This window comes from Xanthomonas sp. NCPPB 1062, from assembly GCF_041481705.2.
Classification (GTDB): Bacteria; Pseudomonadota; Gammaproteobacteria; order Xanthomonadales; family Xanthomonadaceae; genus Xanthomonas; species Xanthomonas euvesicatoria.
The window spans coordinates 3482108-3539778 of record NZ_CM192987.1; the positions used below are offsets into that span (position 1 = coordinate 3482108).

Here is a 57671-nt window from a genome sequence, read left to right on the forward strand (position 1 = left end):
TAGCCGCGGCTGGCGATGGTGAAGCGGCTGCCGTCCTGCTGGTAGGTGCCGGCCAGCTTCGCCTGACCGTCGTCGCGGTACGACGCCGCGTCCAGCTCGGTCTTCAGGGTGGCCGCATCCAGTGCGTTGCCCGGCACGAGCACCAGCGGTCGGCCGTATACGCGGGTCGGGATCTGCCAACGCAGTTCGCCAAAGCGCTGGGTGACCTGCTTGTTCAGATACATCGTATAGGGAATCAGGAAACCGAGCGCCAGCGCGAACGCGGCAAATCCCCAGACGATGAGTCTGCGTTGCCAGCGGGAGCCTTGCGCGTTGGTGTCGTCCTCGAAATCGTCGGGAGCGTCGTTGTCGTGGCGTCGGGGCACAGGAATGCGAGAATGTAGAGTCCGGCGAGTCTAGCAGCGCTGTCATGGCTGTGACCTGCCGGCCCCGTCGGCCGTTAAGAGCGGCTAACAAAACGCCCGACGCCGCTTCGCCAAGCGCGACGTGTTCTCGGCAGCAGCAGGCATGGTTCGTACACTGCGCGGGCAGATGCAACGATTGCCTCGACCCGCGCGCTGCTCGCACCGTTCACTGCCATACCACGCTGGAGTTCCAACGCAATGTCGATGTCTTTGGCCGATGCGCGCTATCTGTTCAATCGCGTCCTCGGCCTGATCCACCGCAGCGTGGCCAGCATGCGCACGCGCGGCTGGCGCGCCACCTGGCAGCGCATTCGCGTACACACACAGGCGCCTCCGGTCGCCCTGGGCACGCCGCTGTGGCTGCCGCAGGCCGCCCCATTTGCGGCGTTCGCACTGCCGCACAGCGCGACCCCGCGGGTGACGGTGGTGATTCCGGTCTACAACCACATTGCGCACACCCTGGCCTGCCTGCGCGCGCTGGCGGCGCATCCGCCGCTGCTGAGTGTGGACATCATCGTCGTGGACGACGGCAGCAGCGACGCCACCGCTGAACAGTTGCCGCAGATCGCCGGCCTGCACTACCACGTGCGTGCGAGCAACGGCGGTTTCATCGCGGCCTGCAACGACGGCATCGCGCTGGCGCGCGGCGAGTTCGTGGTGCTGCTCAACAACGACACCATTCCGCAACCTGGCTGGCTGGACCAGTTGATCGACACCTTTGCCCGGTATCCGGCCGCCGGTCTGGTCGGCGCGCAACTGGTGTATCCGGACGGGCGCCTGCAGGAATCCGGCGGCGTGGTCTTCGCCGATGGCAGCGCCTGGAGCTACGGCCGCTTCGAATCGTCCGAGGACCCGCGCTATGCATATGTCCGCGCGATGGACTACTGCTCGGGCGCGGCCATCGCGCTGCCGCGCGCGCTGTTGCAGACACTGGGCGGGCTGGACCGGCGCTACATGCCGGCGTATTACGAAGACACCGATCTGGCGTTTGCCGTCCGCGCGGCCGGATATCAGGTGCTGGTGCAGCCGGCCAGCGTGGTGGTGCATGACGAGGGCACCAGCAACGGCACCGATACGCGTACCGGGGTGAAGGCCTACCAGGTGCGCAATCAGGGCGTCTTCGCCGAAAAATGGCAGCAGCCGCTGAAAACGCAGTTGCCGGTCGGCACCGTGCCCGGGCCTGCGCTGCTGCACCGCCACCAGCGACAGGTCTTGATCCTGGACGAGTGCGTGCCGCAGCCGGACCGCGACTCAGGCTCGCTGCGGCAGTTCAACCTGATCCGCCTGCTGCGCGAGGAAGGCGCGCATGTCGTCTTCGTGCCGACACGCCGCGAACACGCCGGGCGCCACACCCAGGCATTGCAGCAACTCGGTGTCGAAGTCTGGTACGCGCCGTTTCTCGAAGGCATCGGCAGCTGGCTGCGCAGCCATGGTGCGCGGTTTGCGGTGGTGCTGCTGGTACGCCACCACGTGGCGCATGCCTGCCTGCCATTGCTCAGGCAATACGCGCCTCAGGCGCGCACCTTGTTCGACACCGTCGACCTGCATTACCTGCGCGAACGCCGCGGTGCCGAGCTGGCCCGCGATGCCAATCTGCTGCGCAGCGCAGAACGCACCCGCCTGCGCGAGCTGGAGATCATGGCGGCCACCGATGTCACCGTGCTGGTGTCGGCCGCAGAACAGGCGCAACTGCGCGCAGATGCGCCGCACATCCGCACCGCGCTGCTGTCCAACCTGCATGAAGTCGCCGGCAGCGGCCATCGCTTTGCGCAACGCCGCGACCTGGTCTTCGTCGGCGGCTTTCGTCATCCGCCGAATGTGGATGCGGTGCAATGGTTCATCAGCGCCATCTTTCCGCAGGTCCGTGCGCAGCTGCCCGAGGTGCTCTTCCACTGCATCGGTGCCGACCTGCCTGACGCCCTGAAATTGCTGGCCGATGAGTGCCCCGGCGTGCAGTTGCATGGTCATGTCCCGGATCTGGTTCCGTTCATGGACAGTGCGCGTATCGCAGTGGCACCGCTGCGTTTTGGCGCGGGCGTGAAAGGCAAGATCAATCTGAGCATGGCGCACGGCCAGCCGGTGGTCGGCACCACCTGCGCGGTGGAAGGCATGCACTTGCGCGACGGCGAGGATGTGTGCGTCGCCGACGATGCGGACGCCTTCGCCGCTGCAATCGTGCGGCTGTATCAGGACGCAGCACTGTGGCAACGCCTGGCCGACAACGGCTTGCGCAACGTGGCCGAACATTTTTCGCTGGACGCAGCACGGGCGACGGTGCGCGAGTTGTTCATTGCGGGGTGAGCAGGTGGCTAGGCATTGGCGTCTGAATCGTTTGCATCACCAAACGCCGCAGTACACGCAATGATGGGCGATTGATCCGCTCGCGCCGCATCACGCTGCTGCGCTCGCACCCTCATCTGCCCCTCGCGGCATCTTCTCCCGGTGGAGAAGGGAGTGTGCATCGCAGCTTGATCGCGTACCGGTTGAAAGGCTGCACAGCTTGGTTCACCTGCGTCTGCAGCACGCATTGCATCTGATGCAAATAGGGGGGCTTGGAGCGTGGGACTGTGCCTGTACCTGATGCAACACGGGCCTGAGACCTTGGGACGACACACGCTCGGCGGGCTTCCACGTTACCCACATCACCAGCAACTGCTCACCGCTGTTCGGCCACCGCCTTGACCCGTCGCGTGAATTCGGCAAGTTCCGGCAAACCCGGATCCAGCTGATGCGCCTCGTCCTGCGCACGGCGGGCGAAGGCTGCGTCCTCCTGGCCCAGCCGTTCGCTCCCGACCGCCACCCAGCGCTGTGCAAGGCGGCGTCGCGCACCGGCCAATGCATCGGCATTGGGCGTCAGCGCCTGCCAGGCATCCAGGCACCCGCGCGCGGCGCGCAGGCGGTTGTTGCGCAGTTCGTCCTCGAAACAACGTTGGCTGGCCGGTACCACGCGCGCCGCGGCCTGCAGCACACGCGGATCGCGTGGCGCCAGCGCCTGCGCGGCACGCACGGCGTCATAGGCGCTGGCGCCAGGCGGTGTCATCCAGCGTTGCTGCGCTTCGGCATCGGCAACGCGCTGCAGCAATGCCCGCAGGCGGCGCTCGCGCGTGCCCCGCGACAGGCTCGCGTCCGGGCCGCGCTGGGCGTCGCGCGCGCGCGCAATCGCTTGCTCGGCCTGCACGATCGATGCGGCGCCAGGCACCAGGAGCTGTGCCTGACGCAGGGATTGCAGCGCATCGTCGAAGTGGAAATCCGCCGCCTGCCGGCTGGCCTGTGCGGCGTACTCGTCCGCGACCTGATCGCGGCCGCGCTGGGCGATTGCATCGTCCGGTTCGGCGGCCAGCACCGCGTTGAAATCGCGCGCAGCCGGGGCCAGGCGGCCACGTCGCAGCAAGGCCTGCGCGCGCTGACGTCGCTGTTCCAGCAGGCGGTGGTACTGGCCTTCGGTCAGCGGCATGTCGACATGCCCGGGGTCGTAACGCTTGGCCGCGGCCAGCAACGCCGACGCCTCGCCGAGCGCATCGCGCGCCAGTGCCTGGCGTGCCTGCGCCAACAGATCGGTCAGGGCGTCCTCGCGGCCTTCCAGTGCGTCGGTGCGGTCGGGCGCCAGGGTCAGGATGCGTTGATAGAGCGGCAACGCACTCTCCGGCGTGCCGTCCAGGCGACCCTGCTGCTGCGCGAGCGCGGCCTGCGCCAGCAAGGCATCCAGCCCCACCCGACGCGCCTGCAGCGCGCGCAGCCGCGCCGCAACCGGGGCGATCTGCGCCTGCGGCGTCTCCAGGGCGGTGGCCAGCGCCAGCGCGCGCTGCGCTGCTGCGGCATCGCCTGCCGCAACCGCTGCACGCGCCTGCGCTACCGCAGCAGCGCCGGTCCGCGCCAGCCCGGTACGGGCTTCCCCACGGTCGCTGTCCAGTGCAAGCGCGGCGGCGAACAGTTCGCGCGCACCGTTGCCGTTGGCGGCGCTGAGCTGGCCGCGTGCCAGGGCCGCATCGCCCCGCTGCAACAATTGCTGGATGCGCGTGTCCGGCCACAGCCAATCGGCCAGCGGCTTGCGCAGCACGATCACGGTGAGCAGCAAGCAGGCGCACAGCGCCAACACCATGCGCCAGAGCGCACGGCTGCGCAGTGGCGCCCAGAGGCGGGGCGATCTGGCCCAGCGCGGGAGCGGAGACATACGGTGGCGTCCATCCTTGGCGCGACCTGACGGGGACGCGTTCACCGCATTATGGTAGCGGTGGAGGCTGCGAAGGCGGTGTGGGCTCTTCGGGAATCGGGAATCGGGAATCGGGAATCGGGAATCGGGAATCGGGAATCGTCAGGCAAGCACAGCTCACCTCTTTCATGTGCTGTCTGTTTTCAACCGCGTGCTCTTGCCAGGTGCGCGGCGTCCTCAGCCCAGCCGCCGCACCTCGCTCACGCCGGGCAGCGCATCCAGCTTGCCGAGCAGGCCGGACAGCTGGTCGTAATCGCTGACCTTCAAGCGCAGCCGTAGCTGCGCCCTGCCGGTATCGCGCACGTTGTCGCTGTTGATTTCCAGCACGTGCGCGTCTTCCTGGGCGATCAGGTTGGTGATGTCCTTGAGCAGCCAGCGGCGGTCCACCGCGCGCACCTGCACATCCACTTCGTAGCCGCTGCCGGCCTTGCCCCACTCCACCGGCAACACGCGCTGCGGGTGGGCGGCGGCCAGGCGCGCCAGTGCCGCACAGTCGGTGCGGTGCACGGTGATGCCGCGACCGCGGGTGAGATAGCCGGCAATCGGTTCGCCGGCCACCGGCTGGCAGCAACGCGCCAACTGCACCAGCAAATTGCCCACTCCCTCGACGGTGAATTTGGATTTCCCCAATCCATCGCGCCGCGCGGTCGGCCGCGGGGGCGCCGGTACCGCCGGCTGGGACGCGGCACGTTCGGCTTCCAGCAACGCACGGCTGACCTGGTTCGGGCCGGTATCGCCCAGGGCGACCTGGATATACAGCTCGTCGACGTTTTCGGCGTGGAATTTGCGCGCGGCCACGCTCAGATCCGCATGCTGCAGGCCCAGGCGCTTGAGCTCGCGATCGAGCAAGTCCTTGCCCGCCTGCACATTGCGCGCGCGGTCCAGCTTGTGGAACCAGGCGCGTACCTTGTCGCGCGAGCGCCCGCTGGCCAGAAAGCCGTTGGAGGCCAGCAGCCAATCGCGGCGCGGGTCCGCTTCCTTGGCGGTCATGATTTCCACGCGGTCGCCGCTGCGCAGCCGGTAGGTCAGCGGCACGATGCGGTCGTTGACGCGTGCGCCACGGCAGCGATGCCCGACCATGGTGTGCACGTGATACGCAAAATCCAGCGGCGTGGCACCTTGCGGCAGATCGATCACCTCGCCCTTGGGGGTGAGCGCATACACGCGGTCTTCGATCAGCTCGGCATCCAGCGCGCCGGCCAGTTCGCCATGCTCGCCCTCCTGCACCTGCTCCAGCAGCTGGCGCATCCACAAAATCTTGCGATCGAACGCTTTTTCGCCGCCCTTGCCGCCTTCCTTGTATTTCCAGTGCGCAGCCACGCCGAGTTCGGCCTGGGCGTGCATTTCGAAGGTACGGATCTGGATTTCGATCGTGCGCCCTTCCGGGCCGACCACCGCGGTATGCAACGAGCGGTAGTCGTTGGCCTTGGGCCGGGCGATGTAATCGTCGAACTCGCTCGGCACCGGCGCCCACAACGAATGCACCGCCCCCAGCGCGGCATAGCACGCCGCCACGTCCTCGACCATGACCCGCACCGCGCGGATGTCGTACAGCTGATCGAACGACAGCCGCTTCTTCTGCATCTTTCGCCAGATGCTGTAGATGTGCTTCGGCCGTCCGCTCACCTCTGCGCGCAGGCCCTGCTGGGCAAGCGCTGCCGACAGGGTGCGCTTGACCGCTTCCAGGTAGCGCTCGCGCGCCACGCGGGTTTCGTCCACTTCGCGGGCGATGCGGCGATAGGTCTCCGGCTCCAGATGCCGGAATGCCAGGTCCTCCAACTCCCACTTCACCTGCCAGATACCCAGCCGGTTGGCCAGCGGCGCGTGGATGTCGCGCGTGAGCTGGGCCAGCGCGCGGCGCTCATCTTCGCTCAGACGATCGGCCACGCGCATGCGCGCCAGCTGCCGTGCCAGCAGGATCGGCACCACGCGCAGGTCGTGGATGATGGAAAGCAGCAGACGCCGCAACCCTTCGCTGTTGCGCCCGGCCTCGCGTCCGGCATGCAGCGCCCAGACCTGATCGGCTGCATCCAGGCCGTCCAACAGGCCTTCCACCGCCACCCGCCGCTCCGCCGGTTGCCACGGCAGGCCCGCGATCGCGCCGCGCAAGGCAGGCAAGTCGAACAGCAACGCCGCAATCAGGGTGGCTTCGTCGGCGGCCAGCAGCGCCAATGCATCCAGGGTGTCGCCGAGCAATGCCCACGGCACGCGATCGGTCTGCGTAGGCGGCAGGTCCTGCCAGGCCTGCGCCAGCGCGTCGCGCACTGCCGGCGCGATCGAGGCCACGGCAGGCCGCTGCAGCAGCGCCTGCAGACGATCAAATGAGGAACTGGTCACAGCGGTGGACACGGCGGCGGGCAACAACGGGAGGCTGACGACTACGGTAACGTGCGCGTCACCTTCTCCACAACGCGTTTTACCGCGGCGCTCGCCGTGCGGGAGGACGCGCGTGCTCAGGCCAGGTTCACCCCGCAACGTCTTGATTCGTAACCGCCGGGCGCGAAAAGCGGCACGGCGCTGCGCACGGAAATCGGAACCTACGCCCCTTTTTACGTGCCCTTTACAACTGCGCCAGACCGCCTGCCTATGCTCGGGGCACGTCGTGCGTTGCATCCTGCAGCCAGCGGCGTTTTTCCCAACTGCGAGGTAGCCGTATGAAGACCTGGAAGAAGCCTGTCGTTCGTGAAGTCAATTGTGGCGCCGAAATCAACTGCTACGTCTCCGGCGAGTTTTGATCCTGCACGTTTCACGCTTACCTTGCCGCCTTTCCTCTTGATGCATGACCGGCAGTTGCCGGCAGATTAGGTCCAGTTCTCCATGCGTATCATCGTCTTGGGATCGGCGGCCGGCGGTGGGCACCCGCAGTGGAATTGCCACACCCCCGCGAGCCTGCGGGCGTGGCAGCAAACAGACGGTGCCCAGCGTCGTACCCAGGCCAGCATCGCAGTCAGTGCCGATGGCGAGCGCTGGGTGCTGATCAATGCCTCACCAGATTTCCGCCAACAAATTCTTGCGACACCGGCCTTGTGGCCGCAGCACGGGCTGCGACATTCGCCGATCGAGGCGGTGCTGCTGACCAGCGGCGAGATCGACCACATCGCCGGGCTGCTCTCGATGCGCGAAAGCCAGCGGTTCTCGTTGCATGCCAGCAACCGCGTGTTGGGCCTGCTCGCGCAGAACCCCATTTTCGACGCCGTCAATCCGCAGTACGTGAGCCGGCAGCCGTTCGCGCTGGACACTCCGCTGGTGCTGTGCGGATTACAGCTCACGCCCTTCTCGGTGCCCGGCAAGGTGCCCTTGTTCATGGAATCGCGCAGCGGCGGCGACCTGGCGGGGTCCGATGAAGAAACCCTCGGGCTCACCATCGACGATGGCCGCCACCGCATGCATTACATTCCCGGCTGCGCTGCGATGACCGACGCCTTGCGTGCGCGCCTGCAAAGCGCCGAATTGGTGTTCTTCGACGGCACGATGTGGCGCGATGACGAGTTGGTGCAGCTGGGCGTCAGCCAGAAGACCGGCCAACGCATGGGCCACATGAGCATCGATGGCCCAGATGGCACCATCGCCGCGTTCGCGACGTTGAACGTGGCGCGCAAGATCTTCATCCATCTCAACACCACCAATCCCGTGCTCAACACCCTCTCGCCCGAGTTCGCCAGCGCGCGCGCCAGCGGTTGGGAAGTTGCCCATGACGGCCTGGAGATCGCCCTGTGACTGCGCTGCTCAGCCCCGACCAACTGGAAGCAGACCTGCGTGCCATCGGCGCGCGCCTGTATCACGACCAGCATCCGTTTCATGCGCTGTTGCACCACGGCAAGCTCGACCGAGGCCAGGTACAGGCCTGGGCGTTGAATCGCTTCGAGTACCAGCGCTGCATTCCGCTGAAGGACGCGGCGATTCTGGCGCGCATGGAAGACCCCGCGCTGCGGCGGATCTGGAGGCAACGCATCCTCGACCACGACGGCAATAGCGCCAGCGACGGCGGCATCGCACGCTGGCTGCATCTCACCGACGCGCTGGGCCTGGACCGCACGCTGGTGGAGTCCGGGCGCGCGCTGCTGCCCGGCACGCGCTTTGCGGTGCAGGCGTACCTGCACTTCGTGCGCGAAAAAAGCCTGCTCGAAGCGATCGCCTCGTCGCTGACCGAATTGTTCGCGCCCAACATCATCGGCCAGCGCGTGGCCGGCATGCTCAAGCATTACGACTTCGTGTCGTCCGAAGCGTTGGCCTATTTCGAGCATCGCCTGACCGAGGCGCCACGCGATTCGGATTTCGCGCTGGATTACGTCAAGCAGCATGCCGATACGGTCGAAAAACAGGCGCTGGTCAAGGCCGCATTGCATTTCAAGTGCTCGGTGCTGTGGGCGCAGCTGGATGCATTGCATGTGGCCTACGTGACGCCAGGCATCGTCTGGCCGGATGCCTTCGTGCCGGACCGCGACGCCGGCCGGGTCGCGGCATGAGCGGCATTACCCGCCATAGCCAGCCGGCCCTGCGTGCAGGCGTGCGCCTGCAACATGACCGTGCGCGCGACCAGTGGGTATTGCTGGCGCCCGAACGCGTGGTCGAGCTGGACGACATCGCCTTGGTGGTCGCGCAGCGCTACGACGGCACGCGCTCGCTGGCGCAGATCGCGCAGGAGCTGGCTGCAGAATTCGATGCGGACGCAGCCCAAATCGAAGCGGACGTGATCGAACTCACCGATACCCTGCATCAGAAGCGTTTGCTGCGGCTATGAGCATCGCGCCGCCACCGCTGTCGGTGTTGTTGGAATTGACCCACCGCTGCCCGTTGGCGTGCCCGTATTGCTCCAACCCGATCGCGCTGGCAGCGCTGCGCGAGGAAATGGACACCGCAGGCTGGCGCTCGCTGCTGCAGCAGGCCGCCGACATGGGCGTGCTGCAGGCGCATTTTTCCGGGGGCGAACCCATGTTGCGCAAAGACCTGCCCGAACTGGTCGCACATGCGCGCGCACTCGGGCTGTACAGCAACCTGATCACCTCCGGCGTCGCCGGCGGCGAGCCGATGCTGGACCAACTGCAGGCGGCCGGGCTGGAACATGTGCAGTTGAGCGTGCAGGACGTGGATGCGGCCGGCGCCGACCGCATCGCCGGCTACCGCAACAGCTTGTCCAAAAAGCGCGAATTCGCCGCCGCGGTCCGCGCCCGGGGCCTGCCGCTGACGATCAACGCGGTACTGCACCGCCATAACGCCGAACGCGTGCCCGGGATGATCGCGCTGGCGCTGGAATGGCAGGCCGAGCGCATCGAGGTGGCGCACACCCAGTACTACGGCTGGGGCCTGCGCAACCGCGCTGCGCTGATGCCCAGCCGCGAGCAACTGCTGGCCACCATCGACGCGGTGGAAACCGCGCGACGCCAGCTCGGCGACCGCCTGGCGATCGATTTCGTCACGCCCGATTACTACGCGCGCCAGCCCAAACCCTGCATGGGCGGCTGGGGCCAACGCTTCGTCAATATCTCCCCGCGCGGCGACGTGCTGCCCTGCCACGCGGCCGAAACCATCGACGGCCTGCGCTTTGACAATCTGCGCGAGCGTTCGCTGGCCGATATCTGGAACAACGGCGAGTCATTCGTGCGCTTTCGCGGCACCGCATGGATGCCGGAGGTGTGCCAGGGCTGCCCCAAGCGCGAGATCGATTGGGGTGGCTGCCGCTGCCAGGCGCTGGCGCTCAGCGGCGATGCCGCCACGCTGGACCCGGTCTGCGAACGTTCGCCCATCCATGCGCAGGTGCGCGCAACCGCCGAGCAGGAGTCGGCATCGCCGGCACCGGCCTTCATCTATCGCCGCCCAGAACGCCCCGCAGCAGCCACCGCAGACCCGCTGGAATAGGCAGCGCCGGCATGCGCCAACAGCGTCTACACTAGCCTCTCCTCTTCTTCGGATGGCTTCCATGTCGCTCGCGCGCCGCATTCCCTTGCTGGTTTGCCTGACCTTGGCGCTGCATGCCGCCCCTGCCCTGGCGCAACGCGCGGTGCAAGGCGACCTGCAGTCGCAGATGAGTGCCGAACAGTTCAAGGCCGCCGGCCTGGACAAACTCAATGCGAGCGAACTGGCTGCGCTCAACGATTGGCTGCAGGGCAAGGTCGCCAAGGAGGCCGCAGTGGTGGTCGAACAGGCCAAGGAAGCCGGCCGCCAGGAAGTGATCGTCAAGAACCGCGGCTTCTTCGACTTCGGCAGCAAGGAGCCGATCGAGAGCACGATGGTTGGCGAATTCAAGGGCTTCGCCAAGGGCCGCGTTTACACGCTGGCCAACGGTCAGGAGTGGGAACAGACCGATGCCGCCAGCCTGTCTGGCGTGCGCAAGGACGCACCCAAGGTCAAGATCAAGCCGGGTCTGGTCGGCGTGTGGTATCTGCAGATCGAGGGTTACAACACCCCGGCCAAGGTGCGGCGGATCAAGTAAGCGCCTCCGCCGAGCTTGCGCGGCTGCCGAAAGCGGTTGCCACCCACGGCATCGGCATGCGCCGCGCGTATCCCGCCGCTGCGCGTTGCGCATGCGACATTGCAACCAGCCGCTGCAATGCGCTCGCCGTAGAGCAGCGCATGCGCAAGGCGGCGCCGGTGCGGCAGACAGAGCGCAAGCGTCAGTGCGCACCCGCCATGCCCAGGCGCAGCCAACGTGGCGCGCCGAATCATCGTGCTCAGCATCGCGCACACGCAGCCATTGGCGGTAGCGATAGGTGCCGTCCTACTGACCGATTCCGACTACGCGTACACTCCTGCACACACCGCGCCACCCACCCGTCGCTGACGCCACTGCTAACCGCGTTTTTCCCACGCAATTGGTCGCAGCAATCGCTGGCCACACGCACGGCCTCTAGAGAACCTGCATGCGCTCGAAGACCTATTGCAGCCTTGCACTGCTAACGTCCCTGACACTCTTTGCAGGCGTCGCGCCCGCTGATCCCATCGCGTCCGCTGCGTCGCCGGCGGAGCGCTGCGCCAATGCACCGGACGTTGGCTTCGGGCAAGCCCTGGTGTGTTACCACGATGCCATCGAACAACAACCGCTGACCTATACGCGCGTTGGCACCAGCAGCGTGGCCGGTGTCGAGCGGCGCGATTACCTGCTGACCTCGCAGGACTGGTCGCCCGAGGGACTGGTCACGCCGGCGCGCTGGCAGCATGACGTGGCGATCTACGTGCCGACAGAGGCCTTGCCCACGCGCGCGGTGTTGATCTCAACCAATGGCACGCGTCACCCGGCGGATGGCAGTGCGGCGCAGCCGGCCAGCGAGTTGGCGCCCGAAGCGCTGGCCGCCTTGGCGCAACGCACCCGCACGGTGGTGATCGCGCTCAGCGACATCCCCAACCAGGCGCTGATCTACCAGGGCGATGCCACCCCGCGCCGCGAAGACGACAGCGTGGCCTATAGCTGGTCGCTGTTTCTCAAGGCGCCGCAGCAGCGCAAGACACTGCCGCTGCATGTGCCGATGGCGGCCGCGATTGCGCGCACCATGAGCCTGGCCGAGCGCGAACTGGCCCCACTGCGAATCCATCGCTTCGTCCTTGCCGGCGCCTCCAAACGCGGATGGGCCAGCTGGCACGCCACCATCGCAGACCGGCGCGTGGAGGCGGTGGCGCCATTGGTGATCGACATCCTCAACATGCCGGCCGTGCTGGAGCATATGTCCCGCACCTATGGCGGCAACTGGCCGATCGCCTTCAATGCCTATGCAAAGCAGGGCATCACCTCACAACTGCAGACCCCCGCCTTCGCGCAGTTGGTGCAGCTGCAAGATCCGCTAAGCTATTTGCACACGCCGTACCGCACGCGGCTGGCGGTGCCCAAGTACATCGTCAACGCCAGCGGCGACGACTTCTTTTTGCCGGACAACACCCAGTTCTTCTATGACGCACTACCCGGCAGCAAGGCGCTGCGCGTCCTGCCCAACAGTGCGCACAATATCCGCGCATCCGTCGTCGATACCCTGGCGCCGTTTATCACGCGCCTGCAGCAGCAGCGCCCGTTACCGCAGGTAAGCGATGTGTTGCGTATGGGCCAAGCGCCGCAGATCCGCTTCCGCTCCTCCGAGCGGCCAACGCAGGTGCAGCTATGGAGTGCACATAATCCGCACGCGCGCGATTTCCGCTACGCCTGCGGCATACGCTACAGCGCCACACCCATTGCGCTTGCCGGCGGCGGCCCGGTCCCGGTACCGGTGCAGATTCCGGAGAACGGCTGGAGCGCGTATTTCGTCGAAGCCACTTACGCGGACGGATTCGTTGCCACCAGCCAGACCTATGTACTCGGCAAGCAGCGTTACCCCACCCAGGCACCGCCCACCGATAACGCGGCCTGCAGCACATTGCCCGGCGTGCCCACCGCTGCCGCCGTGCGCTGACGCAGTTCTTGAACGATGGCGATCGCCGGCTGAAGCACCTCGCGGGCAATTGAGCGCCATGCGCCAGTTGCCGGGTCGGCTTTTCGGCAACCACCGCGCCACGTTGGACGCATTTGTCCACGTTGCGCAATGAAGTCCGCACAGACAATGCCAAATGGCACGGTTTTGCACTTGAGCACGCCACCAAGATCGATCCAACCCGACTGATCCATTGACATCGTTGTCACTAACTCCTACACAGGCCCCTACTCGCTGACGGCATCGGCCGGTCAGACGGACCAAAGGACTGAATGTGGCTGCGATTTCGCGTTCCGCTTACGCCTCTGCCTCGCCCGATGTCCCCGTTGCCACCAGCTTCGTCGCTGCCGATGTCGGTGGCACGCATGTGCGTGTCGGGCACATGCTGCAGACGCGCGATGCAGCCATCGAGCTTTCGCATTACCGCACCTATCGCTGCGCCGAACACGCCAGTCTCCAGGCCATCCTCGAGGACTTCCTGCAACAGCGGCGCCGCGTCGATGCGGTGGTCATCGCCAGTGCCGGCGTAGCGCTGGACGATGGCAGCTTCATCAGCAACAACCTGCCCTGGACGATTTCGCCCAGCCGCATCGGTACCGCACTGGCGGTGCGCAACGTGCACCTGGTCAACGATTTCGAGGCGGTGGCCTACGCAGCGCCGCAGATGGAACAACGCGCCGTGCTGCAGCTGAGCGGACCCACGCCGCGCCATGCGCGCGCCAACGGGCCGATTTTGGTGGTCGGCCCCGGCACCGGTCTGGGTGCAGCACTGTGGATCGATGCCAAGCCACGCGCAATCGTGCTGGCTACCGAAGCCGGCCAGGTCGCGCTGGCCAGCACCCACCCGCACGAATACGCCTTGCTGCAACGCCTGTTGCGTGGCCGGCACTATCTGCCGCTCGAGCACGTGCTTTCCGGCCCGGGCTTACTGCATCTCTACCACGCGGTGTGCGAGCTGCATGACGCAACGCCGCTCCATCGCCTGCCCGCCGCCGTGACGCACGCAGCGCTGCACGAAAACGATGCGCTTGCGCGCGAGTGCCTGCAAATTTTTTGCGGCCTGCTGGGGAGCGCGGTCGGCGACATGGCACTGGCCTACGGCGCTGCCGGTGGCATCTATCTGGCCGGGGGCTTCCTGCCGACGATCGGCCAGTTCCTGGCTGGCAGCACATTCGCCGAGCGCTTCCTGGACAAGGGAAACATGCGCGCGGTGCTCGAACGCATCCCGGTCAAATTGGTCGAGCACGGGCAACTGGGCGTGCTCGGCGCGGCCAACTGGTATCTGCAACACCACACCGAGCTGTCGTAAGCGATCTACCACGCGTTCCACCCCGAGCGCGCGTCTGCAAGACCCCGCATCCGGCGAGCGGCAGCCCGCCGTCCATCCCTGTGCGTGATGAGGAGAGACATCATGAAATACAGCACCACCCTGCTGTCCAGCGCCATTGCACTATCGCTGGCATTCGCTGCGCAAGCCCAGGACGGCGCTGGCACGCAAGCCACCGACCTGGATGCCGTCCAGGTGGTCGGCATCCGCGCCAGCCTGGAAAAATCGCTCGATACCAAACGCAACAACACCGGCATCTCCGAGGCGATCACCGCCGAAGACATCGGTAAATTCCCAAGCACCAACGTGGCCGAAGCGCTCTCGCAGATTCCCGGCGTCACCCTGGACCGGCGCTTCGGACAAGGCGAGCGCGTGAGTATCGACGGCACCGACCCCAGCCTCAATCTGTCGTTCCTGGACGGGCATCCGGTTGCGCAGGCGATCTGGCTTTATGGCGAACAGCCCAGCCGCGGGTTCGATTACACCCTGCTGGCCCCGCAGATCCTGGGCCGTGCGGAAATCCTCAAATCCTCCGAAGCGCGCCTGACCGAAGGCAGCCTGGGCGGCACGGTGCTAATGCACACGCGGCAGCCGCTGGATCTGAAGGCCAACGAAGTGGCTGCGTCCATCGGCTATAGCTACAGCGACCAGGCCAGCCAGGGCAAACCCAACGCGGCACTGCTCTACAGCTGGAAGAACGCGGCGCAGACCTTCGGCATTGCGGTGTCGGCGCAGCACTACGAAGAACGCGTCGACCGCCGCGGCATGGAAGTGTTCGGCTACGCACCGGCCAGCACTTTCGCCAATGCCGCAGGCGGCGTGCCTGCCGATGCGGATGTACCCAACTCGATCAACGCGGCCTGGTTCCAGCAGGATCGCGAGCGCGACAGCGCCGTGGTCAACCTGCAACTCAAGCCCAGCGAGGCGCTGGAGTTCAATCTGAGCGGCCTGTACATCAATGAGAACTTCGACAACTACAACCAGTCGATGTACAGCTTTTTGACCTGGAATGCCGGCACCGTGGCGGCGGTGGACCAACTTGGCGGCGTCCGTAACGGCGTGGTCACCAGTGGCCACTCCAGCGCCAATGCGATCCCGCTCGGCGGCACGGTGATCTACGACAACAACGTGCGCGAATCGGAGGTGACCACCAAAGGACTGGACCTGCGCGGCGCCTTCCGCGGCGAGGGTTGGGGCTTGAACGGACAGGTGGGCCAGAGCAAGTCCGAGAACAACGATCTCTCGCAATACTTCATCGAGCCGTTCTACAACGGCGGCTTCAGCTGGGACACCCGCCGCGGCATCCGCTTCGACGATTCCGCAGCGGCACGTAATCCCGCCAACTGGGGTTCGGCCGGCGGCTGGTTCGGCAACAACGGCATCTTCTCTACCGAAAGCAAGGACACCTACGGCCAGCTGGATTTCAATCTGCAGTTCGATGGCGTGTTCAATCAACTGCTGTTGGGCGTGCGCCACGGCAAGCATGACGAGCGCTTCGAGCTCAATGTCTATGGTGGTGTCACCCCCGGCACCCTGGCCGACGTGGGCACGATCGGGCTCACCGATCTGCAGGGGTTCTATCCCGATCACGGCCGACATATACAGGCAGGTCGCAACAACGTGCTGAACTGGATCCGCAACAGCCCGGTCGATTACAGCGCGCCGGATCCGGCCAGCTACCTCAACAACAGCTGGGCGCTGGAGCAGACCAACAATGCGGCCTACGCGCAGCTGAATTTTTCCGGCGGCGGTCTGCGCGGCAATCTCGGCGTGCGCTACGTGGATTCCAAGACCGAAGGCAGTGGCTTCGTCTACAGCGGCACGCCCTCCCTCGCCGACGCCGGCAGCCTGTGGCAGACCCGCACCCGCAAGGAAGACTTTCTGCTGCCTTCGCTGACGCTGTCGTACGACACCAGCGACGACTGGGTATTCCGCTTCGCTGCGGCCAAGGTCATCGCCTGGGCACCGTACAACCAGATGGTCAACAACACCTTCCTCAACGACACCACCTTGACCGGCAGCGGCGGCAATGCAGACCTGTCGCCGTATGAATCCTGGAACTTCAATCTCTCTGCCGAATATTATTTCGCGCAGCAAGCGGTGGTGGCGTGGTCGGTGTTCTACAAGAAGATCGACAACTACATCGACACCAGCGCCAGCGTGGAGCGCCAGTACAACGCACTGCGCGACACTGCGCCGCAGAGCTGGGCGCAATTGCTCGGCAGCAACGGCTGTACCGCCGATGGCTATTGCGACTACAGCATCCAGCGGCCGCGCAACGCCGGCGACGGCAAGGTCAAGGGCTTCAACATCTCCTTCCAGCAACCGTTCGGCGACAGCGGCTTCGGTCTGACCGCCAACTACACCTATGCCGCCGGCGAAAACAACACCGGCGATGCCCTGCCCTACCAATCGCGCAACAGCCTCGCCTTCAGCCCTTACTACGAAAAAGGCCCACTCAATGCCCGGCTGACCTACAACTGGCGCGACAGCTATCTGGCCGGCGGTTATGTGGCCGGTGCGGCACCGGCAAGCGTGGACGATTACGCCGAACTCGGCGCCAGTATCGGCTATGCCTTCAGCCCGAACTGGTCGCTGCAGGTCGATGCGCAGAACCTGCTGGACGAGCAATACCTGCAGTATCTGGGCGACAAGGACCACCTGGCTGGACGCTACAAGAGCGGACGCCGCTACATGGCCAGCCTGCACCTGAAGTTCTAGCGCAGCTAGCAACGACTGCGCTCACCGCCAGGCGGGCGCGGTCGGTGCTCGTAGCCGGGCGTACCACTTGTACGCCCCGGCTTCGAGCGCACCGTCTGCGCTGATCTGCCGACTGCTCGCGACGATATACGGGCCGTTCTCAGCATCGGAGGCGCACGCCGCGTGCCTTATAAAGACGCACGCGGCTTTGTTCGGATACATGCCCGACCGAGGGCTCAACCGCGCAGTGCAGCGACCCGTTGCGACAGTTTCTTCGCAGAAACGCCGGATTTGGCACCTAGCTCCTGCGCAAAGACCGACACGCGCAGTTCTTCCAGATCCCAACGCAGCGCCTGCCACTCTTGGCGGTCTTGCAAACCGTGCGCAGCGGCGGCTTCCACTGCATCCACGAACGGTTTGAGCTCGAGCATGCGCGCCTGGTCGCGCGCAGGATCGCGCTTTGCACGCTCGGTACGCAGGATCATCGCCCTGAGGTAGCGCGGATAATTGGCCAATGCATCGGCCGGCGTGTCGCGCAGGAAGCCTGCATGCACCAGCGCGCGCAGTTGCTGCTCCATGTCGTCCAGATTGCCGCGTGCCCAGCCCATCAACGGTGCTTCCAGCAGTGGCTTGAGTTCGGCCACGGCGCCCAGGATGCTTTCGGCCAACTTCAAACGCTCCATCGCTTCGCCGAACAGCCGCTTGCCCGCATCGTCGCGGCGCTGCGCAAACGCGCCGGGGTCGCGAATGGCGCCCAGGCCATCGGCCAGCACGGCATTGAGCGCCGCATCGACCAGATCGCCACGCAGGCGTTCCTGCGATTCGATCGCCGCATACAGCAGACCGGTCTTGGGCGACACCGGCAGTTGCTTGCGCGCCTGCTTGATCTTGTCGGCCAATGCGATTTCCAGCAAGCGCCGCACGCCGCGCGGATGCGCCCGCGCAGCTTCGTTGCGGTCTGCAAAGATATGCAGCGCCGCATTGTCGCCTTGATCCACCAGCGCCGGGTATGCCGGCACGCCGGCCTCGCCGGCCACCTGTTCGGGAATCGGCGCACTCGGAAAGTCGCGCAGGCCTTCGGCGGCCAGCGCGCGCCCGGCCCGTGCGGCGAATGCCTGCCCCGCGCGCTCGCCGAAGCGCACACGCAGCCCGTCCAGATCGCGCGACTCGGCCAGCACCTTGCCGTCGTCATCGCGCAGGCGCAGGTTCATCAGCAAATGCGTGTCCAGCGCCTGCTCATCGAAATCCAGTGCCGTCACCTGCGTCCCGGTGGCCTTGGTCAGAAAGCGCGCCAGTTCGCCGCGGATATCGTCGGCCGAGGCAATGCTAAATGCCTCGTAAAACGCACGTCCGAAATCCGGTGCCGGCACATAGTTGCGGCGTTGCGCCTTGGGCAGGCTACGAATCAACGCAGACGCCTTGTCGGCGACGAAGCCCGGCGCCAGCCACGACAGGCGCGCCGGATCCAGCGCATTGAGCAGGTGCAACGGCACCTCCAGCGTCACGCCGTCGTCGATGGCCCCCGGCTCGAAGCGGTAGTGCAACGGCAGGCGCGCATCGCCGAGTGGGAAATATTTCGGAAAGCGATCGGCTTCGCTGCCTTCGCCCGGCAGCAGATCGTTCAACGACCAATGCAGGCTGCGGCGCTTGTCCGGCGGCAAGCTCTTCCACCACGCATCCAGACCGCTGGCCGAATGCAGCTCGGCCGGAATGCGATCCAGATACCAGCGCGCCTGCCAGCCTTCGTCGGCAACGATACCGGCACGACGCAGCTTGGCCTCTTCTTCGCGCGCCTGCTCGAGCACCTTGAGATTGTCGGCCACGAATGCGGCCCGCGTATTGATTTCGCCCGTCACCAGGCCTTGGCGCACGAACAGGTCATGCGCTGCGGCCGGATCGATCTTGCCGAAATGCACGGGCTTTTTCGGCGCCAGCACCAGCCCGAACAGGCTGATCTGTTCCGAAGCGACCACCTGCCCCTGCGCACGCGACCAGTGCGCATCGAAATGCTTGCGCGCCAGCAGATGCGGCAGCTCGGCAATCGCCCAATCCGGCTCGATCGCGGCATTGGTCATGCCCCACACTTTCTGCGTGTCCAGCAGCGTGGCCGCCAGAATCCACGGCGGCGGTTTGCGCGCCAATGCGGAACCCGGAAACGGCACGAAGCGGCGTTGCCGCGCAGCCAGATAGTCGCCTTTTTCGGTGCGATGACCGATCTGCGTCGGCAGGCCCGCCAGCAGGGCGCGATGCAGCGCCTGATACGCCGCCGCACGCTCGCGTTCGGTGGTCCGCGCCGAGGCTTCGGCAGCCTCGGCCTGCTTGGTCGTCGCAGCAGGCGCAGGTTGCACAGGCGCCGCGTTCGGATCCGGCTTGCCTTCGCGTGCCAGCCGCGCAGCACGGTGCAGTTGGCCACGCGTGGGCCGGTTGACGTTGTGGCCGTCCTCGCGGGCGGGCGCGCTGGCACCGGCCAGCAACGGCGCCAGCATCACATTGGCCGGCTCTTCGCTCCAACCCAGTTCTTCGCACAGCAACCGCAGCTGCCGGTGCAGCTCGCGCCACTCGCGCATGCGCAGGAAACCGAGGAAATGCCGGTTGCACCAGTCGCGCAGCTTGGATTGGGTGAGATCTTCATGCACCTGCCGGTACGCATCCCACAAGCGCAGGATGCCGACGAATTCAGAGCGCGCGTCGGCAAACAGCGCATGCGCGTTATCGGCGGCCTCGCGCGCTTCCGGCGGGCGCTCGCGCGGATCCTGGATGCCCAGGAATGCGGCGATGATGATCATCTCGCGCAGGCACCCATGTTGCTGCGCGGCCACCAGCATGCGCGCCAGCTTGACGTCCACTGGCAGGCGCGCCATCTGGCGCCCGGTGGCGGTCAGACGCCGCTGCGCATCGATGGCGCCCAGCTCCAGCAGCTGTTGCCAGCCATCAGCCAACGCACGTTCGTCGGGTGCCTCCAGGAACGGGAAGTCTTCGATCCTGCCCAGCCCCAACTGCAGCATGCGCAAGATCACCCCGGACAACGAGGAACGTCGGATTTCCGGATCGGTGAACGCCGGCCGCGCGGCAAAATCCGCTTCGGCATACAGCCGGTAGCAGATACCCTCTGCAATGCGCCCGCAACGGCCCATGCGCTGGTTGGCGCTGGCCTGCGAGATCGGCTCGATATGCAGCCGGTCCAGCTTCTGGCGCGGGCTGTAGCGCTTGACGCGGGCAAGCCCCGGATCCACCACATAGCGGATGCGCGGCACCGTCAGCGAGGTCTCGGCCACGTTGGTGGCCAGTACCAGGCGCCGGCGCGGGCCCGGGTTGAACACGCGGTCCTGATCAGCCGCCGACAGCCGCGCGTACAGCGGCACCACTTCGGTTTCGCGGTATTTGCGCCGTTCCAGCGACTGGTGCGCATCGCGAATCTCGCGTTCGCCCGGCAGGAACATCAGCACATCGCCGCGCGGGTCGATGCGGGTAATTTCGTCGATGGCCGCCACGATCGCATCGTTGACACTGCGCTCGCCGTCGCGGCCGCTGCCGTGTTCGCCATCGTCGCTGTCGCCCGTATCGCCTTCCAGCGGGCGATAACGCACCTCGACCGGAAAGGTGCGGCCTTCCACGCTGATCACCGGCGCATCGTCGAAGTGCCGTGCAAAGCGCTCGGTATCGATGGTGGCCGAGGTGACGATCAACTTGAGGTCGGAGCGCTTGCGCAGCAACTGCTTGAGATAGCCGAGCAGGAAATCGATGTTGAGGCTGCGCTCGTGCGCCTCGTCCACGATGATGGTGTCGTAGGACGACAGCCAACGGTCGCTGGCGATTTCCGCCAGCAGGATGCCGTCGGTCATGAACTTGATGCGCGACTGATCGCTGACGCGATCGGTGAAGCGCACCTGGAAGCCCACCGTCGTGCCCAATGGCGTCTTCAGCTCGTCGGCCACGCGCGCGGCCACTGCACGCGCGGCGATCCGGCGTGGTTGGGTGCAGCCGATCATCCCGGCGGCTCCGCGTCCGGCCGCCAGGCAAAGCTTGGGCAGCTGGGTGGTCTTGCCCGAGCCTGTTTCGCCGGCGATGACCACCACCTGATGGTTCCGGATCAGCGCGATGATGCGCTCGGCCTCGCGCGCGATCGGCAACTGGTCGTCCAGCGTGATGGCCGGCTGCTGCTCGGCCCGCGCCTGGCGTTGCGCCTGCGATGCCGCCAGCGCCTGCTCGAACGCATCGCGCACCTGCGGGTTGCCCGGCTTGCCCTGCCAGCGCGACCATAGGCCCAGCAAGCGGCCACGGTCGCGGCTCATCGCACCATCCACGGCATGGCGGCGCTCACGCAAGGTGTCGGCAAGGGTGGAGTCGATAGCGCTCATTGATGGAAAAATGTGAAAAATTGAATGACGTTTGATCCTTTAGCCTGTCTATTGTGACGCCATATCAGTTCCCCAAGACATCCACCCTGCAAGGACCATCCCATGTCCAAGAAAAAAAACGCCAATAAGCCCGTCGTCGTCAGTGATGCCCTGCCGGGCGCTGCTGCGTCGGCACCGCATATCGATATCGGGATCAAAGACAGCGATCGCAAGCAGATCTCCGACGGTCTGGCCCGCTACATGGCTGACGCCTTCACCTTGTATCTGAAGACCCACAACTTCCACTGGAACGTCACCGGATCGATGTTCAACTCGCTGCACACCATGTTCGAAACCCAGTACACCGAGCAGTGGGCGGCGCTGGACGAGGTGGCCGAGCGCATCCGCGCCCTGGGCTACAACGCGCCGGGCTCGTACCGCGAATTCGTCGCGTTGACCTCGATCCCGGAAGAGCCGGGCCTGAGCGACAGCGCCGACTGGCGTGAAATGGTGCGTCAGCTGGTCAGCGGCAACGAAGCCGTCTGCCGCACCGCACGCAAGGTGCTGGGCACCGCCGACGACGCCGGCGACGACCCGACCGTGGACCTGCTGACCCAGCGTCTGCAAACCCACGAAAAGTACGCCTGGATGCTGCGCTCGCTGCTGCAGTAAACCCTCTGGGCTTCGCCCCTTCGGGTTTGAGCCCCTCTCCCGCCGGGAGAGGGGTTGGGGTGAGGGTACGGTGCGAAGCCCACGTCATCCCAACCGCATAAGGCTTCAGTGCGTCCCCTGCGCGCCGACATACAGCACATCGCGGCAATCTCCGATCTGCCATTGCGCGCAGCTGCTCCCATGCCATCCGGCCAGGGCTTGACCCGCACGGTATCCTAGGCGGATGTCTTCCCCCGCTCACGAACTGCTCAGCCGCGTCTTCGGCTACGACGACTTCCGCGGCCCGCAGCAGGCCATTGTCGAACACGTCGCTGCCGGCAACGATGCCCTGGTCCTGATGCCCACCGGTGGCGGCAAGTCGCTGTGCTACCAGGTGCCGGCGCTGCTACGCGACGGCATCGGCATCGTGGTCTCGCCGCTGATCGCGCTGATGCAGGATCAGGTCGAGGCCCTGCGCCAGCTCGGCGTACGCGCCGAGTTCCTCAATTCCACCCTGGATGCAGAAAACGCCCAGCGCGTGGAACGCGCCCTGTTGTCCGGCGACCTGGATCTGCTCTACGTTGCGCCCGAGCGCTTGCTGACCCAGCGCTTCCTCTCGTTGCTGGAACGTAGCCGCATTGCGCTGTTCGCCATCGACGAAGCCCATTGCGTCTCGCAATGGGGCCACGATTTCCGCCCGGAATACCGCCAGCTCACCGTGCTGCACGAGCGCTGGCCGCATATTCCGCGCATGGCGCTGACGGCCACCGCCGACCCGCCGACCCAGCGCGAAATCGCAGAGCGCCTGGATCTGGTGGACGCGCGCCACTTCGTCAGTTCCTTCGACCGCCCCAACATCCGCTACACGGTGGTGCAGAAGGACAACGCGCGCAAACAGCTGCAGGAATTCCTGGGCCGTCATCGTGGCTCGGCCGGCATCGTGTATGCGATGTCGCGGCGCAAGGTGGAAGAAACCGCGCAGCAACTGTGCGCGCAAGGCTTCAATGCACTGCCCTATCACGCTGGCCTGCCGGCAGAGGTGCGTGCAGAAAACCAGCGCCGCTTCCTGCGCGAGGACGGCATCATCATGGCCGCCACGATCGCTTTCGGCATGGGCATCGACAAGCCGGACGTGCGCTTTGTGGCGCACGTGGATCTGCCCAAATCGCTGGAGGGCTATTACCAGGAAACCGGACGCGCCGGCCGCGACGGCGACCCCGCCGAAGCCTGGCTGTGTTACGGCCTGGGCGATGTGGTGCTGCTCAAGCAGATGATCGAGCAAGGCGAAGCCGCCGAAGAGCGCAAGCGTCTGGAGCGCGCCAAGCTCGACCACCTGCTGGGCTATTGCGAATCCATGCAATGCCGCCGCCAGGTGCTGCTGGCCGGCTTCGGCGAGACCTATCCCAAACCCTGCGGCAACTGCGACAACTGCCTTACCCCGGCCGCCGCCTGGGACGCCACGGTGGCCTCGCAGAAGGCGCTCAGTTGCGTGTATCGCAGCGGGCAGCGCTTTGGCGTGGGCCATCTGATCGACATCCTGCGCGGTAGCGAAAACGAACGTATCAAACAGCTGGGCCACGACCAGCTGAGCACCTACGGCATCGGCCGCGACCTGGACGAACGCACCTGGCGCGGCGTATTTCGCCAGCTGGTGGCCGCCAGCCTGCTGGAGGTGGATAGCGAAGGTCATGGCGGCCTGCGCCTCACCGATGCCAGCCGCCAGGTGCTCAAGGGCGAGCGCCAGGTCATGATGCGCCGCGAAAACCCGGCTGCCGGGCGCGAGCGCAGCGCGCAGCGCACCGGCCTGCCGGTGCAGCCGCAGGATCTGGCGCTGTTCAACGCCTTGCGTGGCCTGCGCGCGGATCTGGCCAAGGAACAGAACGTGCCGGCTTTCGTGATCTTCCACGACAGCACATTGCGCAACATCGCCGAACAACGGCCAACCAGCATCGATGCGCTGTCGCGGGTGGGCGGCATCGGCGGCGGCAAGCTGGCGCGTTATGGCGCGCAATTGATCGAGATCGTGCGCGAACAGGGCTGATGCAGCAGCATGTGTCAACACAACACCGCAGACGGCACAAAAATCCGCAGGATCGACAGCGCGCATTCAATCAGCCGTTGCTAGTTTCACAAAGCGAGCCGGCACGCGCTGCCAGCCCCTCTTCGTAGAGTCCAACCGATGAAACGCAGCCTGCTTGTCCTGGTCACTCTGTTTGCCACCGGCAGCGTCGCCGCTGGAAGTGCGTTGGCCCAAGCCAGCGACGGCAATCCCGAAACGGCGAGCGCACGTTCGCTGGACCTGAGCATTCCGCAAGCCCCGGTGCAGCTCCGCTCCGACCCGGAATACAGCAACGACCCGCCGGGCACCTTCTACGGCGACAAGAGCGGCCCCAAGCCGGCGCTGGCCCGGCCAAGTGCCGCTTCCATCGCTGCCGAGCGCGCCGAGCAATGCCAGGGCAAGCTGCATGGTGCTGTCGAGACCGGTCTGGGCTACTCCAGCCGCGGCGGCAACAGCAACTGGCAGGCGGTGAATTTGAATTCCTGCAAGACCTATTACGACGACGACGGGAAGGCGCACCAGATTGGCGTCAGCATCAGCGTCGGACGTGGTGAGGGCTCCATTTTTGGCCCGCGTTATGCACCCGGTGGTCATGGTCCGGGCCCGTTCGGCTGGTAACCATACGGCGAGGTGTGCGTTGACAGAGGGTTCACTGCCGCATCGCTGAGAATGTGGCCTGCCTTACGAGACCAGCTCATGCCACAGAACAAGGAACGGCCGGTTGTCTTCGTTGTCGAAGACGGCGACGGAACCCGACAGCTCAGCTGCCTTGTGCTGGAGAGCTATGGGTTCACCTGCCGTAGCGCCGGCTCGGTCGAAGAAGCTTTGGCCTTGATCGAAAGCGACCCGCGGGTGGACGTGCTGTTTTCTGATATCCATTTCCCCGGCGGCCTGACCGGTGTGGATCTGGCGCTCAAGACTGCACATGCGCCGTACAACCTGCCGGTGCTGCTGACTTCGGGCCTGGCGGTCGAATACGTGGAAGAGATCCTGCCCGACGGCGTGGCCTTTCTGGAAAAGCCGTATACCCCTGAGCAACTGCTCAGTGCGATCCGCAGCGTGATGGCCAAGCACCGCGTGCTGGCCACCCCGGTCGCGTAAACACGAGCGGCCGCGACTGGACGGCCGCCCACAATCCCGGTATTAAATGCCAGCCCTCGCGCGATGCGGCGGCAACGGGGATCGACCACACCACGGTAGTACCACAGACGCGGCGTAACTCCCGGCTGGCCGTACCGTGTCTTACGCCAGGGGAAAACATGAGACATCTAGTGACCGCAGCCATTGCCATGGTTGCGCTAAGCGGTTGCGCCACGGTCATGAACGACGCGACCCAGCCAATTCGCATCGACACCAAGACGGCCGATGGGCAACTGGTTTCCGGCGCCGACTGCGCCATCAGCAACGACAAGGGCCGCGTCACGGTGAAGTCCGGCCAGACCGCACAAGTGCATCGTTCCGCGCGCGATCTGGAGGTGACCTGTGTGCTGCCCGGCCAACGCGATGCCGCAGGCCGTTCCATCTCGCGCGCCAACATGGGCATTTGGGGCAACATTTTGATCGGCGGGGCGATTGGCGCCATCGTCGATCACAGCAAGGGCACCGGCTATACCTACCCGAGCTGGATCCAGTTGGTGTTCGGGCAGACGCTGAGCTTCGACCGCCATCGTGAAGACCGGGGCCAACCGTTGCAGGGCGAGAACGTGCACGGTGTGGTGGTTGCAGGCAATCCCAGTTCAGGCAACTCCGCGCACGGGTCGGCGGTCACCCTGCCATTGGCGAGCGAACCGGCAGCCGCCGAGCAGGCAGGCGTTGCGGCAGCGCCTGCCGGTGTCGGGGGCAACGCTGGGCCTGCAAGCCCGGCCATGTCGACCGCGTCGGCGGCAAGTCGCGCCCAGGGCATCAGCAATGGCCTGCAATGCGGCACCGTGCAAGCCACCAGCGCCACGCGCTTCAGCGCGGTCTGCAGCAGCGGCAATACGGTGCAGATCGATTGCTCCGGCTTCCGCTGCACCTCTACGTTTCAGTGATGCAGTGAGTTGGGCTGTGGGCACAAGCCCACGGTCATGCGCAGATCGTCGCGTCGGCTGTCGGGTACGCCCCGACAGCGTGTCGGCTCGCTCCCGATTTACGTGATAGATGTCGCATTTAAACTGCAGCTACCGGACGCGAGGCCTGTTGGGCCGCTCAACTCGCGGGGCGCAGAGCACGCCCCTGCCGGGACACGGATGAAAAGGCGCGACAGAATGGCCGCGCCTTCCCTGTGATCTGCGCGTGCGTTCGTCCGTGCAGTCGCTTAGCACCAAAGAATTGTCGCCAGGTTTGATGCCTGGAAGACCTGCCCCGTCCTGCAATTGACCGCAGCTCTACCGTCGTTGCGATCGCGCATCACTTTCATGGCACTCAATCCGCGCGACATGTCGATGTGGGCGCATCATTGCGCAAGCGCCTGCTTGGCCGCCCGCTCATGCACCGGGCCATCCTTTCCCGAATCACGCTGCACAGGCACGCTCCCACACGTGCCAGGTGGCTGATTGATTGCTGCATGGATCGATGCAAGGCAACGCCAGCTTCCGCGCCAATTACGTCGATGCGCTGAATCATCGATGCGGCGGAACCATGCGCCCGCTTCTGCGGCAAGCCATGCATTTCACGCGATCAAGCAGGCCGCTCGCTAGGCTAACGTCATCGCAGCGCTGTGCTGCGCAAGACTGTCAGGAGTTCCGCATGGGCGACAATTCGTTTTTATCTCCGGCCTTCATCATCCTGGTCATCGGTGTGATTGCCGTTGTGCTGTTTCTGGTCACGCGTGCCAAGAAAAAGCGCAACAAGAAATAATCGCTGCATGCGCTGCTGGCCGTGACTGAGCACGCTTGCACACAGCGCGACGTGATTCCAGCGGCTGCAGCCGCATACTCCGTGCTGCAGTCAGAACCGCTCACCTGCCGGCAGGTAGCGCCATTCACCGATCGCCAGCTTGCCCAGCGACACCCGGCCCACGCGCAGGCGGCGAATGCTCACGACCTCCAGGCCCACTTCGCCGCACATGTAGCGCAATTGGCCTGGCTGCACGTGCTTGATCGCAAACCGCAGGCGGTCTTCGTTTTGCCAGCTCACCTTGCAGGGCGACAGACTGCGCTGCTGATAGACCAAGCCATGCGCCAGCCGCGCCATGCCGTAAGGGCGCAATTCACCGCGCACTTCGACCAGAAATTCCTGCTCGATCGCGCTGGCGTCAGCGCTCAACCGGCGCAGCACGCGGCCATCCTGGCTCAGGATCAGCAGGCCGCTTGCGGCGTCTTCCAGCGGCAGCGGTGCGTGCAAGCGTAGGAAGTGCCGTTTCAGCACACGTACTTCCGCCTGATCCAGTGCGCTGCGCGTTGCCGGCGTGGCCAGCGCCAGCGCGGCATCGACGCAGATGCCTGCCGGCTTGTGCAGCAACAAGGTGGCGGGCTCGGCAGGCGCCAGTACCGCATTTTCGGCCAGGGTAACCTGCGCCGCGGTAGCCAGCGTCTGCGGTTCTTCGACCACCACGCCGTCCACGCTGACCCACCCACCCTCGATGTACTGCTGGGCCTCGCCACGCGAGCAGCCGAACGCGGCAGCTACACATTTATCGAGACGGATCGGATCGGACATCGGACGAGCTCAGCATCAGGGGACGGCAGTGTACGTGCTGGCTGCTCGCCCGCGTGAGTCGTTGCACGGCAGCGATGGAGCGTTGCCCAATGCATTGGACGGTGCGCCTGCGCAAGTTGCGCATTGCCCGCCACCAACGCAACGGCAAACGCCGTGTGCACGCAGGCACCGGCAAACGCTTCTGCACCGCACGACAACGTGGGAAACTCGAAGCTCACACAGGAGATCGCAGATGTTTATCCAGTTCGGCACCGCCCGGGTCCGCCTCAACCATATCTCTGTCATCAGCGACCCATTCAATGCTGGCGAAAGCTTCGGGTCGTATTGCCACTCGGTTCGGGTCGGGCTGATCTCCGGCGAAGAAGTCTTTGCGCGCTTCAACAGCGAGAGTGGCGCCAAGCAACTGCACGCAGACGTGGTCGCTGCGCTGGAAGCCTGAGCAAAGAGTGATCGCCATCGCGTCGCGCCGCTGCGCACGCGATGGCTCACGCTGCAGCACGCGGTGCTTACTGGCATGCATGCTGCGGCGCGGCAATCCGCTCGGCGTACGGCGTGGCACACCTCCAATGAGGTGGCTCGCACGACCTATCCGCTCACGGGCTCGCGGCAGATCGTTGCCCAGCGTTCGATGCAGCACTGGCCCTGCATGCAATCCGGTGGCCGGTCATACGCGTCTGTTAGTCAGCGCACATGTCGGCAAGACGTCGGAAAATCGCTGCATTCCTGGCACGCTTCGATCCGGCCAGACACATCTGAATTCGCGCCCTGGGGCGCCCGTGTCAGGACGCGGGAAACTGCTGTCAGGAAACTTCCGATCTGTAATGAATCAGCGGTAAGTATTTTCGATCGACGGTCTTTAGCTCCCTCAAATCCGGCCGCTAGCTGGGCAAGACGCTTGAGTCGATGCACCCCGCATCCACCGAGCTGCTCAGCTGTACTACCTGGAAGCGGTCATGAATGACTTTCTGCAACGCCTCAATGTCGGCCGTCGCCTCGGAATGGCCTTCGGCATTTTGATTCTGCTGTCGGGCCTGCTGGTGGCGACCGGCCTGATCACCATGTCCAATGCGCGTTATGAGCTGGACACCATCGTCAACAACAACATGGAAAGGATCCGGCTGTCCTCCGAAATGCTCGACGCCAATACCAACGTGGCGATTGGCTTGCGCGACGTGGTGATGGTGTCCGGCGATGCGGCCAACCGGCGCGCACTGGACATCATCGAAAAGAGTCGTGCGCGCTACAAGCAAGCCCACGATGCCTTGGCTGCGATGCCAAGTAGCGAACTCGAGAAAAGCGCGCTCGCACTGGTGCAGGAAAAGCGCGACATCTCGGTCAAGTTCAACAACCAGATTCTCGACTACGGCATGCGCGACCAGAATCAGCAAGCGCAGGCCTTGTTGCAAGGTGCTGCCGCTGCGGCGATGGACGAGCAACAAGCCGCAATTGCTGCAAATGCGGCCTTGGAGCGCCGCCTCAGCAAAGACGCATACGCGGCAGCGGTTGCATCGATGCACAACGGCAAGATCATCCTGGCCAGCGGCGGCATCGCTGCGCTGGTGATCAGTGCGCTGCTCGCATGGTTGATCACGCGCAGCCTCACCACGCCGTTGAGCCAGGCCACGCGCACTGCCGAAGCCATCGCCGCAGGCAATCTGCGCAACGATGTGCACACCACCGCAACGGATGAAACCGGTCGTCTGTTGCAGGCCATGGACAAGATGCAACTGCAGCTGCGCAACCTCATCGCGGCGCAGACCGACATGGCCAAGCATCACGACAACGGCCAGATCAGCTTCCGCATCGACGCAACCGTGTTTCCGGGCGACTACGGCCGCATGGCCAACGACACCAACGCGTTGGTGGCCTCGCATGTCGCCGTGCAAAACGATCTGGCGCGCATCATGGGGCGCTATGCCATCGGCGAACTCTCCGAAGACATGCAGCCCCTGCCGGGCGAAAAAGCCGCCTTCAGCAACACCATGTCGCAGGTCAAGCTCAACCTGTCGGCGATGAATCACCAAATCAGGCACCTGGCACAGGCGGCTGCCAATGGCGACTTCAGCGCCCGTGGCGATGTCGAACGCTTCCAGTTCGATTTCCGCATCATGGTGGAGAGCCTGAACCAATTGATGTCCACCGCGGACGGCAATCTGCAATCGCTGTCGGCACTGCTGCAGTCGATCGCAGCGGGCGACCTCACCGCACGCATGAGCGGCGACTTCCGCGGCGTGTTCGCACAGATGCGCGATGACGCCAACGCAACGGCGAGCCAGCTGGCGCAGATCGTCGGCAACATCCAGCAATCGGCCGTGTCGATCAACGCGGCTGCCAGCGAGATCGCCGCGGGCAATCATGATCTGTCCCAGCGGACCGAGCAGCAGGCGGCCAACCTGGAAGAGACCGCCGCTTCGATGGAAGAGCTGACCTCCACCGTCAAGCAGAATGCCGAGAGTGCGCGCCAGGCCAATCAACTGGCGATCGGCGCCGCACGCGTGGCCTCGGAGGGGGGCAATGTGGTCGGCAAGGTCGTGGACACGATGAGTGGTATCGAAGCCTCGTCCAAGAAGATCGCCGACATCATCTCCGTCATCGACGGCATTGCCTTCCAGACCAACATCCTGGCGCTGAACGCCGCGGTGGAAGCTGCCCGGGCAGGCGAGCAGGGCCGTGGTTTTGCGGTTGTCGCCTCGGAAGTGCGCACGCTGGCGCAACGCTCCTCCGGCGCAGCCAAGGAGATCAAGGACCTGATCGACGATTCCGTCCAACGCGTGGCCGAAGGCTCGGCACTGGTGCACAGCGCCGGCAAGACCATGGGCGAGGTTGTGGCCAGCGTCCAGCGCGTCACCGACATCATGGGCGAAATTTCGGCGGCCTCGCAGGAGCAATCTGCCGGCATCGAACAGGTCAATCACACCATCACGCACATGGACGAAACCACCCAACAGAACGCCGCGCTGGTGGAAGAAGCCACTGCCGCGGCGCGCTCCATGGAAGAACAAGCCGTGCACCTCACCGACGCGGTCGCCATCTTCAAGATCGATGCACGGCACGCACGCCGCGTAGACACCCGCGCTACCGCACCGGTCGCGCATCTGTTGGACAAGGTACGCCACGCCTGAGTGGCATGGCCCGCTGGCTGCCCTGCAGAGGCGCAGCTGGCCTGAGCGCACCGAAGCGGTTGCCGGCGGCAATCGCAACACGCCACTCACCTCGTCCCAAGCGCCCTGAGAGGCGCGCCTGGATGTTGCAACGGCGCCGTCCACATCCCAGGGACACCATCCACGGCAATGCCGCCTGTTCGCTGCCGATGAAACGGCCCAAACACAGCGAAATGGCGCGCAATCGCAGCATCAGCGGCGATCCGGTGGCCCTGGCCTGGCGGTGTACGGCAACAGATCACGATGGATCGGGATACCCAGCTCCGATGTGTCGCAAGTCATGCGCAATGACTGCATCACACCGTCCAGCCAGAGCGATCAGCGCAGCGCCGCGTGCTCGGGTAGCAGCAACAGCACACACAGCAGCAGCATGAAGACCGCGATCAGTCCATCCAGTCTCCGCCACGCACGCGGATGCCGGAACACCAGCTGCAACAAGCGGGCCCCATAGCCCAGGCCAGAGAACCAGCTCACGCTGGCGATACACGCACCCAGTGCAAATGCCCAGCGCAACGCGCCGGGGTAATGCGTGGCCAGGCTGCCGAGCAAGAGCATCGTATCGAGATAGACGTGCGGGTTGAGGAAGGTAAACCCCAGGCAGGTGAGCATGGCGCGTTGCCAGCGGTCTTCGCCGTGTTCTGCCGGCGACATTGCGCCATCTCCGCGCCAGGCCCGGCAGGCGGCCATCCACCCATACACCGCCAGGAATGCGGCGCCTGCGTAGCGCAACAGCTGCAGCAGGCCCGCGTATTGCTGCGCCAACGCGCCGATTCCAGCAACGCCGAGCAGGATCAGCGCGATATCGCCAAGTGCACAGATCGCCACCACCAGTCCCACGTGCTGGCGCTTGATCCCTTGCCGCAGCACGAACGCATTCTGCGCGCCGATCGCGACGATGAGACCGGCACCGGCAAGAAAACCGGCCACTGTTGCTTGAACGATCATGGTGGTGTCTCCGAGGCAGGCGTGCATCGTGTGCCCTTCCATCGGATTAGGAAAACTAAATAATCTGTATGCTGATTAGCAATTCTAATGCAGGTGAACGCATGGATCTTCTGCATCCGCAATTGGCGGCCTTCGCAGCAGTGCTGGACGAAGGCAGCTTCGACGCCGCCGCGCAGCGTCTTGCACTGACGCCCTCGGCGATCTCGCAACGCATCAAGGCGCTCGAAGACCGACTCGGGCAGGTACTGGTCATGCGCACGGCGCCTTGCCGGCCCACGCCGGCCGGCGAACGGCTGCTGCGCCGGCTCAAGCCCATGCAGGTCCTCGAAGCCGAAGCGATCGCCGACTTGCTGCCTGGCGATGGCATCGCCGGGCATCCACGTACCCTCGCCATCGCGGTCAATGACGACTCGTTGCAGACCTGGTTCCTGCAGGCGCTGTCTTCGCTGTACCAGGCGCACGGCTTCTTGTTCGATGTGCAGATGGACGACCAGGACCACACCCTGGAGTTGCTGCGCGCTGGCAGCGTGCTGGGCGCAGTCACCTCCGAGCGCGCGCCACTGCAGGGTTGCAATGTCCAGGCGTTGGGCGTGATGCGTTACCACGCGATCGCATCGGCGGCGTTCGTCGCTGCGCATTTCCAGGGTGGCTTCACTGCCGACGCGCTGGGAAAGGCGCCGATGCTGGTGTTCAATCGCAAGGACACCTTGCAGGCGCGTTTCGTCAGGCGGGTCACGCGTAGCCGGCTGAGCCCGCCCACGCATTACCTGCCCACCTCCACCGGTTTTGTCGAAGCCGCTGCACGCGGGCTGGGCTGGTGCCTGGCGCCCGAAGCGATGGTGCTGCCTGCGGTGCGCAACAAGCAGGTCGTCATCGTCGACCCCACCCGCTGGCTCGATGTTCCGCTGTACTGGCAGTACGCCGCTGTGCGCTCGAACGTGTTGCAGCAACTCAACCAGGCACTGCGCGAGGCCGCTGCCACCAGCTTGCGTGGCAGCAGATAGACACCACGGCCATCGTTCTCACCGCCTGCCCGTCGCCGGGCTGCCATGCATCTGCATACGCTGCGAATTCCGGCACCCATCGCCACATTGGCTACACCTGCCACGCTAGCCGGGTAATCGCTGCGCAGGCACGCCCAAGTGCCGATTCCAGTCACTGTCCGCACCGGTTGAATGCCGCGGTGCCATGCACGTCCGAGTATTGCGGCAGTCGGCGATATCGAACTTCTCCCCGCCCCCATGTCGTTCAACTGCAACAAGACCCGCGCTGATCACTCGGCGCTGCGCTGCTGCAACAGCGATAGCGCATGTTTTAGATCACGGAAATGGAAGGGTTTCTGCAGGCCGTGCCGGTGCCGGTACTTTTCGGGAATCCCGCCCTGCGCATAGCCGGTCACGAAGATATACGGAACACCGCGCGCATCCAGTTCTTCCGCAATGGGAAACGACAAGGTGCCGCCAAGATTGATGTCCAGCAGTGCCAGGTCGAGGTTGCCTGCCTGCACCGCTTGCAACGCGGCGTCCACGTCGGCCACGGTTGCCACCACCTCGTAGCCCAGTTCCGCCAGGCAATCCTCCAAGAGCATCGCCACCAACGATTCGTCTTCGACCAGGAGCACGCGCATGGTCATGGCCGTGCCTCGGCATGCTCGGGCGGCAACGGGATGGAAACGCGGAAGCGCACGCCAGCCGGATCGAAGGACAGCTCAACGTCGCCCTTGAGGTCGTGCTTCAAGCCACGCTCCAGAAGACGCGTGCCGAACCCCTTGCGCGTGGGTGGCTGCACGGGCGGCCCCCCGGTTTCCCGCCAGATCAATTCAAGCAGTTCCTGCTCGCCACGCGTGCTGCGCTCCCACGAAACCAGCACATTGCCAGCTGGCAAGGATAAGGCGCCGTGCTTGAGCGCGTTGGTGCACAGCTCATGCAGCGCCATCGACAGCGCCAATGCCCGCCGCGGATCAAGCCGACAGGAATCACCCTGCAACGTGAAGCGCTGGCTGTCGTGCGACTCATACAGCGCGGCAGCGTCGCGGGTCAGTTCCAGGATGTCGGCGCTGACCCAGTTTTCGCGCGTCAGGGTGTCGTGTGCCCGCGACAGCGCCAGCAAGCGCGCGTCGAGCTTTTCCTGTGCGTCGGCCAGGCCACCGGCGTTGGTGAACGACTGCCGCGCCAACGATTGCACCATCACCAACGAGTTCTTGACCCGGTGGTTGAGCTCGTTGATCAACAGCTGCAGATGCTGCTCATGCTGCTTGTGTTCGGTGATGTCGCGCGTGGCGCCGGCGATCGCCTCGACTTTGCCGTCGGGTCCGAACACCGGGGTAAAAATGTAGTCGTAGATGCGCAGGCCCTTGGTCGTATGCGGGAATGGCACTTCGCCGCGCACCGGCTGGCCTGTTGCGATCACCTGTTCGATCTCTTCATCGTGCATGGCCGCGACGCCCCCCCGATTTTGAGTAGCACCTCAGTTTGGAGTCCAATTCCCTAACTCGAGGAGATTGGACGTGAAGAAGCGTTTTTCTGAAGAACAGATCATCGGCTTCCTGCGCGAAGCTGATGCCGGTGTGGCGATCAAGGACCTGTGCCGGCGGCATGGCTTCAGCGAGGCTTCCTATTATCTGTGGCGCAGCAAGTTCGGCGGGATGAGCGTGCCCGATGCCAAGCGGCTCAAGGACCTTGAGTCCGAGAACGCGCGGCTGAAGAAGTTGCTGGCCGAGCAGCTGTTCGAGAACGACCTGATCAAGGATGCACTGCGAAAAAAGTGGTGAGCGCACCGGCGCGTCGCATGCTGGTGCGCGAGTGGATCGGGCGTGGTGCCAGCGAGCGTCGTGCGTTGGCAGTGATCGGCATGAGCGCCAGTGCGCTGCGATATTGCCCGCGCGAAGATCGCAACGTCGAACTGCGCGAACGCATCTGTGCGTTGGCGCATCGCCATCGCCGTTATGGTGTGGGGATGATCTATCTCAAATTACGACAGGAAGGACGCATCGTGAACTACAAGCGTGTGGAGCGGTTGTACCGCGAGCAGCAGCTGCAGGTCCGGCGCCGCAAGCGCAAAAAGGTGCTGATAGGAGAGCGTCAGCCGCTGCTGCGGCCATCGCAGGCCAATCAGGTGTGGTCGATGGATTTCGTGTTCGACCGCAGCGCCGAAGGCCGAGTGATCAAGTGTCTGGTGATCGTGGACGATGCAACCCACGAAGCGATCGCCATCGAGGTGGAGCGCGCAATCTCGGGCCATGGCGTGACACGCGTGCTGGATCGGCTGGCGCACAGTCGCGGCTTGCCACAGGTGATCCGCACAGATAACGGCAAGGAGTTTTGCGGCAAAGCGATGGTGGCCTGGGCACATGCGCGTGGCGTGCAGTTACGGCTGATCCAGCCTGGCAAGCCAAACCAGAACGCCTACGTCGAATCGTTCAATGGCCGGCTGCGCGACGAATGCCTCAACGAGCACTGGTTCCCAACCCTGCTGCATGCGCGTACCGAGATCGAACGCTGGCGACGCGAATACAACGAGGAGCGACCCAAGAAGGCCATTGGCGGCATGACGCCATCTGCGTATGCCCAACAGCTGGCCAACACCGATATCATCAACCCCGGACTCTAAACCCGGCCGCTACTCAGAGCGGGGGGACGTCGACCGCATGCCAGGGCTCGTAGCCCAGTTCCAGGCAGGTTTTGCCGCAGGCGTCTTCCCAGCGCATGCCCCACATCGTCAACAACGCCTGATTGGCGTAGACGAAGCGATGCTGGATATCGAACACATACAAAAGATCCGGTGTTGCCTGTAGCAGGGCCTCGTAAATGCGCGATTTCGCTGCGTCTTCCTGATGCTCGGCCATTGCGTCATGGTTCCAAAATTGAAGCGAACGATAAATGGACTTACGTGAACGCCTGATCATGCGTATTTGACGTCAAATCCAGCTCAACAAAAACGCGCGCCGTCGCCAGACAAAGCGGTTGCAATCGACCAACGCCGCAAGCGCATTCCACTGTTTCGTGCCTGCACCGGCCAATCCCGCGCCAACCGAAGCCGATCGAAGACCGGTTCCCGGTCGCCCTGCGCCATCGTCCCTGATAGCCTTCGGGCTTATTCCGCAGTGATCGCCGATTCGCCATGAAAAAAGCCGTTGTTCTGTTGTCCGGTGGCATGGATTCCGCCGCCGTCATCGCACTCGCGCAGGAGCAGGGCTTTGCCGTCTACGCGCTGAGCGTGCGCTATGGCCAACGCCATACGTCCGAACTGGACGCCGCAGCGCGCGTCGCTGCCGCGCAGGGCGTCGTTGCGCACAAGGTGGTCGACGTGGACCTGCGCAGCATCGGCGGCTCGGCATTGACCGACGACATCGACGTCCCCGACGCTGGCGGCGACGGCATCCCCGTCACCTACGTGCCCGCGCGCAACACCATCATGCTGTCGCTGGCGCTCGGTTGGGCCGAGGTCGTCGGCGCCAACGACCTGTTCTGTGGCGTCAATGCGGTGGACTACTCCGGCTACCCCGATTGCCGTCCCGAGTTCGTGCGCGCTTTCGAGGTGCTGGCCAACTTGGCCACCAAGGCAGGCGTGGAAGGTGCAGGGCTGCGCGTGCACGCACCGCTGCAGTTCCTCAGCAAGGCCGACATCGTCCGTGAAGGCGTGCGCCTGGGTGTGGACTTCGGCCTCACCGTCTCCTGCTACCGCGCCGATGCCGATGGACGCGCCTGCGGCCACTGCGACGCCTGCCGCCTGCGCGCGGCCGGCTTCGCCGATGCCGGCGTTCCCGACCCCACGCACTACGCCATTTTGTCTTGACGCCCGCGTAGGGTAGAATGCGCACCCCGACGCAATGTCGGGGTCAGTGGGCCGTTAGCTCAGTCGGTAGAGCAGAAGACTTTTAATCTTTTGGTCGATGGTTCGAATCCATCACGGCCCACCATCTCCAGCAAGGCTTTCAGCGAACTTCATCGCTCCGCAGAAGGCATCGGCTCGGCAATTGCGCAGTATTCGCGCGCCCGTACGAGCGCGCGGACACCGGTGCGCCGTTACGCTAACGCATCACCGCATAGCGGCTACAGGTCTTTGCCACGTTGCGGGATCGCCGGCTACCTGAGCAAATCAAAACACCGTCCGGACTTTTTGCCAGCGCAAGGCAGTCGCCTGATGCACTGCGCTACGCGCCTGATCCTCACCGCCCAGGCTCGTCGTTCCACAGCAGCTTGTGCAGCTGCATCTGGAAGCGCACCGGCAAGCGGTCTGCCACGATCCAGTCAGCCAGTTGCCGTGGGCTCACCTCGCTTTTGCTGGGCGAAAACCACACCGTGCAGCGGCGATCCAGTGCATGCGCGGCGACGATCTCGCGCGACCATTCGTAGTCGGCGCGGCTGCAGATCACGAACTTGATCTGGTCGCGCGCGGTCAGCAGCGGCAGGTTTTCCCAGCGATTGCGTGCCTCCTCGCCGGATGCGGGCGTCTTGATGTCGACCACGCGCGAGACGCGCGGATCAACGGCAGACACGTCCAGCGCACCGGAGGTCTCCAACGAGACGTCGTAACCGGCGTCGCAGAGCTTCTCCAGCAGAACCAGGCAACGCTTCTGCGCCAACGGCTCGCCGCCGGTCACGCAGACATGGCGCACGCCATGACTGGCGACTTCGGCGACGATTGCGTCAATGTCATGCCACTGCCCGCCATGGAACGCGTACGCGGTGTCGCAGTACAGGCAGCGCAACGGGCAGCCGGTCAGGCGGACGAATACCGTGGGCCAGCCAGCCGCTTCGGCCTCGCCTTGCAGGGACAAAAAGATTTCGGTGATCTTCAACCGCGGCAATGGCGACTGGACGATCTCGCTGGGGACGGCGGCGGCATTCATGGGCAAAGTATGCGCCGTGCCGGCAGGCACGAACGCGAGGCTCAGCGCAGTTGCTGGCCGAGACGGATGGACTGCAGGCGCTCCTGCGCAACGCGTGCCGCGTCGGAGCCGGGGTACTGCGAAGCAACCTGCTGCAAGGTCTGCTGGGCCTCGTTGTTCTTGCCTTCGCCGTACTGCGACAGGCCAAGCTTCAACAAGCCGCCGGCGGCCTTGTCATGCGTGGGATAGCGGCTGACGAGATCACGGAACTGCGCCTCGGCAAGCTGGAAATTACGGGTGGCGTAATAGCTCTCGCCCAGCCAATACAAGGCATTGGGGGTATACACGCCGTTGGGATAGAGCTCCAGAAAGCTCAGGAACAGCTGCGACGCATCGTCGTACTTGCCGTTCTTCAATGCATCGAAGGCCACGTTGTAGGCCGTACGTTCGTCGTTGCTGACGGCCAGGGTGCCTGGGTCGCCATGGACGGTTGGCGGCTTCTCGGAAGTTGCCGCCGCTGCGGGCCGCGCGGCAGGTGCCGGGGCCGGGGTCACGCTGCCGGTCGCTGGGGGCAATGGCGGTGTTGCGCCACCTGCGCCTTCCAACCGGTTCAAGCGTCCATCCAGGTCCAGATATTGGTCCTTGGACTGCTGCTTGAGTTGCTCATTGTCGTGCTGCAGCTGTTCGACGGTCGACCGCAATGCCTGCAGGTCCGAACGCGCCTGCTGCAGCTGATTGAGGAGATCGTTGTTGGCCTGACTATTGGCCTGCTGCTGCTCGAGCACGGCCACACGATCAGCGAGACTGGCTCGCTGGGCGTATGCCGGCGCGGCGACCACGAGGGCCGCCGCGACGAACAGGGATGTCACTCGAAAGCGCATCGCTTCTTACTGAGCCGTGTACACGATTTCGACGCGGCGGTTCTGCGACCAGCAGGACTCGTTCGACTCGGTGCAGACCGGACGCTCTTCGCCGTAGCTGACGACGGTCAGCTGGCTGGCCGAGCCGCCGGCAGCCTGCAGCGAGGACGACACGGCATTGCCGCGACGCTCGCCCAGACCCATGTTGTACTCACGCGAACCACGCTCGTCCGCATTGCCCTGCAGGGTGATGCGCGAGGAAGGACGGTCACGCAGGTACTTGGCGTGGCAAGCCATGATGGCCTGGAATTCCGGCTTCAGGGAGTCCTGATCCAGATCGAAGTAAACAACGCGCTGACGCAGGCAGGCATCGGTATCCAGGTCGCCCGGGCCGTACAGGCCAGAGGTGGACGGGCCGGTGGGAACCGAGGAACCAGCGGTGGTATCGGTCGCAGGAGGCGGAGTTTCCTTCACCTTCTTCGAGCAACCAGCCAGCACAGCAACGGACAGCAGGGAGACAAGCAAGACGCGGGTGGACTTGTTCATGGGGTACCTATGGAGGCTCTGGGCCAATGAGTGGTTTAACGCAGCGAAATATTAACATTAATGCGCGGTTCGGTAAGGCCCCCATGCGGGTTCTCTCACATCGCCGTCGGCCAGCACCAGGCGCTGGCGGACCCGAGCGTCGGAGGAGACCGCGTACAGCACGCCACGGCCGCCTTCGCGTGCGGCGTACAACACCATACTGGCGTTAGGCGCAAAGCTCGGCGATTCGTCCAGCGACCCCGGCGACAGCGTGCTCCAGCTGGGCGAACCCAGGCTGCGGTCCATCATCGCGATGCGGTAGGTGTTGCCGCTGCCCTGAGCCACGGCAATCTTCTTGCCGTCGAACGACACGCTGGCGGTGGCGTTGTAGTTGCCCTGGAAGGTCACGCGGTTGGCGCTGCCGCCGCTGGCTGCCACCTGGTAGATCTGCGGACGACCACCGCGATCGGAGGTGAAGTAGATGCTGCCGCCATCCGGCGCCCAGGTCGGCTCGGTGTCGATGCCGAAGTGGTTGGTGAGCTGGGTGAGCTGCTTGCTCCCCAGGTCCATCACGTAAATTTCCGGGTTACCGCTGCGCGACAGCGCCAGCGCCAGGCGACGTCCGTCCGGCGAGAACGACGGCGCGCCGTTGATGCCACGGAAGCTGGACACCAGTTCGCGTGCACCGGTGGCGATGTCCTGCAGGTAGATCGACGAGTTGCCGCGCTCGAAGCTCACATATGCCAGCTTCTTGCCGTCCGGGCTCCAGTTGGGCGACAGCAGCGGCTCGGCCGAACGCACGATGGTCTGCGGGTTGTAGCCGTCCGAGTCGGCCACCATCAGCGCATAACGCATGGCGCCGCCCTTGCCGCTGGCGGTCACATAGGCAATGCGGGTCCAGAAGGCACCGCGCACGCCTGTGATTTTCTCGTATATGGCATCAGCCATCTGGTGCGAAACATCGCGCATTGCATTGGCACGCGCCGTCATCGCCAGGCCCAGCATGCGCTCGCCCTTGGCCACGTCGAACAACTCGTATTCGACCCGGTATGCGCCTTCGCCGGCGTCCATGACGCGGCCGACCACGATGTAGTTCTGCTTGAGGGTGCGCCAGGTCTGGAACTGCACCTCGGTGCCACGGGTCGGCTTTTCGACGATCTGCGCGGCCGGCAACGTGCGGAACTGCCCGGAACGATCCAGGTCGGCGCCGACCACGGCGGACACGTCGGTCTGCGGCGCGGTGCCCGAGCCCTGATACGGCATCGGAATGACGGCGATCGGCGTGGCAGACGCGCTACCGCCGACGATATCGATGGTGAGACCTTGCTGCTGCGCGAGTGCGCTCAGCGGCAACAACAGGGCGGTCAAGGCGGCTAGCCAACGCAGCGGTTTTTTCATGGACGGCTCGGATCGGGCAGGAAAAGTGTGCAAGGGATAGCAATCAACGAGTGAACATACTCGCAATCGTGAATGAGTTGACGTGAAAACGGAGCGAGCGATGGTGTAACGACATGGACAGCCCCATGGGCGATCACGCGGGGTGGCACCAGGCTGCGGCGCCAGTGGCCGCCGCAGCCCGACAACGATTACTGATCCTGCGCAGTGAACACAAAGGTCAGGTTGCGCTGGAACACCGACTCGAACCCGCGGTAAGGCAATGGCTGGGCGCTCAACACGGCCGCTTCGATCGAACGCTGGCCAGCCTCGTCGTAGGGGCAGCCCGGCGCCACCTTGGCCTCCATCACGCTGCCGCCCGGCAACTGGCGGATGTTGATGGTGCATTTCTGGCCTGGCGGCACCGACGGCGGACGCACCCACTGCGCCAACACTTTCTGCTGAATCGCCGCGGCGTATTTGGCCGACAGGTCGGTACTGGTACCGCCCTGCCCTGCGGTCGGCTGCGCGCTGGTCGCCGCGGCCGCGGAGGCCTGCTGCGCACGTGCGGCGGCGACCTGGCGCAACTTCTGTTCGGCCAGCGCCATCTCCTTATCGGCTTGCGCGCGCTGACGACGGATGTCGGCGATCTTCTTCTGGCGTTCGGCTTCTTCCGCCGCCTGCTGTGCGGCCGCCTGTTTCTTCTTGGCGTCGGCCTCTTCCTGCTGCTTGGCAAGGCGCAATTTCTGCTCGGCCTCTTCCTGGCGTTTCCGCTCGGTCAGGTCGATCTGCTCCTGGCGACGCTTGGCTTCCTGTTCCTGCTTGGCCTTTTCGGCGGAAATGGCCAGTGCATCCACGCGCTCCTGGTCGACCTTGTCGGGCTGGGCTATGCGCTCCTGTGCCTGCGCCTGCTGCGGCGTAGGCGCATCCTGCGGGCGCGGCTCGGGGATCGGCTGTGGCGGTGGCACGCTGTCTTCCGGCGCGGGTTCGGGCAACGGCGCAGGCGGGGGCGGCGTCTCGACCGGCGTGGCCTTCAATGCCTGGCGCGCAACCCGCGCCTCGGCAGCCGACACGTCCAGCGAGGCCTCCATGCTGGGGTCGCCGGCCGCGGGCTCCACCGAGCGTTCGGGCGACCACAGCCAGCCGGCGATAAACACCAGCGCGACCAGGACGTGCACGACCAATGCCAGGACGACCGGTCGAAACCAGCCGTCATCGCGCGCCGTCTGCGTGGGGAGTGCGTCAGCGTGCATCGCTGCCTGCGGTGCCGCCGGAGTCGGAAATCAGGCCCACTTTCTCGACCTTGGCCTGCTTGAGCACGTCGATGGCATCCATGATCTTCTGGTACGGCGCGGCGCGATCGCCGGCCACCACCACACGTGCGTCCTTGTCCTGCGCCACGATGGCAGCCAGCTGTGCCTGCAGCGCAGCCACGTCCATCGCCTGCGGCTTGCCCTTGGGCAGCTGCAGCGCCAATTTGCCATCGGCAGCGACCACCACCACGACCGGGTCCTGCTTGCTTTCCAGCGCCTTGGCGCGCGAGCTGGGCAGGCTGACGTCGGTACTCAGGGTCAGCAACGGTGCGGTGACCATGAAGATGATCAGCAGCACCAGCATCACGTCGATATACGGCACGACGTTGATGTCGGATTTGAGCTTGCGCTTCTTACGACGGGAAATACCGGAGATCATCGCGAAACGTTCCTAATTAGTCCTCGGCGCCGGCTGGCAGTGCGCTTGCACGGTGCCCCGAAAAGGGACACCTGCACGTGGCACTGCGCACCGACGCGACTGGCCCTGCCGGACACTTCCCGCGTCACGCCATGCGGGGGCATGCCGGCAGCGCGCATCACTCGTCCGCGCCGGCCTGGCGCTGCAGGATGGAGCTGAACTCGTCGGCGAAGGTCTCATAGCGCACCGACAGCCGTTCCACGCGGGTGGTGAAGCGGTTGTAGGCCCACACGGCCGGAATCGCCACGAACAGACCGATGGCGGTGGCGAACAACGCTTCGGAGATACCCGGCGCCACCGCGGCGATACCGGCCTGCTCGCCGCTGCTGACCATGTCGTGCATGGTCACCATGATGCCGAACACGGTGCCGACCAGGCCGACGTACGGCGCAGTGGAGCCGATGTTGGCCAGCAGTTCGAGGTTGCGCTCGAGCTGGTCGACTTCGCGCGTGAACGCGGTGCGCATGGCACGCTGCGCGCCTTCCAGCTGCAAGCGCGCATCCAGACGGCGGCGGTCGCGTAGACGCGAGAACTCGCGGAAGCCGCTTTCGAACATCGATTCCAGACCGCCCACGGTGCGGTTGCGGTCGGTGGCCGAGGCGTACAGCTTGGCCAGGTCCGCACCGGACCAGAAACGGTTCTCGAACTCGTCGGCCTCGCGATTGGCCAGCTTGAACGCACGCGCCTTGCGGAAAATGATCACCCAGCTGATGAACGAGCCGATCAGCAGCAGCAGCACGATGATCTTGACCGGGATACTGGCGCGCAGGATCAGGTCTACATAGTTGATGCTGCTGTTGTGCGCCACGCTGGCGGTCTGCGCCGCAGCAGCGGCGACGTCCTGCGGCAGTGCTTCCACTACCGTGTCCTGCAGGGCCAGGAGCAATGCAATCGACATCCGTTCGTTCCTCAGTAATCGGATTCTGGGGTTTCTAGAGCTTTCAACACGTCATACAGCGCATCGTCCATGCCACGCGGACGGAAGTCGCTGGTACCGAGCGCGGCAATACGCACCTCGGCGGTCAGCAGCACTTCGCCTTCGCGACGGACCGATTGCGCGAACAGCAGGCTGGCCCGTCTGCATCGCAGCAATACCGCCGACACTGACAGCGCGTCGTCGAGCCGGGCCGGCTTGAGGAAATCCAGTTGCATCGCGCGGACCGCAAACACCAGGTCGTGCTCCTGGCGCATACGCTCCTGCCCGTAGCCGAGCGCACGCATCCACTCCGTGCGCGCGCGTTCCATGAAGGCCACGTAGCGCGCGTGGTAGACCACCCCGCCGGCGTCGGTATCTTCCCAGTAGACGCGTGTCGGCCAACTGAATACCGGCAGGGATTGGGGATTGGAGAATGGGGATTCGATGGTCATGGGCACGGAATTTCGGTCGTGACGACCCAGGTTGGCGACCAGCAGAGCGTCGTCAAAACAGGTCTCCCGGTTCGCCGATGCCCGGGGTGCGCTCGCGCGGCACCTTCAGGCCCAGATGCAGATAGGCCTTGGGCGTGACCATGCGGCCGCGCGCCGTGCGGATCAGAAAGCCCTGCTGGATCAGGTACGGCTCGATGACGTCTTCCAGCGTGCCGCGCTCCTCCGACAGCGAGGCGGCCAGCGATTCCACGCCGACCGGGCCGCCATCGAAGTGTTCTACGATGGTGCGCAACATGCGACGGTCGAGCTCGTCAAAGCCTTCCGGATCCACTTTCAGCATCTGCATGGCCGCCTGCGCCACCGGCAGATCGATATGCCCGGCCGCCTTGACCTGGGCGTAGTCGCGCACGCGACGCAGCAGCCGGTTGGCGATACGCGGGGTGCCGCGCGCGCGGCGTGCGATTTCCGCCGCGCCTTCGGGCGTGCAGTCGATGCCCAGAATGGCCGCCGAGCGAATCACGATGCGGGTCAATTCCTGCGGGGAATAGAATTCCAGCCGCTGCACGATGCCGAAGCGGTCGCGCAAGGGCGCGGTGAGCAGGCCGGCACGGGTGGTGGCACCGATCAGGGTGAACGGCGGCAGGTCGATCTTGATCGAGCGCGCGGCCGGGCCGTCGCCGATCATGATGTCGATCTGGAAATCTTCCATCGCCGGATACAGCACTTCTTCCACCACCGGCGAGAGACGATGGATTTCGTCGATGAACAGCACATCGTGCGGCTGCAGGTTGGTGAGCAACGCCGCCAGATCGCCGGCCTTTTCGATCACCGGGCCAGAGGTCACGCGCAGGCTCACGCCCAGCTCGTTGGCGATGACGTGACTCAGCGTGGTCTTGCCGAGCCCGGGCGGGCCGAAGATCAGCACATGATCCATCGCCTCGCCACGCGCCTTGGCCGCCTGGATGTAGATCTCCATCTGCTCGCGCACCGGCTGCTGACCGAGATAATCGGCCAGGCGCTTGGGACGAATGCTCGCATCGGCGGCGTCGTCTTCGCGGGTGGAGCTGCTGGCGATGATGCGCTGCTCAGTCATCCGGCCATCTTCTCATGCCGCGCGCGGATGGCCCAACATCTAGACATCAAGCTCGGCCTGGCGCAGCACTGCGAAGAAGGCATCGAAGCGCGCGGCGCGCCAGGTCGGCACCAGCCCTTCCCAGTTCTCGAAATAGACGACCTCCGGCTCGCATTGCGGGCCGCGCGCGCGGTAGTCCAGGCACAGCAGGCTATCGACGTTATGGCAAGACAGCACCAGCACCTGATCCAGGCCGGCGTGCAGGCAGGCCGCAGCGCGGAAGTCACTCCGGTCTTCGAAGGCGTCGGCAAAATCCAGCACGCTGCGGATCTGCGCCAGCGGCGATAGATCGCGATCAACCAGCACGCATTCCCAATCCACGTAGTGATCGGACGGAAAACGGGTACGCGGCACCCAGCACCAGCCGGTATCGCCCCCGTCCTGGACACTGTAGAGACGCTTGAACAATGCCGGCAGGCGCACGCCCAGGCGTGCTTCGGCCTCAGCGAAGGCATCGGCGTCCGCTGCGGCTCCGCCGTCGTTCCGCCCATCGGCGCCGCTCCAGAACGTGGTCAATGCCGGCGGCTGCGGCTGCCACTGCACCACATCTGCGTCGTGTTTGGCCTGCAACGCGGGGGACCAATAGTGGACATCGACCAACTGCGCCAGCAGGTCCTCCACGTTGGCGAACACCGCCAACCGGCGCTTGTCGCCTGCATCGACGTAGACCAGTGTGGGCTCGGCACCGAATGCGGAGTAGTCCAGGCACAGCGCCCGGCTCGGCGAACGGTCATCGGCCGCGATGACGATCAGATGGCGATCATCGCCACCGGCAGCAAGCCCGGCAAACGCGTCGTCGCGGTACTCCTCGCGGGCACGCACTTGCGCAAAGGAAAACAGCTCCGCACTGCCGAGCAGGCGCGCGCGCGGGAACAGCCATTCGGCCTTGAGCCAGTTGTCCGGCTCCTCCAGGGACTGACCACGCGCCATCTGCACCGCGCCGCCGTCGTAGCGTGCGTACAACTCACGCAGCCAGGCCGGCAGGCGGACACCGAGCCGCGCTTGCGCCGCCGCGATCGCGGCCTCGGTGGCCGGCACGCGCCCGAGGTTGAGTGCGTCATCCCAGAAGGTGTCCAGGCTCGGTGAGCGCCCGTAGACCATCCACTTGAGCGCGGCCACGCTCAGATCTCCACTTGCGCGCCCAACTCCACCAGGCGGTTACCGGGGATGCGGAAGAATCCGGTGGCCGGGGCGGCATTGCGATGCATCAGGGCGAACAGCTTGTCGCGCCAGATCGGCATGCCGCGATTGGCGCTGGCCACGATGGTTTCGCGGCTGGCGAAATAGGTGGTGTCCATCGGATCGAAATAGATCCCGCCCTGATCGCAGGAGCGCATCAGCGCCAGCGGCACGTCCGGGGTCTCCATGAAACCGAAGCGCACATGCACGCGGTAGAACTCGTCGCCGATCGCGTCGATCTTGAGCCGTTTCCCGGCGGCCGCGTACGGCACCTGCAGGGTTTCCACGGTCAGGAACACGTTGCGCTCGTGCAGCACCTTGTTGTGCTTGAGGTTATGCATCAGCGCGTGCGGCACCACCATCGGGTCGGCGGTCAGGAACACCGCCGTGCCGGGCACGCGCACCGGCGGCGCCAGCATCAACCCGGGCAGGAAGGTGTCCAGCTTGATACCGTCCTTGCGGATCTCGTCGTGCAGCAGCTTGCGGCCGCGGCGCCAGGTACGCATCAGGGTGAACAGGATCAGGCCCAGCAACAACGGGAACCAGGCGCCGTCCAGGAACTTGATGATGTTGGCGTAGAAGAACGCGCAGTCCACCGCCAGGAACACCAGCGCGAACAACCACAGCAGCGGCGCCGGCACGCGCGGGTTGGCACGCGCGTAGATGATCATCAACACGGTGGTGATCAGCATGGTGCCGGTCACCGAAACGCCGTACGCGGTGGCCAACGAGGCCGAGTCGCCGAAACCGATCACGGCCACCGCCACCAGCGCCAGCAGGCACCAGTTCACCGCCGGCACATAGATCTGGCCGATGGTGGAGTGCGAGGTATGGCGAATGTGCATGCGCGGGATGTAGCCGAGCTGCATGGCCTGGCTGGCCACCGAATAGGCGCCGGTGATCAGCGCCTGCGAGGCGATCACCGTGGCTGCAGTGGCGAGCACGATCATGGGGTACAGCGCCCACTCGGGCACCGCCTCGTAGAACGGGTTGCTGACCGCGGCCGGATTGCGCAGCATCAGCGCGCCCTGCCCCAGGTAGGTCAAGGTCAGCATCGGCAGGACCACGAACTGCCACGAGCGGCGGATCGCCTTGGCGCCGAAATGGCCCATGTCCGCGTACAGCGCTTCGCCACCGGTCACCGCCAGCACCACTGCGCCCAGCACGAACACCGCATGCCAGTTGTGTTGCGCAAAGAAGCGCACGCCCCACCACGGATTCAGCGCATGCAGCACTTCCGGTGCGCGGGCCATGTTGTAGACGCCGATCGCGCCCAACGCGAAGAACCAGAGCAGCGTGATCGGCCCGAATGCCTTGCCGACACGTTCGGTACCGAAGCGCTGCGCCAGGAACAGCATGCCCAGTACCACCAAGGTGATCGGCACCACGAACGGCTCCAGCCTGGGCGCAGCCACCTCCAGGCCCTCCACCGCCGACAGCACCGAAATCGCCGGGGTGATGACGCCGTCGCCAAAGAACAGCGAGGCACCGAAGATGCCGAGGATGCCGACCACGTACATCGAGCGCGAACCGCCCGGCAGGGTGCGTTGCGCCAACGCGGTCAGCGCCATGATGCCGCCCTCGCCGTCGTTGTCGGCGCGCATGATCACGGTGACGTACTTGAGCGTGACCACCAGCATCAGCGCCCAGAACACCAGCGACAGGATGCCCAGCACGGTGTCGTGGTCCGGGGTCAGCCCGTAGTGCGGCGAAAACGCTTCCTTAAGCGTATACAGCGGGCTGGTACCGATATCGCCGAAGACGACGCCGATCGCGCCGATGACCAGGGCGGTCTGGCTGTTGGCGGGCGCGTGGCTGGAGCCGGCTGATTTGGGGGTGTGGGACATGAGGTGGGCAGTTTTCGCCAGACAGCGTGAAGATGATGAGGGAGCCAGCACCTGTCGAAGGTGCCTGCACTGACGTCACAGACACCCAAGGTACGGGCTGGCCGCGGGCAAGGATGCGCAGTGTACGGGCCGCCCCTGTCGATGCCGAGTGCCGGCCGCGCCCGCTTTGCGGCCAGGCGATGGTTCGTGGCCGCGCTCAGCGCAGCGCGGCTTGCAGTGCCTTGCGGATGACCGTGGCGACCTCGTCACCTTCTGCACCGGCGTCGCGCGCCATGCGGGCGGCCTCGGCCGGCTTGTAGCCCAGCTGTTGCAAGGCCACGGTGGCTTCGGAAACGGCGTCGGGCCCCAACTGGCCGGTGATCGGGGCGCCGCTGCTGAAATCGGCCGCGCGGTCGCGCAGTTCCACCACCATGCGCTCGGCGGTCTTCTTGCCGATGCCGGGAATGCGCGTCAGCGCGGTGATGTCGCCACTGGTGATCAGGCGGGCGAACTCGTCCACGCTGACCCCGGACAACACCGCCAGCGCAATCTTGGCGCCGATACCGGTGACCTTCTGCACATCGCGGAACAACCGCCGCTCGCCTTCGCGCAGGAAACCGTACAGCGCGACGCTGTCTTCCTTCTGCGCGTAATGGGTGAACAGGATCACGTCGCGACCGACATCGGGCAGATCGTAGAAGGTGCTCATCGGCGCCTCCAGCTCATACCCCACCCCACCCACGTCGATCACCAGCCACGGCGGCTGCTTGTAGGCCAGGATCCCGCGCAGACGGCCGATCATTGGGCACCGCCGTTGTGGTGCCGGGATTGGGGATTCGAGATTGGGGATTGGCAAGAACCCTCGCTGCCGTCAACAACGGTCCCAGCCCGACGAAGCGGCACAGCGCGCGCGGACTCGCGGTTGCGAATCCCCAATCCCAAATCCCGAATCCCGATTATCATTTCTTGCGGCTCCAGGCCTGTTGGGTATTGACGCCCAGGCGTTGCGCGGTGGCGCGCACGTGGGCGTGAGTGATGGCGACCGCCAATGCGTCGGCGGCGTCGGGCTGCAGCTTGCCTTTCAGGTTGAGCATGATGCCGACCATGTGCTGGACCTGCACCTTGTCCGCGCCGCCCTTGCCGACCAGCGCCAGCTTGACTTCGGTGGCAGCGTACTCGTGCACCGGCAGGTCGCGCATGACCACCGCGCAGATCGCCGCGCCGCGCGCGTGGCCGAGCTTGAGGGCGGAGGCGGCGCTCTTGCCCATGAACACCCTTTCGATCGCCACCTCATCCGGCCGGTAGGTCTCGATCAGCTCGCCCAGCCCCTGCAGCAGCCGCTTGAGCCGCTGGGAGAAATCACCCTCCCCCAGCAGCATCAGCGGCGCGTGGTGCACATGCCGGCTGCGACCGCCCTCGTCGATATCGATGATGCCGATGCCGGTGCGCTGCGAACCGGGATCGATGCCCAGGATGCGGGTCATCTGGAAGCCGGGATTGGGGATTGGGGATTGGGGATTGGCGCAACGCACACAATGCAGCGGTCGCTTCGCTGTTGCGAATCCCGAATGCCCAATCCCGCCATCCCCATCTTCATTTACGCGCCAAGCGCCGCTTGATCGACGTTCGAATACACGTCCTGTACGTCGTCCAGGTCTTCGAGCATGTCCAGCAGCTTGCGGACCTGCACGGCGGTCTCGCCGTCCACGGCGATGTCGTTGTCGGCGCGGAAGGTGATTTCGGCGTGCGCCGGTTCCAGCCCGGCAGCGACCAGGGCGTCCCTGACCTGGGCGAAGGCGTCCGGGGCGGTCAGCACATCGATGGCGCCGTCTTCCGGGTACACCACCACATCGTCGGCGCCGGCTTCAATGGCGGCATCGGTGAGGGTGTCTTCATCGATGCCGGCAGCGAAGCTCAGCACGCCCAGGCGCTTGAACATGAAGGCCACCGAGCCCTCGGTGCCCATGTTGCCGCCGCATTTGCTGAAGGCATGGCGCACGTCGGCCACGGTGCGCACGCGGTTGTCGGTCAGGCAGTCCACGATCACCGCCACGCCGCCGGGCGCGTAGCCCTCGTAGCGCACTTCTTCGTATTCCACCCCTTCCAGCTCGCCGGTGGACTTCTTGATGGCGCGCTCCATCACGTCCTTGGACATGTTCGACGACAGGCCCTTGTCCATGGCCGTCCGCAGACGCGGATTATTGGACGGGTCGCCGCCGCCGGCGCGGGCCGCCACGCTGATCTCGCGGATGATCTTGGTAAACATCTTGCCGCGCTTGGCGTCGGAGGCGTTCTTGCGGCCTTCGATCGAGGGACCTCTACCCATGGGTGGTTCCAGACTGGCTTCAATGACAGGGCGCGGATTTTACCTGATTGCCCGCCCTCACCGGGGCAGCGACATCCGCCTGCGCATGTTCACCGCTGGAAGCGGCCGGTGCGCAGAAAGGCCAGCGCCTGTGCGGCGGCCTCGGGCGAGCGCAACAGGCCGCTGTGGCTTGCCTGCACCACGCAATGATCGCGCAGCCCGGGCAGGCGGGTTTCGGCCAGCGCCACGGTGCCGTCCGAGCCGCCGTCGAGCGGGGCGAGCCAGCGGCCGATCCCACGTGCCACGTTGCCGGCCACCTGACCGATCTCGGCCTGGCCGTCCCAGCGCACAAAGCCCTGTTGCAAGATCGCGGCGCTGCGGCCCAGCGCCCATAGCCCGCCACGTTGCGCCAGCCCGCGCGCGGCGGCGCTGCCGCACAACGGCGAGCCCAGGCAGACCACGCGACGCACCGGCAGGTCGGGGGCATCCTGCAATGCCTGCAGGGCCATCAGCCCACCCAGGCTATGACAGATCACCAGCTGCGCGCGGCTGGCGCGCAGGCGCTCGATCAGACGCGGCACCGCATGCGCGGGGCCGCCGAGCACGCTGGCGTAACCGAACAGCGCAGGCGCCAGCCCGTTGGCACGCATCCGCCGCGCCAATGGCAGCAGCCAGTGCGCGGTGTTCCAGATGCCGTGCACCAGCAGCACGTCGGCGGTCGCGGCGCGCGTACCGTCGCGCGGACTGCGCCGCGGCGCCGCCGGGCCGATGGAGGATGCGCTGGACACTGAGATGGTTACCTGCAGAGGGCATCAACTGCGCGTGCGTTGCGCGCTGACGCCAAGCGAACGCGCAACCGCAACGGGCGGCAGCACGGGTGCGATCAGTCCGCTGCCAGCACCGGGCTGCGCCGCAGGATGTATTCGCGGTCGACGATCTTGCCCACCGGAAAATCGTATTCGCCCACCTTTTCAAAACCATAGCGGGCGTAGAAGCGTTGCGCGCCGAAATTCTCCGACCACACGCCGATCCACAAGGTGCGTGGGCCGTCGCGCTCCAACCATTGCAGCGCAGTTTCGAACAATCGGCTGCCCCAGCCGCTGTTCTGATAGTCCCTCAGCAGATACAGCCGCTTCAGCTCCCCATCGCCGGGACGCACCTGATCGTGCGGCAGCCCGCAGGGGCCGGCGGCCGCGTGGCCGACCAGCAGGTTGTCCATCTCCAGCAGCCAGATCGCGTAATCCGGATGCGACAGCACGGTGCGCGCGCGCCCCACGGCATAGGTCTCTTCCAGAAAACCGCGCAGGTCCTCTTCCGGATACAGGTGCCCGAAGGTTTCGGTAAAGGTCTGCGCGGCCAGAAGCGACAGCGCTTCGGCATCGTCCGGCGTGGCGCGGCGAATGCGGGTCATGCGGGCCCCTCTGGCAAGTCGACGCGGCAGCTTCTCGCATGCTGCGGCGTTGCTGCAAGTGGGGAATGGGGAATGGGGAATCGGGAGTGGGGAATGGGAATTGCCGAGCGCCTGCGGGTCGGGCATCAGATGCGTCTGCCCGGCTGGTGGTCTCACCACCCAGAGGCCTGGTTGCCGCGTACGTTGGAATTGCCGCGCGTATCGGAGCGGCATGCAAAAAACGCGCTGTGTCACCTGCTAGAGCTTGGGTGCAGTTGCTGACAAGCACTCAGGGTTACGGAAAGTCGCGGTGCGCGATTGCTTGGCAGTTAGTTACGCACGCCGCGCTGCGCGTGCAGCTGTTCGATACGCGCGTTGCGTGCAGCGCAGATCGGCCAGCAACGCCTTGCGCCAGCTGTCCGCTGCGCATGAACAGCACGGCCACGCAAGGGGCGTGGCCGTGTGTTCGATGACAGGTCAGACCTGCTTCGGGCGCACCTGCACGTGCACTTCGGCGAGCTGGTCGGCAGCGATCGGCGACGGGGCGTCGGTCATCAGATCCTGCGCGCCGGTGGTCTTGGGGAACGGGATGACGTCGCGAATCGACTCGGTACCGGCCATCAGCGCGGCGATGCGGTCGATACCGAAGGCAATGCCGCCATGCGGCGGCGCGCCGTAGTTCAACGCGTCCAGCAGGAAGCCGAACTTGGCGCGCGCTTCTTCGGCGCCGATGCCGAGCAGTTCGAACACGGCGCTCTGCATGTCCGGGCGGTGGATACGGATCGAGCCGCCGCCGATTTCGTTGCCGTTGAGCACCATGTCGTAACCGCGCGAGACCGCGGTGCGGGCGTTGGCGCGCAGGTCGGCAATATCGTCCACCGCCGGTGCGGTGAAGGGGTGATGCAACGCGACGTAACGCTGCGCCTCCTCGTCCCATTCGAACATCGGGAAGTCGGTGACCCACAGCGGCGCCCAGCCGTCGGCGACCAGGTTGAAGTCCTTGCCGGCCTTCAGGCGCAGCGCGCCCATGAAGTCGGACACCTTGGTGTAGCCGCCGGCACCGAAGAACACGATGTCGCCATTGCCGGCGCCGACATGCTTGAGCAGCGCGGCGAAGGATTCTTCGCTGAAGAACTTGGCGATCGGCGAACTGACCTCGCCGGTCTCCGACAGCTTGATGTAGGCCAGACCCTTGGCGCCGTATTTGGCGGCGTGCGCTGCGTATTCGTCGATCTGCTTGCGCGACAGGCTGGCGCCACCGGGAATGCGCAGCGCGGCAACGCGGCCATCGGCATCGTCGGCGGCAGCGGTGAACACCGGGAATTGGCTGGCCTTGACCAGCTCGGCCACGTCGACCAGTTCCAGCGCGATACGCAGGTCCGGCTTGTCCGACCCAAAGCGGCGCATCGCCTCGGCCCAGGTCATGCGTGGGAACTGCGCCGCTAGGTCGACATCCACCACTTCCTTGAAAATGGCGCGGATCATGTCTTCGACGAAATCCTGCACGTCGCGCTCGCGCACGAAGGCGAATTCCATGTCGAGCTGGGTGAATTCCAGCTGGCGGTCGGCACGCAGCGCTTCGTCGCGGAAGCAGCGCGCGATCTGGTAGTAACGGTCGAAGCCGGCCACCATCAGGATCTGCTTGAACAGCTGCGGGCTCTGCGGCAAGGCGTAGAACTCGCCCGGATGCATGCGCGCCGGCACCAGGAAGTCGCGCGCGCCTTCCGGGGTGGCCTTGGTCAGGATCGGGGTTTCGATGTCCTGGAAATCGCGCGCATCCAGATGCCGCCGCAGCGCCTGCACCAGCTTGATGCGAGTGCGCTGCATGCGCTGCATTTCCGGCCGGCGCAGGTCCAGGTAGCGGTACTTCAGGCGGGTTTCTTCGCCCGGGTTTTCGTGCGCGTGGAACGGCAGTGGCGCAGCCTTGTTGAGGATGCTGATGCGCGTGGCGATCACTTCCACCTTGCCGCTGCGCAGCTTGTCGTTGACCGCATGACGCGCGCGCACCACACCTTCCACCTGCAACACGTCCTCGTAGCCCAGGCTGGCGGCCACCTTGAACAGCTCTGCGTTGGCGTCGTCGCCGGCCACCGGCTCCACCGTCACCTGCACGATGCCTTCGTGGTCGCGCAGGTCGATGAAGCACACCCCGCCCAGGTTGCGGGCCACGTCGGTCCAGCCGGCGAGAGTGACGGTTTGGCCGATCAAGGTCTCGTCGACCAGGCCGCAGAAGTGGGTACGCATCGAAAGCTCCGCTGAAAACCCGACGCAGGACAGCGCCGGAAAGCCGGATATTCTGGGGCCGGCGAGCGGCAGGAGCAAATGCGCGGGCGCTCATGGGCGCTTAAGTCGGTGCCCGGCTGAATAGGCGCCACGCCCCTCCTGCACCAAGGACGACACGATGCTGCGCACTGCCCTGCTGCTCTCCGGCTTCGGCCTGATCACCCTGACCGGCGCATTTGCCAGCGTCACTGCCAGCGCCCAGGAGCGTGGCTGGAATGGCCCCAGCATCACCTGTTCCAGCAACGACAACCGCCGCCGCGAGTGCGATACGCCGTTCCGCGGCCGCGCGGTGCTGGTGGAAAACATCTCCGGCACGCGCTGCATCGAAGGCCGCAACTGGGGCAGCGAGCGCGGCCGGATCTGGGTGGACAATGGCTGTCGCGGCCGTTTCGTCGACGCCCGCAGCGGTGGCGGCTGGGGCGGCGGCTATGGCCCCGGCGGCGGTGGAGGGGTCGCTGGAACGGTGCGCTGCGAGAGCAACGATCAGCGCCAGAACATCTGCGATACCGGCTGGCGCCGCGCCAATTTGGTGCGCCAACTCTCCAACACGCCCTGCGTGGAAGGCCGCAACTGGCGCCAGGAAGGCGGCCGGATCTGGGTGGACGACGGCTGCCGGGGCGAATTCGCGCAGGCCCGCGGTGGCGGTGGCTGGGACGGCGGCTATGGCGGCCGCGATGACCGCCCCGGCAACGACTATGCGATCACCTGCGCCAGCGACGACCGGCGCCTGCGCACCTGCGCCTGGGATGGCCGCTATGGCCGCCCGGTGCTGACCCGCCAGCTGTCGGACACCCGCTGTGAGGAAGGTCGCACCTGGGGCTACGACGATCGTCGCGCCACGGTGTGGGTCAACGACGGCTGCCGGGCGCGTTTCGAGGCGCGTTGATGCACTGGCCGCGCAGGCTGGCTGGGTGAGATAGGCCTGCGCGCGTCGGCGAGACACCGGCGCCAGCGTTCTGGACCACGGCACGCATCCAGGCGGATGCGGCTGTCAACTTCAGTCGGGGCGATCCATAGAAGGGCGGCAAACCGCACGCGCAACGCGTGCGTCTTAGCCTTGCAGCCTCGCGGCTACCCGCCATGCTTCACCACAGTTTGCCGGGACTGCACTTGGCCCGGCTGACGTGGGTGTATCGACACCGGCCCGGCCAGCGAGATCGTCCACCGCGCATGCCGGGCGCTACCGGGGAACGCAGTCCTGGCCGCGGCGAACGGCGGTGGGATGTCACAGCCGTCCGGGTTGGCGGCAAGCACCCATGCAATCCTCCGCGACACAGCCGGCAGCACGGTGCTCGACGTGGAGTCGTTGCAACGCGCAACCGCGCTGTGCGGCGCAACCTGCACGCCGCGGCCACTTATGCCGGATCGGACGCGGGCTTGGCGGCCGGCTTGCTCTCCGCGGTTGCCGCCGGTTTGGCATCGCCGCCGGCGCTGCTGCTTTCGGTGAGGTTCTTCTTTTTCTCGCCGGCCGACTTGAAGTCGGTCTCGTACCAGCCGCTGCCGGACAGGCGGAACGACGGCGCGGTGACCTGGCGCTTGATCGTGGCAGCGGCGCAGGCCGGGCAGGTTTGCGGATCGGGGTCGGCCATTTTCTGCAGGCGGTCGAATGCGTGGCCGCAGGTAGTGCACTGGAAACCGTAGATGGGCATGGCAGGGATCAGCTGAAGACGTCGCAAGGGGCGCAAATTCTAGACGCATGCGGGCTGGCAAGGGCAGCGCGCCGCCTGCGCGGGCAGCAGGCGGCCGGTGATGCGTCTACATGGCCGGCGCCAGGCGACGGCGGCAATGTGCAGTGGCCGCTTCGACGCCCGGCACATGCCGATGGGCTGCGCGCACCGACGCAATGCCGCCCCACCCTGCGCAGGCGTGGCTGTCGGCAGCGTGGGGCGAGCGCAGCGCACAACACCTCTGCGTGCACGCCATGCGATCGACACATGCATGGGTTGCGTATCCAAGCAACGCAACGCGCGAGCAATCGCAAAACACCCCCCGCGGCAATCACATCCTCACGCACAATCGCCGAAAAACGCGCGCGCGCCAACGGCGCCGATCGAGCCGCACCGACCAGGCTGTTACACTCGAACACGTGATCGACGCGCCTTTTCCCCCACGAGGGCCGCATCCATGTTGCGGTTGACTGCCTTATTGCTGGGCGTTGCCCTGCTACTCACCGGTAGCGGGTTGCTCGGCACGCTGCTCGCCGTGCGTGGCGATCAGGCCGGCTTCGATGCGCGGGCGTTGGGGTTGATCATGTCCGGCTACTTCGCCGGCTTCTTTCTGGGCACCTTCTTTGCACCGCCGCTGATTCGCCGCATCGGGCATATCCGCGCGTTTGCGTTTTATGCGGCGCTGGCAGCCATTGCGGTGTTGCTGCATCCGATCTGGTTGAACGCCTGGGGCTGGGGCGTGCTGCGCCTGGTGACCGGCGTGGCGTTGGTCGGCCTGTACACCGTGATCGAAAGCTGGCTCAACGCCGAGCCCGACGCGCGCCGGCGCAGCCGGGTGTTTTCGGTCTACATGGCGATCAATCTGTCGGCGCTGGCACTGGGCCAGGTCCTGCTCACCATCGGCGATGCAGGCGCACCGGCGATGTTCACGCTGACGGCGATCCTGTTCTGTGCAGCGGTGATGCCGGTGATGACCACGCGGCTGATCCCGCCCGAGGTGCCGCATGTATCGCGCCTGCGGTTGGTGACGCTGTATGCCCTGGCGCCGGTGGCCACGATTGGCGCCGGCCTTTCCGGCCTGGCGATGGGTGCGTTCTGGGGCTTGCTGCCGGTATACGCCAACCGGATCGGGCTGGATTCCGACGGCGTGGCGATGTTCATGCTCACCGCCATCGTGGGCGGTGCGGTGCTGCAGTGGCCGATCGGGCGCATCAGCGACGGGCATGACCGCCGTATCGGCCTGGTGACCGTGAGCGTGCTGGCCGCCGGCATCGCGATCGCTGCCGCGTTGCCGATGGTGCAGACACAGACCACCGTGTTGTTCGTGCTGTTCTTCGTCTATGGCGGGTTGGCGTTTTCGCTGTACCCGTTCGCGGTGGCGCACATGCTCGATTACCTGCCGCGCGAAGACCTGCTTTCCGGCAGCAGCAGCTTGTTGCTGGTGCATGGCGTGGGTGCGGCGATCGGCCCTGCATTGGCCGGCGGCGCGATGCAGAAGTTCGGCCCGGCCGCGTTGCCTGTGTACTTCGCGGTGATGTTGTTGGCCCTGGCGGGCTTCACGTTGTCGCGGCTGCTGCGCTTCACCCGCCGCCGCCCCCATCCGATCGCCTTCCGCCCGATGCTGCGCACCACGCCGTCGGCACTGGAGTTGATGCCGGAAACACAGCAGACCGAAACGCCACCGCGAACCAAGTAACGCTGACCGTGCTCTCTCGCGCTGGCTTTAGGATGGTCGAACAATTCGATCAGCGGACTGCACACCTGCGACTGCGGCCAGCGCGGTTGTGCTGGATCTCGAAACTTCGCTCGCTGCCTGGTGCGGTGGCTTCGCCGATTGCGGGACCGATGGCGGCATGGATGCCGCCATCGAGTCCCCAAGGGATGGGCTCACGGCGTGTCCAGAAGCGGTGAGGCATCGCGCTATCGACCGACTCCGCGTTTGACCCAGCCCGTTGACCAACCCACATCCCGCTTGGCCCAAGATCTCGTCAGCTCGGCTGGAAGCATCCGAACGCCGCTAACCAAGCTAAACAAGCTAACCAAGTCTTCGCTCTGGCTATGAGGCTGCATACATCCGGCGCGTGATCGCGACCTCGCCTGTAGCGCGGTCATGATCACGCAACGCAAGCGCGGCAGTCTTTCCAGACCCCCTACCCCGCTGTGGATTTCAATGGATTCGATGTCCTCCTTGCGCGTGCGCCGTCCTGCCACGCTGGCGTTACTGCTGGTTCCGCTCACCCTACCGGCGTATGCACAGCAGGTTCCCGACGGCGCAACGTCCGACCCGGCCGTCACCGACGAGCAAGTATCGACGCTGGATCAGGTGCAGGTGGTCGGCCAGGCAATGACCTATTCCAAGACCACCGTCAGCAAGGAGA

At 65.3% G+C, this 57671-nt stretch carries 48 protein-coding genes, 1 tRNA gene and 2 pseudogenes (2 of these 51 running past the window's edge); 24 read left to right on the forward strand and 27 right to left on the reverse strand.

Annotated features, from left to right (window positions below; genetic code table 11):
• Positions 1-365: the start of a penicillin-binding protein 1B gene (gene mrcB / locus ACCQ16_RS15105; RefSeq protein ID WP_277572573.1), read on the reverse strand. Its footprint begins 2080 nt before the window's first position; 365 of the gene's 2445 nt are visible here — the first part of the coding sequence; the start codon lies at positions 363-365; the stop codon falls past the left edge of the window.
• Positions 366-602: 237 nt separating this feature from the next.
• On the opposite strand from mrcB, the gene ACCQ16_RS15110 reads away from it, so the two are divergent.
• Positions 603-2705, forward strand: a complete 2103-nt coding sequence (locus ACCQ16_RS15110; RefSeq protein WP_218490232.1) for a glycosyltransferase — start codon at positions 603-605, stop codon at positions 2703-2705.
• A 355-nt stretch (positions 2706-3060) separates the two neighbouring features.
• On the opposite strand, the gene ACCQ16_RS15115 is transcribed toward ACCQ16_RS15110, so the two are convergent.
• Complete coding sequence (locus ACCQ16_RS15115; RefSeq protein ID WP_277572780.1) at positions 3061-4503, reverse strand: hypothetical protein; 1443 nt, start codon at positions 4501-4503, stop codon at positions 3061-3063.
• 288 nt (positions 4504-4791) lie between these two features.
• Positions 4792-6978 carry a RelA/SpoT family protein gene (locus ACCQ16_RS15120; RefSeq protein ID WP_014090786.1) on the reverse strand — a complete coding sequence of 729 codons (2187 nt, stop codon included), beginning with the start codon at positions 6976-6978 and terminating at the stop codon, positions 4792-4794.
• A 290-nt stretch (positions 6979-7268) separates the two neighbouring features.
• Here ACCQ16_RS15120 and pqqA point away from each other — a divergent pair, with 290 nt between their 5' ends.
• The 9 genes from pqqA to ACCQ16_RS15165 all read left to right on the forward strand — a co-directional run bounded on the left by pqqA (position 7269) and on the right by ACCQ16_RS15165 (position 17052).
• Entirely contained in the window at positions 7269-7349 is an 81-nt protein-coding gene (pqqA, locus tag ACCQ16_RS15125; protein ID WP_002812057.1) for a pyrroloquinoline quinone precursor peptide PqqA, read from the forward strand.
• An 82-nt stretch (positions 7350-7431) separates the two neighbouring features.
• Complete coding sequence (gene pqqB, locus ACCQ16_RS15130) at positions 7432-8331, forward strand: pyrroloquinoline quinone biosynthesis protein PqqB (protein WP_277572572.1); 900 nt, start codon at positions 7432-7434, stop codon at positions 8329-8331.
• The gene (gene pqqC / locus ACCQ16_RS15135; protein WP_008575222.1) at positions 8328-9080 is read left to right on the forward strand and encodes a pyrroloquinoline-quinone synthase PqqC; all 753 of its coding nucleotides are present in this window, start codon (positions 8328-8330) and stop codon (positions 9078-9080) included. Before pqqB ends, pqqC begins: the two co-directional genes overlap by 4 nt.
• The gene (gene pqqD / locus ACCQ16_RS15140; RefSeq protein WP_008575224.1) at positions 9077-9355 is read left to right on the forward strand and encodes a pyrroloquinoline quinone biosynthesis peptide chaperone PqqD; all 279 of its coding nucleotides are present in this window, start codon (positions 9077-9079) and stop codon (positions 9353-9355) included. The genes pqqC and pqqD overlap by 4 nt, the downstream gene beginning before the upstream one ends.
• The gene (pqqE, locus tag ACCQ16_RS15145; protein WP_372380001.1) at positions 9352-10470 is read left to right on the forward strand and encodes a pyrroloquinoline quinone biosynthesis protein PqqE; all 1119 of its coding nucleotides are present in this window, start codon (positions 9352-9354) and stop codon (positions 10468-10470) included. Before pqqD ends, pqqE begins: the two co-directional genes overlap by 4 nt.
• A gap of 61 nt (positions 10471-10531) precedes the next feature.
• Entirely contained in the window at positions 10532-11044 is a 513-nt protein-coding gene (locus tag ACCQ16_RS15150; RefSeq protein ID WP_014090790.1) for a hypothetical protein, read from the forward strand.
• A gap of 427 nt (positions 11045-11471) precedes the next feature.
• Positions 11472-12986, forward strand: coding sequence for a PhoPQ-activated pathogenicity-related family protein (locus ACCQ16_RS15155; RefSeq protein WP_277572571.1), 1515 nt, complete (start codon positions 11472-11474; stop codon positions 12984-12986).
• 292 nt (positions 12987-13278) lie between these two features.
• A complete protein-coding gene (locus ACCQ16_RS15160) occupies positions 13279-14313 on the forward strand; it encodes a glucokinase family protein (RefSeq protein ID WP_277572570.1) in 1035 nt (344 codons plus the stop codon).
• Positions 14314-14415: 102 nt separating this feature from the next.
• Positions 14416-17052: a TonB-dependent receptor gene (locus tag ACCQ16_RS15165; RefSeq protein WP_277572569.1), complete on the forward strand. Its 2637-nt coding sequence runs from the start codon at positions 14416-14418 to the stop codon at positions 17050-17052.
• Positions 17053-17267: 215 nt separating this feature from the next.
• Here the strand turns inward: ACCQ16_RS15165 and hrpA are convergent, their stop codons facing one another.
• Complete coding sequence (gene hrpA, locus ACCQ16_RS15170) at positions 17268-21389, reverse strand: ATP-dependent RNA helicase HrpA (protein ID WP_277572568.1); 4122 nt, start codon at positions 21387-21389, stop codon at positions 17268-17270.
• Between the two features lie 102 nt (positions 21390-21491).
• Here hrpA and ACCQ16_RS15175 point away from each other — a divergent pair, with 102 nt between their 5' ends.
• From ACCQ16_RS15175 to ACCQ16_RS15195, 5 genes are all read left to right on the forward strand, one after another.
• Positions 21492-22040, forward strand: coding sequence for a Dps family protein (locus tag ACCQ16_RS15175; RefSeq protein ID WP_277572567.1), 549 nt, complete (start codon positions 21492-21494; stop codon positions 22038-22040).
• A gap of 223 nt (positions 22041-22263) precedes the next feature.
• On the forward strand, positions 22264-24060 hold the full coding sequence (gene recQ / locus ACCQ16_RS15180) for a DNA helicase RecQ (RefSeq protein WP_029820001.1): 1797 nt from the start codon (positions 22264-22266) through the stop codon (positions 24058-24060).
• Positions 24061-24198: 138 nt separating this feature from the next.
• Positions 24199-24696, forward strand: coding sequence for a hypothetical protein (locus tag ACCQ16_RS15185; RefSeq protein WP_127167299.1), 498 nt, complete (start codon positions 24199-24201; stop codon positions 24694-24696).
• A 78-nt stretch (positions 24697-24774) separates the two neighbouring features.
• Positions 24775-25179, forward strand: a complete 405-nt coding sequence (locus tag ACCQ16_RS15190; RefSeq protein ID WP_008578047.1) for a response regulator — start codon at positions 24775-24777, stop codon at positions 25177-25179.
• A 218-nt stretch (positions 25180-25397) separates the two neighbouring features.
• The gene (locus tag ACCQ16_RS15195) at positions 25398-26108 is read left to right on the forward strand and encodes a hypothetical protein (protein ID WP_277572566.1); all 711 of its coding nucleotides are present in this window, start codon (positions 25398-25400) and stop codon (positions 26106-26108) included.
• A gap of 898 nt (positions 26109-27006) precedes the next feature.
• Here ACCQ16_RS15195 and ACCQ16_RS15200 read toward each other — a convergent pair.
• Positions 27007-27717 carry an rRNA pseudouridine synthase gene (locus ACCQ16_RS15200; RefSeq protein ID WP_218490241.1) on the reverse strand — a complete coding sequence of 237 codons (711 nt, stop codon included), beginning with the start codon at positions 27715-27717 and terminating at the stop codon, positions 27007-27009.
• 232 nt (positions 27718-27949) lie between these two features.
• Here ACCQ16_RS15200 and ACCQ16_RS15205 point away from each other — a divergent pair, with 232 nt between their 5' ends.
• A complete protein-coding gene (locus ACCQ16_RS15205) occupies positions 27950-28156 on the forward strand; it encodes a hypothetical protein (protein ID WP_008578051.1) in 207 nt (68 codons plus the stop codon).
• Between the two features lie 514 nt (positions 28157-28670).
• Entirely contained in the window at positions 28671-30839 is a 2169-nt protein-coding gene (locus ACCQ16_RS15210) for a methyl-accepting chemotaxis protein (protein WP_277572565.1), read from the forward strand.
• 357 nt (positions 30840-31196) lie between these two features.
• On the opposite strand, the gene ACCQ16_RS15215 is transcribed toward ACCQ16_RS15210, so the two are convergent.
• Positions 31197-31823: a LysE/ArgO family amino acid transporter gene (locus ACCQ16_RS15215; RefSeq protein ID WP_372380002.1), complete on the reverse strand. Its 627-nt coding sequence runs from the start codon at positions 31821-31823 to the stop codon at positions 31197-31199.
• Positions 31824-31924: 101 nt separating this feature from the next.
• On the opposite strand from ACCQ16_RS15215, the gene ACCQ16_RS15220 reads away from it, so the two are divergent.
• Complete coding sequence (locus tag ACCQ16_RS15220; RefSeq protein ID WP_277572563.1) at positions 31925-32827, forward strand: LysR family transcriptional regulator ArgP; 903 nt, start codon at positions 31925-31927, stop codon at positions 32825-32827.
• A 269-nt stretch (positions 32828-33096) separates the two neighbouring features.
• On the opposite strand, the gene ACCQ16_RS15225 is transcribed toward ACCQ16_RS15220, so the two are convergent.
• Positions 33097-33456 (reverse strand): response regulator, encoded by a 360-nt coding sequence (locus tag ACCQ16_RS15225; RefSeq protein WP_008578055.1) that lies wholly within the window; start codon positions 33454-33456, stop codon positions 33097-33099.
• Positions 33453-34262, reverse strand: a pseudogene (locus tag ACCQ16_RS15230) (sensor histidine kinase); the annotation flags it as partial. The pseudogene ACCQ16_RS15230 and the gene ACCQ16_RS15225, both read right to left, overlap by 4 nt.
• A 67-nt stretch (positions 34263-34329) precedes the next feature.
• Between ACCQ16_RS15230 and ACCQ16_RS15235 the strand changes: the two are divergent.
• A protein-coding gene (locus ACCQ16_RS15235) for an IS3 family transposase (protein WP_094030629.1) occupies positions 34330-35432 on the forward strand; the annotation gives its coding sequence in 2 pieces (ribosomal slippage) (positions 34330-34588 and positions 34588-35432; 1104 coding nt in all).
• 34 nt (positions 35433-35466) lie between these two features.
• On the opposite strand, the pseudogene ACCQ16_RS15240 reads toward ACCQ16_RS15235, so the two are convergent.
• A pseudogene (locus ACCQ16_RS15240) lies at positions 35467-35667 on the reverse strand (PAS domain-containing protein); the annotation flags it as partial.
• A 275-nt stretch (positions 35668-35942) separates the two neighbouring features.
• Between ACCQ16_RS15240 and queC the strand changes: the two are divergent.
• Together queC and ACCQ16_RS15250 are read left to right on the forward strand one after the other, a co-directional pair.
• A complete protein-coding gene (queC, locus tag ACCQ16_RS15245; RefSeq protein WP_008578058.1) occupies positions 35943-36617 on the forward strand; it encodes a 7-cyano-7-deazaguanine synthase QueC in 675 nt (224 codons plus the stop codon).
• Positions 36618-36665: 48 nt separating this feature from the next.
• Positions 36666-36741 (forward strand) — tRNA-Lys (locus ACCQ16_RS15250).
• Positions 36742-36990: 249 nt separating this feature from the next.
• Here ACCQ16_RS15250 and queE read toward each other — a convergent pair.
• The 17 genes from queE to aspS form a co-directional block, all read right to left on the reverse strand.
• Entirely contained in the window at positions 36991-37674 is a 684-nt protein-coding gene (gene queE / locus ACCQ16_RS15255) for a 7-carboxy-7-deazaguanine synthase QueE (protein WP_008578060.1), read from the reverse strand.
• A gap of 41 nt (positions 37675-37715) precedes the next feature.
• Entirely contained in the window at positions 37716-38534 is an 819-nt protein-coding gene (ybgF, locus tag ACCQ16_RS15260) for a tol-pal system protein YbgF (protein WP_007971751.1), read from the reverse strand.
• 6 nt (positions 38535-38540) lie between these two features.
• A complete protein-coding gene (gene pal, locus ACCQ16_RS15265) occupies positions 38541-39059 on the reverse strand; it encodes a peptidoglycan-associated lipoprotein Pal (RefSeq protein ID WP_003482562.1) in 519 nt (172 codons plus the stop codon).
• A 57-nt stretch (positions 39060-39116) separates the two neighbouring features.
• Positions 39117-40436, reverse strand: a complete 1320-nt coding sequence (gene tolB / locus ACCQ16_RS15270) for a Tol-Pal system beta propeller repeat protein TolB (protein ID WP_003482565.1) — start codon at positions 40434-40436, stop codon at positions 39117-39119.
• A gap of 188 nt (positions 40437-40624) precedes the next feature.
• Positions 40625-41665 (reverse strand): cell envelope integrity protein TolA, encoded by a 1041-nt coding sequence (gene tolA, locus ACCQ16_RS15275; protein ID WP_008578062.1) that lies wholly within the window; start codon positions 41663-41665, stop codon positions 40625-40627.
• Entirely contained in the window at positions 41655-42104 is a 450-nt protein-coding gene (gene tolR / locus ACCQ16_RS15280; protein ID WP_005913652.1) for a protein TolR, read from the reverse strand. Before tolR ends, tolA begins: the two co-directional genes overlap by 11 nt.
• A 157-nt stretch (positions 42105-42261) precedes the next feature.
• Positions 42262-43041 carry a protein TolQ gene (gene tolQ, locus ACCQ16_RS15285; RefSeq protein WP_065628483.1) on the reverse strand — a complete coding sequence of 260 codons (780 nt, stop codon included), beginning with the start codon at positions 43039-43041 and terminating at the stop codon, positions 42262-42264.
• Positions 43042-43052: 11 nt separating this feature from the next.
• Entirely contained in the window at positions 43053-43511 is a 459-nt protein-coding gene (gene ybgC / locus ACCQ16_RS15290; RefSeq protein ID WP_008578064.1) for a tol-pal system-associated acyl-CoA thioesterase, read from the reverse strand.
• Positions 43512-43563: 52 nt separating this feature from the next.
• On the reverse strand, positions 43564-44604 hold the full coding sequence (ruvB, locus tag ACCQ16_RS15295) for a Holliday junction branch migration DNA helicase RuvB (RefSeq protein ID WP_031423772.1): 1041 nt from the start codon (positions 44602-44604) through the stop codon (positions 43564-43566).
• A gap of 39 nt (positions 44605-44643) precedes the next feature.
• Positions 44644-45762: an SMI1/KNR4 family protein gene (locus ACCQ16_RS15300; RefSeq protein ID WP_011348274.1), complete on the reverse strand. Its 1119-nt coding sequence runs from the start codon at positions 45760-45762 to the stop codon at positions 44644-44646.
• Between the two features lie 2 nt (positions 45763-45764).
• Positions 45765-47669 carry a potassium transporter Kup gene (locus ACCQ16_RS15305; protein ID WP_008578069.1) on the reverse strand — a complete coding sequence of 635 codons (1905 nt, stop codon included), beginning with the start codon at positions 47667-47669 and terminating at the stop codon, positions 45765-45767.
• Between the two features lie 196 nt (positions 47670-47865).
• A complete protein-coding gene (gene ruvA / locus ACCQ16_RS15310; protein ID WP_008578070.1) occupies positions 47866-48450 on the reverse strand; it encodes a Holliday junction branch migration protein RuvA in 585 nt (194 codons plus the stop codon).
• Between the two features lie 157 nt (positions 48451-48607).
• A complete protein-coding gene (gene ruvC / locus ACCQ16_RS15315; RefSeq protein WP_057680643.1) occupies positions 48608-49132 on the reverse strand; it encodes a crossover junction endodeoxyribonuclease RuvC in 525 nt (174 codons plus the stop codon).
• A 113-nt stretch (positions 49133-49245) separates the two neighbouring features.
• Positions 49246-49974: a YebC/PmpR family DNA-binding transcriptional regulator gene (locus ACCQ16_RS15320; RefSeq protein ID WP_008578072.1), complete on the reverse strand. Its 729-nt coding sequence runs from the start codon at positions 49972-49974 to the stop codon at positions 49246-49248.
• Between the two features lie 89 nt (positions 49975-50063).
• The gene (locus ACCQ16_RS15325; RefSeq protein ID WP_011348276.1) at positions 50064-50741 is read right to left on the reverse strand and encodes an alpha/beta hydrolase; all 678 of its coding nucleotides are present in this window, start codon (positions 50739-50741) and stop codon (positions 50064-50066) included.
• Positions 50742-50836: 95 nt separating this feature from the next.
• The gene (locus tag ACCQ16_RS15330; protein WP_277572562.1) at positions 50837-51364 is read right to left on the reverse strand and encodes a GNAT family N-acetyltransferase; all 528 of its coding nucleotides are present in this window, start codon (positions 51362-51364) and stop codon (positions 50837-50839) included.
• A 456-nt stretch (positions 51365-51820) separates the two neighbouring features.
• Positions 51821-53587, reverse strand: coding sequence for an aspartate--tRNA ligase (gene aspS, locus ACCQ16_RS15335; RefSeq protein ID WP_372380003.1), 1767 nt, complete (start codon positions 53585-53587; stop codon positions 51821-51823).
• Between the two features lie 157 nt (positions 53588-53744).
• Here aspS and ACCQ16_RS15340 point away from each other — a divergent pair, with 157 nt between their 5' ends.
• The gene (locus tag ACCQ16_RS15340) at positions 53745-54512 is read left to right on the forward strand and encodes a DUF3011 domain-containing protein (RefSeq protein WP_277572561.1); all 768 of its coding nucleotides are present in this window, start codon (positions 53745-53747) and stop codon (positions 54510-54512) included.
• Positions 54513-54981: 469 nt separating this feature from the next.
• On the opposite strand, the gene ACCQ16_RS15345 is transcribed toward ACCQ16_RS15340, so the two are convergent.
• Entirely contained in the window at positions 54982-55275 is a 294-nt protein-coding gene (locus ACCQ16_RS15345; RefSeq protein WP_008578079.1) for an FmdB family zinc ribbon protein, read from the reverse strand.
• Positions 55276-55750: 475 nt separating this feature from the next.
• On the opposite strand from ACCQ16_RS15345, the gene ACCQ16_RS15350 reads away from it, so the two are divergent.
• Both ACCQ16_RS15350 and ACCQ16_RS15355 read left to right on the forward strand, forming a co-directional pair.
• Complete coding sequence (locus ACCQ16_RS15350) at positions 55751-56989, forward strand: MFS transporter (protein ID WP_071118189.1); 1239 nt, start codon at positions 55751-55753, stop codon at positions 56987-56989.
• A 414-nt stretch (positions 56990-57403) separates the two neighbouring features.
• A protein-coding gene (locus ACCQ16_RS15355) for a TonB-dependent receptor domain-containing protein (RefSeq protein WP_277572560.1) crosses the window boundary here: on the forward strand, positions 57404-57671 show its start. The gene runs 2189 nt beyond the window's last position; only the first 268 of its 2457 coding nucleotides appear in the window; it begins with the start codon at positions 57404-57406; its stop codon lies off the right edge, out of view.

Bases quoted from the DNA above. Each gene is read 5' to 3' on its own strand.
- ACCQ16_RS15115 (WP_277572780.1), bottom strand. From the start codon at position 4,503: ATGGTGTTGGCGCTGTGCGCCTGCTTGCTGCTCACCGTGATCGTGCTG.
- ACCQ16_RS15190 (WP_008578047.1), top strand. From the start codon at position 24,775: ATGCCACAGAACAAGGAACGGCCGGTTGTCTTCGTTGTCGAAGACGGC.
- ACCQ16_RS15220 (WP_277572563.1), top strand. From the start codon at position 31,925: ATGGATCTTCTGCATCCGCAATTGGCGGCCTTCGCAGCAGTGCTGGAC.
- ACCQ16_RS15200 (WP_218490241.1), bottom strand. From the start codon at position 27,717: ATGTCCGATCCGATCCGTCTCGATAAATGTGTAGCTGCCGCGTTCGGC.
- pqqA (WP_002812057.1), top strand. From the start codon at position 7,269: ATGAAGACCTGGAAGAAGCCTGTCGTTCGTGAAGTCAATTGTGGCGCC.
- pqqD (WP_008575224.1), top strand. From the start codon at position 9,077: ATGAGCGGCATTACCCGCCATAGCCAGCCGGCCCTGCGTGCAGGCGTG.
- ybgC (WP_008578064.1), bottom strand. From the start codon at position 43,511: ATGACCATCGAATCCCCATTCTCCAATCCCCAATCCCTGCCGGTATTC.
- ACCQ16_RS15350 (WP_071118189.1), top strand. From the start codon at position 55,751: ATGTTGCGGTTGACTGCCTTATTGCTGGGCGTTGCCCTGCTACTCACC.
- recQ (WP_029820001.1), top strand. From the start codon at position 22,264: ATGTCTTCCCCCGCTCACGAACTGCTCAGCCGCGTCTTCGGCTACGAC.
- pqqB (WP_277572572.1), top strand. From the start codon at position 7,432: ATGCGTATCATCGTCTTGGGATCGGCGGCCGGCGGTGGGCACCCGCAG.
- ruvC (WP_057680643.1), bottom strand. From the start codon at position 49,132: ATGACCCGCATCCTGGGCATCGATCCCGGTTCGCAGCGCACCGGCATC.
- ACCQ16_RS15225 (WP_008578055.1), bottom strand. From the start codon at position 33,456: ATGACCATGCGCGTGCTCCTGGTCGAAGACGAATCGTTGGTGGCGATG.
- ruvB (WP_031423772.1), bottom strand. From the start codon at position 44,604: ATGACTGAGCAGCGCATCATCGCCAGCAGCTCCACCCGCGAAGACGAC.
- ybgF (WP_007971751.1), bottom strand. From the start codon at position 38,534: ATGCGCTTTCGAGTGACATCCCTGTTCGTCGCGGCGGCCCTCGTGGTC.
- ACCQ16_RS15195 (WP_277572566.1), top strand. From the start codon at position 25,398: ATGAACGACGCGACCCAGCCAATTCGCATCGACACCAAGACGGCCGAT.
- pqqE (WP_372380001.1), top strand. From the start codon at position 9,352: ATGAGCATCGCGCCGCCACCGCTGTCGGTGTTGTTGGAATTGACCCAC.
- ACCQ16_RS15150 (WP_014090790.1), top strand. From the start codon at position 10,532: ATGTCGCTCGCGCGCCGCATTCCCTTGCTGGTTTGCCTGACCTTGGCG.
- hrpA (WP_277572568.1), bottom strand. From the start codon at position 21,389: ATGAGCGCTATCGACTCCACCCTTGCCGACACCTTGCGTGAGCGCCGC.
- ACCQ16_RS15210 (WP_277572565.1), top strand. From the start codon at position 28,671: ATGAATGACTTTCTGCAACGCCTCAATGTCGGCCGTCGCCTCGGAATG.
- ACCQ16_RS15175 (WP_277572567.1), top strand. From the start codon at position 21,492: ATGTCCAAGAAAAAAAACGCCAATAAGCCCGTCGTCGTCAGTGATGCC.
- tolB (WP_003482565.1), bottom strand. From the start codon at position 40,436: ATGAAAAAACCGCTGCGTTGGCTAGCCGCCTTGACCGCCCTGTTGTTG.
- ACCQ16_RS15340 (WP_277572561.1), top strand. From the start codon at position 53,745: ATGCTGCGCACTGCCCTGCTGCTCTCCGGCTTCGGCCTGATCACCCTG.
- ACCQ16_RS15165 (WP_277572569.1), top strand. From the start codon at position 14,416: ATGAAATACAGCACCACCCTGCTGTCCAGCGCCATTGCACTATCGCTG.
- ACCQ16_RS15215 (WP_372380002.1), bottom strand. From the start codon at position 31,823: ATGATCGTTCAAGCAACAGTGGCCGGTTTTCTTGCCGGTGCCGGTCTC.
- tolQ (WP_065628483.1), bottom strand. From the start codon at position 43,041: ATGTCGATTGCATTGCTCCTGGCCCTGCAGGACACGGTAGTGGAAGCA.
- ACCQ16_RS15205 (WP_008578051.1), top strand. From the start codon at position 27,950: ATGTTTATCCAGTTCGGCACCGCCCGGGTCCGCCTCAACCATATCTCT.
- queC (WP_008578058.1), top strand. From the start codon at position 35,943: ATGAAAAAAGCCGTTGTTCTGTTGTCCGGTGGCATGGATTCCGCCGCC.
- ACCQ16_RS15345 (WP_008578079.1), bottom strand. From the start codon at position 55,275: ATGCCCATCTACGGTTTCCAGTGCACTACCTGCGGCCACGCATTCGAC.
- ACCQ16_RS15185 (WP_127167299.1), top strand. From the start codon at position 24,199: ATGAAACGCAGCCTGCTTGTCCTGGTCACTCTGTTTGCCACCGGCAGC.
- queE (WP_008578060.1), bottom strand. From the start codon at position 37,674: ATGAATGCCGCCGCCGTCCCCAGCGAGATCGTCCAGTCGCCATTGCCG.
- ACCQ16_RS15330 (WP_277572562.1), bottom strand. From the start codon at position 51,364: ATGACCCGCATTCGCCGCGCCACGCCGGACGATGCCGAAGCGCTGTCG.
- tolA (WP_008578062.1), bottom strand. From the start codon at position 41,665: ATGCACGCTGACGCACTCCCCACGCAGACGGCGCGCGATGACGGCTGG.
- ACCQ16_RS15305 (WP_008578069.1), bottom strand. From the start codon at position 47,669: ATGTCCCACACCCCCAAATCAGCCGGCTCCAGCCACGCGCCCGCCAAC.
- ACCQ16_RS15155 (WP_277572571.1), top strand. From the start codon at position 11,472: ATGCGCTCGAAGACCTATTGCAGCCTTGCACTGCTAACGTCCCTGACA.
- ruvA (WP_008578070.1), bottom strand. From the start codon at position 48,450: ATGATCGGCCGTCTGCGCGGGATCCTGGCCTACAAGCAGCCGCCGTGG.
- ACCQ16_RS15320 (WP_008578072.1), bottom strand. From the start codon at position 49,974: ATGGGTAGAGGTCCCTCGATCGAAGGCCGCAAGAACGCCTCCGACGCC.
- aspS (WP_372380003.1), bottom strand. From the start codon at position 53,587: ATGCGTACCCACTTCTGCGGCCTGGTCGACGAGACCTTGATCGGCCAA.
- tolR (WP_005913652.1), bottom strand. From the start codon at position 42,104: ATGATCTCCGGTATTTCCCGTCGTAAGAAGCGCAAGCTCAAATCCGAC.
- ACCQ16_RS15110 (WP_218490232.1), top strand. From the start codon at position 603: ATGTCGATGTCTTTGGCCGATGCGCGCTATCTGTTCAATCGCGTCCTC.
- pal (WP_003482562.1), bottom strand. From the start codon at position 39,059: ATGAACAAGTCCACCCGCGTCTTGCTTGTCTCCCTGCTGTCCGTTGCT.